At 70.3% G+C, this 57671-nt stretch carries 49 protein-coding genes and 5 pseudogenes (2 of these 54 only partly in view); 18 read left to right on the top strand and 36 right to left on the bottom strand.

What is annotated here, in order from left to right; all coding sequences use genetic code 11:
- The 11 genes and pseudogenes from GQF42_RS45760 to GQF42_RS08005 all read right to left on the bottom strand — a co-directional run.
- Window positions 1–147, bottom strand: the 5' portion of a protein-coding gene (locus tag GQF42_RS45760) for a hypothetical protein (protein WP_233273291.1). The gene continues 111 nt to the left of window position 1, outside the view; 147 of the gene's 258 nt are visible here — the first part of the coding sequence; it begins with the start codon at window positions 145–147; its stop codon lies off the left edge, out of view.
- A gap of 135 nt (window positions 148–282) precedes the next feature.
- Entirely contained in the window at window positions 283–1506 is a 1224-nt protein-coding gene (locus GQF42_RS08050; RefSeq protein WP_158918958.1) for an acyl-CoA dehydrogenase family protein, read from the bottom strand.
- Window positions 1506–2540: a phosphotransferase family protein gene (locus tag GQF42_RS08045; RefSeq protein WP_158918957.1), complete on the bottom strand. Its 1035-nt coding sequence runs from the start codon at window positions 2538–2540 to the stop codon at window positions 1506–1508. Before GQF42_RS08045 ends, GQF42_RS08050 begins: the two co-directional genes overlap by 1 nt.
- The gene (locus GQF42_RS08040; RefSeq protein WP_158918956.1) at window positions 2540–2989 is read right to left on the bottom strand and encodes a MaoC family dehydratase; all 450 of its coding nucleotides are present in this window, start codon (window positions 2987–2989) and stop codon (window positions 2540–2542) included. The genes GQF42_RS08045 and GQF42_RS08040 overlap by 1 nt, the downstream gene beginning before the upstream one ends.
- Window positions 2986–3741: a 3-oxoacyl-ACP reductase FabG gene (fabG, locus tag GQF42_RS08035; protein ID WP_158918955.1), complete on the bottom strand. Its 756-nt coding sequence runs from the start codon at window positions 3739–3741 to the stop codon at window positions 2986–2988. Before fabG ends, GQF42_RS08040 begins: the two co-directional genes overlap by 4 nt.
- A gap of 34 nt (window positions 3742–3775) precedes the next feature.
- A pseudogene (locus tag GQF42_RS08030) lies at window positions 3776–4336 on the bottom strand (SDR family oxidoreductase); the annotation flags it as partial.
- Window positions 4335–5552, bottom strand: coding sequence for an acetyl-CoA C-acetyltransferase (locus GQF42_RS08025; RefSeq protein ID WP_158918954.1), 1218 nt, complete (start codon window positions 5550–5552; stop codon window positions 4335–4337). The gene GQF42_RS08025 and the pseudogene GQF42_RS08030, both read right to left, overlap by 2 nt.
- A gap of 135 nt (window positions 5553–5687) precedes the next feature.
- Entirely contained in the window at window positions 5688–6152 is a 465-nt protein-coding gene (locus GQF42_RS08020; protein WP_158918953.1) for an acyl-CoA thioesterase, read from the bottom strand.
- A gap of 200 nt (window positions 6153–6352) precedes the next feature.
- Window positions 6353–7696: an MFS transporter gene (locus tag GQF42_RS08015; RefSeq protein WP_233273290.1), complete on the bottom strand. Its 1344-nt coding sequence runs from the start codon at window positions 7694–7696 to the stop codon at window positions 6353–6355.
- A gap of 240 nt (window positions 7697–7936) precedes the next feature.
- On the bottom strand, window positions 7937–8368 hold the full coding sequence (locus GQF42_RS08010) for an ATP-binding protein (RefSeq protein WP_158918951.1): 432 nt from the start codon (window positions 8366–8368) through the stop codon (window positions 7937–7939).
- A gap of 173 nt (window positions 8369–8541) precedes the next feature.
- Complete coding sequence (locus GQF42_RS08005) at window positions 8542–10848, bottom strand: ATP-binding protein (protein ID WP_158918950.1); 2307 nt, start codon at window positions 10846–10848, stop codon at window positions 8542–8544.
- Window positions 10849–11172: 324 nt separating this feature from the next.
- Here GQF42_RS08005 and GQF42_RS08000 point away from each other — a divergent pair, with 324 nt between their 5' ends.
- Window positions 11173–11835, top strand: a complete 663-nt coding sequence (locus tag GQF42_RS08000; RefSeq protein WP_158918949.1) for a response regulator transcription factor — start codon at window positions 11173–11175, stop codon at window positions 11833–11835.
- Window positions 11836–11916: 81 nt separating this feature from the next.
- Here the strand turns inward: GQF42_RS08000 and mftE are convergent, their stop codons facing one another.
- Genes mftE through mftA form a run of 5 tightly spaced genes read right to left on the bottom strand, consistent with a single transcriptional unit; the run spans window position 11917 to window position 15530 of the window.
- Window positions 11917–12615 carry a mycofactocin biosynthesis peptidyl-dipeptidase MftE gene (gene mftE / locus GQF42_RS07995; protein WP_158918948.1) on the bottom strand — a complete coding sequence of 233 codons (699 nt, stop codon included), beginning with the start codon at window positions 12613–12615 and terminating at the stop codon, window positions 11917–11919.
- On the bottom strand, window positions 12615–13808 hold the full coding sequence (mftD, locus tag GQF42_RS07990; protein ID WP_158918947.1) for a pre-mycofactocin synthase MftD: 1194 nt from the start codon (window positions 13806–13808) through the stop codon (window positions 12615–12617). The genes mftE and mftD overlap by 1 nt, the downstream gene beginning before the upstream one ends.
- A gap of 37 nt (window positions 13809–13845) precedes the next feature.
- Window positions 13846–15060 carry a mycofactocin radical SAM maturase gene (gene mftC / locus GQF42_RS07985; protein ID WP_158918946.1) on the bottom strand — a complete coding sequence of 405 codons (1215 nt, stop codon included), beginning with the start codon at window positions 15058–15060 and terminating at the stop codon, window positions 13846–13848.
- Complete coding sequence (gene mftB, locus GQF42_RS07980) at window positions 15057–15398, bottom strand: mycofactocin biosynthesis chaperone MftB (RefSeq protein WP_158918945.1); 342 nt, start codon at window positions 15396–15398, stop codon at window positions 15057–15059. Before mftB ends, mftC begins: the two co-directional genes overlap by 4 nt.
- A 12-nt stretch (window positions 15399–15410) precedes the next feature.
- Window positions 15411–15530, bottom strand: a complete 120-nt coding sequence (gene mftA / locus GQF42_RS07975; RefSeq protein WP_158918944.1) for a mycofactocin precursor MftA — start codon at window positions 15528–15530, stop codon at window positions 15411–15413.
- A 177-nt stretch (window positions 15531–15707) separates the two neighbouring features.
- On the opposite strand from mftA, the gene mftF reads away from it, so the two are divergent.
- The 3 genes and pseudogenes from mftF to GQF42_RS45755 all read left to right on the top strand — a co-directional run.
- Window positions 15708–17144, top strand: a complete 1437-nt coding sequence (mftF, locus tag GQF42_RS07970) for a mycofactocin biosynthesis glycosyltransferase MftF (RefSeq protein ID WP_233273289.1) — start codon at window positions 15708–15710, stop codon at window positions 17142–17144.
- Entirely contained in the window at window positions 17137–18696 is a 1560-nt protein-coding gene (gene mftG / locus GQF42_RS07965; protein ID WP_233273288.1) for a mycofactocin dehydrogenase MftG, read from the top strand. Before mftF ends, mftG begins: the two co-directional genes overlap by 8 nt.
- A gap of 314 nt (window positions 18697–19010) precedes the next feature.
- Window positions 19011–20828, top strand: a pseudogene (locus GQF42_RS45755) (SpoIIE family protein phosphatase); the annotation flags it as partial.
- A 366-nt stretch (window positions 20829–21194) separates the two neighbouring features.
- On the opposite strand, the gene GQF42_RS47980 reads toward GQF42_RS45755, so the two are convergent.
- From GQF42_RS47980 to GQF42_RS07945, 3 genes are all read right to left on the bottom strand, one after another.
- Entirely contained in the window at window positions 21195–21740 is a 546-nt protein-coding gene (locus GQF42_RS47980) for a divalent metal cation transporter (RefSeq protein WP_435866655.1), read from the bottom strand.
- A gap of 189 nt (window positions 21741–21929) precedes the next feature.
- Window positions 21930–22484 (bottom strand): divalent metal cation transporter, encoded by a 555-nt coding sequence (locus GQF42_RS47975; RefSeq protein ID WP_199272605.1) that lies wholly within the window; start codon window positions 22482–22484, stop codon window positions 21930–21932.
- Complete coding sequence (locus tag GQF42_RS07945) at window positions 22481–22705, bottom strand: CBS domain-containing protein (protein ID WP_055706085.1); 225 nt, start codon at window positions 22703–22705, stop codon at window positions 22481–22483. The genes GQF42_RS47975 and GQF42_RS07945 overlap by 4 nt, the downstream gene beginning before the upstream one ends.
- A gap of 241 nt (window positions 22706–22946) precedes the next feature.
- Here GQF42_RS07945 and GQF42_RS07940 point away from each other — a divergent pair, with 241 nt between their 5' ends.
- Entirely contained in the window at window positions 22947–23561 is a 615-nt protein-coding gene (locus tag GQF42_RS07940) for a hypothetical protein (RefSeq protein WP_158918942.1), read from the top strand.
- Window positions 23562–23973: 412 nt separating this feature from the next.
- Here GQF42_RS07940 and GQF42_RS47970 read toward each other — a convergent pair.
- The 8 genes from GQF42_RS47970 to xylB form a co-directional block, all read right to left on the bottom strand.
- Window positions 23974–25055 (bottom strand): IS630 family transposase gene (locus GQF42_RS47970; protein WP_435866653.1). Its coding sequence is split into 2 segments (ribosomal slippage): window positions 23974–24567 and window positions 24570–25055, totalling 1080 coding nucleotides; the frame shifts between segments, so codons are not numbered across the junction.
- A gap of 395 nt (window positions 25056–25450) precedes the next feature.
- Window positions 25451–26974, bottom strand: a complete 1524-nt coding sequence (gene adh, locus GQF42_RS07925) for an aldehyde dehydrogenase (RefSeq protein WP_158918941.1) — start codon at window positions 26972–26974, stop codon at window positions 25451–25453.
- A gap of 57 nt (window positions 26975–27031) precedes the next feature.
- A complete protein-coding gene (locus tag GQF42_RS07920; RefSeq protein ID WP_158918940.1) occupies window positions 27032–28339 on the bottom strand; it encodes a GAF domain-containing protein in 1308 nt (435 codons plus the stop codon).
- 108 nt (window positions 28340–28447) lie between these two features.
- A complete protein-coding gene (locus GQF42_RS07915; protein WP_158929909.1) occupies window positions 28448–29092 on the bottom strand; it encodes an N-acetylmuramoyl-L-alanine amidase in 645 nt (214 codons plus the stop codon).
- 68 nt (window positions 29093–29160) lie between these two features.
- Window positions 29161–30174, bottom strand: a complete 1014-nt coding sequence (locus GQF42_RS07910) for an acetamidase/formamidase family protein (protein ID WP_158918939.1) — start codon at window positions 30172–30174, stop codon at window positions 29161–29163.
- A gap of 89 nt (window positions 30175–30263) precedes the next feature.
- The gene (locus tag GQF42_RS07905; protein ID WP_158918938.1) at window positions 30264–31748 is read right to left on the bottom strand and encodes an APC family permease; all 1485 of its coding nucleotides are present in this window, start codon (window positions 31746–31748) and stop codon (window positions 30264–30266) included.
- Between the two features lie 236 nt (window positions 31749–31984).
- On the bottom strand, window positions 31985–33193 hold the full coding sequence (locus GQF42_RS07900) for an ROK family transcriptional regulator (RefSeq protein WP_158918937.1): 1209 nt from the start codon (window positions 33191–33193) through the stop codon (window positions 31985–31987).
- Window positions 33194–33227: 34 nt separating this feature from the next.
- Entirely contained in the window at window positions 33228–34682 is a 1455-nt protein-coding gene (gene xylB / locus GQF42_RS07895) for a xylulokinase (protein WP_158918936.1), read from the bottom strand.
- Between the two features lie 121 nt (window positions 34683–34803).
- Here xylB and xylA point away from each other — a divergent pair, with 121 nt between their 5' ends.
- A complete protein-coding gene (xylA, locus tag GQF42_RS07890) occupies window positions 34804–35970 on the top strand; it encodes a xylose isomerase (protein ID WP_158918935.1) in 1167 nt (388 codons plus the stop codon).
- Between the two features lie 198 nt (window positions 35971–36168).
- Here the strand turns inward: xylA and GQF42_RS07885 are convergent.
- The 3 genes and pseudogenes from GQF42_RS07885 to ltrA form a co-directional block, all read right to left on the bottom strand.
- Window positions 36169–37456, bottom strand: a pseudogene (locus tag GQF42_RS07885) (SWIM zinc finger family protein).
- A pseudogene (locus GQF42_RS07880) lies at window positions 37453–38016 on the bottom strand (DEAD/DEAH box helicase); the annotation flags it as partial. The pseudogenes GQF42_RS07880 and GQF42_RS07885, both read right to left, overlap by 4 nt.
- A gap of 72 nt (window positions 38017–38088) precedes the next feature.
- Window positions 38089–39888, bottom strand: coding sequence for a group II intron reverse transcriptase/maturase (gene ltrA / locus GQF42_RS07875; RefSeq protein ID WP_199272603.1), 1800 nt, complete (start codon window positions 39886–39888; stop codon window positions 38089–38091).
- Between the two features lie 701 nt (window positions 39889–40589).
- On the opposite strand from ltrA, the gene GQF42_RS07870 reads away from it, so the two are divergent.
- Window positions 40590–41389 (top strand): IS5 family transposase gene (locus GQF42_RS07870; protein WP_233273738.1). Its coding sequence is split into 2 segments (ribosomal slippage): window positions 40590–40925 and window positions 40928–41389, totalling 798 coding nucleotides; the frame shifts between segments, so codons are not numbered across the junction.
- 37 nt (window positions 41390–41426) lie between these two features.
- On the opposite strand, the pseudogene GQF42_RS07865 reads toward GQF42_RS07870, so the two are convergent.
- Window positions 41427–43738 (bottom strand): annotated as a pseudogene (locus GQF42_RS07865) (DEAD/DEAH box helicase); the annotation flags it as partial.
- Window positions 43739–44139: 401 nt separating this feature from the next.
- Between GQF42_RS07865 and GQF42_RS07855 the strand changes: the two are divergent.
- Window positions 44140–44322 carry a hypothetical protein gene (locus GQF42_RS07855; protein WP_158918933.1) on the top strand — a complete coding sequence of 61 codons (183 nt, stop codon included), beginning with the start codon at window positions 44140–44142 and terminating at the stop codon, window positions 44320–44322.
- A 182-nt stretch (window positions 44323–44504) separates the two neighbouring features.
- Here the strand turns inward: GQF42_RS07855 and GQF42_RS07850 are convergent, their stop codons facing one another.
- Window positions 44505–45383, bottom strand: coding sequence for a hypothetical protein (locus tag GQF42_RS07850; protein WP_158918932.1), 879 nt, complete (start codon window positions 45381–45383; stop codon window positions 44505–44507).
- Window positions 45384–45731: 348 nt separating this feature from the next.
- Here GQF42_RS07850 and GQF42_RS07845 point away from each other — a divergent pair, with 348 nt between their 5' ends.
- Window positions 45732–46592 (top strand): oxygenase MpaB family protein, encoded by an 861-nt coding sequence (locus GQF42_RS07845; protein ID WP_233273287.1) that lies wholly within the window; start codon window positions 45732–45734, stop codon window positions 46590–46592.
- Here GQF42_RS07845 and GQF42_RS07840 read toward each other — a convergent pair.
- Complete coding sequence (locus GQF42_RS07840; protein ID WP_158929903.1) at window positions 46569–47102, bottom strand: PadR family transcriptional regulator; 534 nt, start codon at window positions 47100–47102, stop codon at window positions 46569–46571. The genes GQF42_RS07845 and GQF42_RS07840 overlap by 24 nt on opposite strands.
- 111 nt (window positions 47103–47213) lie before the next feature.
- On the opposite strand from GQF42_RS07840, the gene GQF42_RS07835 reads away from it, so the two are divergent.
- A complete protein-coding gene (locus tag GQF42_RS07835) occupies window positions 47214–47969 on the top strand; it encodes an alpha/beta fold hydrolase (protein WP_158918931.1) in 756 nt (251 codons plus the stop codon).
- A gap of 56 nt (window positions 47970–48025) precedes the next feature.
- Here the strand turns inward: GQF42_RS07835 and GQF42_RS07830 are convergent, their stop codons facing one another.
- On the bottom strand, window positions 48026–48625 hold the full coding sequence (locus GQF42_RS07830; protein ID WP_158918930.1) for a class I SAM-dependent methyltransferase: 600 nt from the start codon (window positions 48623–48625) through the stop codon (window positions 48026–48028).
- A 150-nt stretch (window positions 48626–48775) separates the two neighbouring features.
- Between GQF42_RS07830 and GQF42_RS07825 the strand changes: the two genes are divergently transcribed.
- The 7 genes from GQF42_RS07825 (at window position 48776) to GQF42_RS47650 (ending at window position 55937) form a co-directional block, all read left to right on the top strand.
- Window positions 48776–49549 carry an MHYT domain-containing protein gene (locus tag GQF42_RS07825; protein ID WP_158918929.1) on the top strand — a complete coding sequence of 258 codons (774 nt, stop codon included), beginning with the start codon at window positions 48776–48778 and terminating at the stop codon, window positions 49547–49549.
- 48 nt (window positions 49550–49597) lie between these two features.
- Complete coding sequence (locus GQF42_RS07820) at window positions 49598–52165, top strand: sensor histidine kinase (protein WP_199272602.1); 2568 nt, start codon at window positions 49598–49600, stop codon at window positions 52163–52165.
- Complete coding sequence (locus GQF42_RS07815) at window positions 52162–52599, top strand: roadblock/LC7 domain-containing protein (protein WP_158918928.1); 438 nt, start codon at window positions 52162–52164, stop codon at window positions 52597–52599. The genes GQF42_RS07820 and GQF42_RS07815 overlap by 4 nt, the downstream gene beginning before the upstream one ends.
- A 19-nt stretch (window positions 52600–52618) precedes the next feature.
- Window positions 52619–53032: a DUF742 domain-containing protein gene (locus GQF42_RS07810; RefSeq protein ID WP_158918927.1), complete on the top strand. Its 414-nt coding sequence runs from the start codon at window positions 52619–52621 to the stop codon at window positions 53030–53032.
- Between the two features lie 197 nt (window positions 53033–53229).
- Window positions 53230–53832, top strand: a complete 603-nt coding sequence (locus GQF42_RS07805) for a GTP-binding protein (RefSeq protein WP_158918926.1) — start codon at window positions 53230–53232, stop codon at window positions 53830–53832.
- Window positions 53833–54108: 276 nt separating this feature from the next.
- Window positions 54109–54522: a roadblock/LC7 domain-containing protein gene (locus tag GQF42_RS07800; RefSeq protein WP_158918925.1), complete on the top strand. Its 414-nt coding sequence runs from the start codon at window positions 54109–54111 to the stop codon at window positions 54520–54522.
- Between the two features lie 125 nt (window positions 54523–54647).
- Window positions 54648–55937, top strand: coding sequence for a DUF6397 family protein (locus GQF42_RS47650; RefSeq protein WP_407699484.1), 1290 nt, complete (start codon window positions 54648–54650; stop codon window positions 55935–55937).
- Between the two features lie 206 nt (window positions 55938–56143).
- Here the strand turns inward: GQF42_RS47650 and GQF42_RS07790 are convergent, their stop codons facing one another.
- Together GQF42_RS07790 and GQF42_RS07785 are read right to left on the bottom strand one after the other, a co-directional pair.
- On the bottom strand, window positions 56144–56446 hold the full coding sequence (locus tag GQF42_RS07790; RefSeq protein ID WP_158918924.1) for a hypothetical protein: 303 nt from the start codon (window positions 56444–56446) through the stop codon (window positions 56144–56146).
- 104 nt (window positions 56447–56550) lie between these two features.
- Window positions 56551–57288 carry an SDR family oxidoreductase gene (locus GQF42_RS07785; RefSeq protein ID WP_158918922.1) on the bottom strand — a complete coding sequence of 246 codons (738 nt, stop codon included), beginning with the start codon at window positions 57286–57288 and terminating at the stop codon, window positions 56551–56553.
- A 144-nt stretch (window positions 57289–57432) separates the two neighbouring features.
- Here GQF42_RS07785 and GQF42_RS07780 point away from each other — a divergent pair, with 144 nt between their 5' ends.
- Window positions 57433–57671, top strand: the start of a protein-coding gene (locus tag GQF42_RS07780) for a TetR/AcrR family transcriptional regulator (RefSeq protein WP_158918920.1). The gene runs 334 nt beyond the window's last position; only the first 239 of its 573 coding nucleotides appear in the window; its start codon is at window positions 57433–57435; its stop codon lies off the right edge, out of view.

The following is a 57671-nucleotide window of genomic DNA, read 5'->3' as shown; positions in this document are numbered from 1 at the left end:
GAGGTGCCCGAGCACCGGCACCGCGGGGATGTCCGTGAAGGGGAACACCATGGTGCTGGCGGCGAGGGGAACCGCGTTGACGATGACAAACACACGCTGGGTACGGCGCGCGGCAATGCGACGGATCTCCTCGCTTCGCCGTTGCACAGCATCGAGGTCCGGGGGAGACGGGATGAGCTGAGGGTGCACGGAGACCTCCGGCCGAAATGATGGTGGGCGACTGCGCCGCGCGCATCGTCCCGGCGCAGAGAGGTGGGTGATCGGGTTACGGCTCGCAGACGGTCATCGCACGTGCCTCCGGCGCCGCAGTTCGGCTCGGGCGAGGGCGTTCTTGTGCACCTCGTCCGGCCCGTCGGCGAAGCGCAGGGTGCGGATCGCCGCGTAGGCGCCGGCCAGCGGGAAGTCCTGGGACAGTCCGCCGGCGCCGTGCACCTGGATGGCCTTGTCCAGGATCCACTGCACGGTTGCGGGGGTGGCGATCTTGATGGCCTGGATCTCGGTGTGCGCGCCCTTGTTGCCGACGGTGTCCATCAGCCAGGCAGCCTTGAGCACGAGCAGGCGCAGCTGCTCGATGCGCACCCGGGACTCGGCGATCCAGTCCCGGACGACGCCCTGGTCGGCCAGCGGCCTGCCGAACGCGACCCGCTGCTCGGCACGGGCGCACATCAGCTCGACGGCCCGCTCGGCGACGCCGATGGAGCGCATGCAGTGGTGGATACGGCCCGGCCCCAGTCTGGCCTGCGCGATCGCGAAGCCGTCGCCCTCGCCGCCGATCAGGTTCGCCGCGGGGACCCGGACGCCGGTGAGGGACAGTTCGGCATGGCCGCCGTGTTCGTGGTCGTCGTAACCGAACACCTCCATGCCCCGCTTGATCTCGAGTCCCGGGGTGTCACGTGGCACGAGGATCATCGACTGCTGCCGGTGCCGGTCGGCTTCCGGGTCGGTCTTGCCCATCACGATGAAGACCCGCGCGTTGGGGTTCATCGCGCCGGTGATCCACCACTTGCGGCCGTTGAGGACGTAACCGTCACCGTCGCGTTCGATCCGGGTGGAGATGTTGGTGGCGTCCGAGGAGGCCACGTCGGGCTCGGTCATCGCGAACGACGAGCGGATCTCGCCGCTCAGCAGCGGCTCCAGCCACTCCTTGCGCTGTGCCTCGGTGCCGAACATCGCCAGCACCTCCATGTTCCCGGTGTCTGGTGCGGCACAGTTCAGGGCGGCAGGGGCGAGGTGCATGCTGCGGCCGGTGATCTCGGCGAGCGGCGCGTACTGCAGGTTGGTCAGTCCCGCGCCGTGCTCGCCGGGCAGGAACAGGTTCCACAGGCCGCGGCGGCGGGCCTCGGCCCGCAGTTCGGCGAGGACTGGCACTGAGTCCCACGCCCAGCGGTTCGCGAGCCGTCCCAGCTGCTCGGCGAACAGCGGCTCAGCCGGGTGGACGTGGCTCGCCATGAAGTCGAGCAGGTCCGCCCGCAGCTCCTCGGTCCTGGCGTCGAGGGCGAAGTCCATCAGCGGTACTCCTTCAGTGCGCCGAGCCCGGTGTCGAGCACGGGCTGCACCGCCGCGCCGACGTGCTCGAAGCCGGAGCCGACGGTCTGGCCGCGCAGATGGCGGTAGTGGATGCCCTCGGCGACCGCGGCCAGCTTGAACGCCGCCAGTGCGAGGTAGAACCCGAAACGGGACAGATCACGCTCGCTGCGCGCGGCGTACCGCTCGACGATCTCGCTCTCGGCGAGGAACCCCGGCGCCGACGCGGCGTCCGGGGCCACCGCGCTCCCGCCGAGCAGCGTGCCCACCCGTTGGTAGAGCACCAGCAACGCCAGATCGGTCAGCGGATCGCCCAGGGTGGCCATCTCCCAGTCGATGACCGCGGCAGGCCGGTCCTGGTCGTCCGTCAGCACGTTGTCGAGCCGGTAGTCGCCGTGCACGATGCCGGGTGCGGACCGTGGGGGCACGTCGGCGGCGAGCCGGTCGTACAGCTCGTCCGCGGCGGGCAGGTCGCGACAGTACGAGGCGTCCAACTGCGCCTTCCAGCGACGGACTTGACGGGGGAGGAACCCCTCCGGGCGGCCGAAGCCGTCCAGCCCGACCGCGACGGGGTCGACTGCGTGCAGCATGGCCAGGGTGTCGACCAGCCCTGCCGAGATCACCCGGGTGCGCTCCGGGCCGAGCCGTTCCAGCTCGACGGCGTTCCGGTACGGCGTTCCGGCGACCCGCTCCATCACGTAGAACGGGGCGCCCAGCACCCCGTCGTCGGAGCACAGGGCGTAGGTCCTGGGGACCGGCACCGCGGTGTCCTGCAGGGCCGACATCACCCGGTACTCGCGGGCCATGTCGTGGGCGGTCGCGAGGACGTGGCCCAGCGGAGGCCGGCGGACGATCCACGTCGAGACCCCGTCCGTGACCTCGTAGGTGAGATTGGACCTGCCGCCGGCGAGCAGCCGGGCGGTGAGGTTCTGCCCCGCCCCCGCCACCTGCTCGGTCAACCACGGGCCGAGCCGGACCAGATTCAGGCCCGGCAGGCTGTGCTGTGTCGTCGGCATCAGGCCACCACGCTCACCGTCTCGGCCACGCAGGCGGGCTTGCCCGCGCCCTGGCGCTCGATGGTGACCCGGGTCGTGACGCGGTACCCACCGCCGCCAGGTTCCACCGACAGGAGCTCGACGCCGGCGCGCACCTTGGAGTCGACCGGCACGGGAGACGGGAAGCGGACCTTGTTCGCGCCGTAGTTGACGCCCATCGACACCCCCTCGACCCGGTAGACCTGCCAGACCAGCATCGGCACCAGCGACAGCGTCAGATAGCCGTGCGCGATGGTGCCGGCGAAGGGTCCGGCCGCCGCCTTCTCCACGTCCACGTGGATCCACTGGTGGTCGCCGGTGGCGTCGGCGAAGGTGTCGATCTGCTGCTGGGTGACGGTGTGCCAGTCCGAGTACCCGAGGTGGGTGCCGACGGCGTTCCGCAGTTCTTCGAAGCCCCGGAAGACCTTCACGCCTGCGGCCCTCCGGCGACGTAGAGCACCTGGCCGGAGACGTATCCTGCGTCCTCGCTGACGAAGAACGACACGGCGTGCGCGATATCCTTCGGCAGACCGCTGCGCGCCACCGGGATCTGCGCCGTCACGGCCTTCCTGAAGTCGTCGAAGGACATGCCCATCCGCTGCGCGGTGGCGGCGGTCATCTCCGTCTCGATGAATCCGGGTGCGATCGCGTTGGCGGTCACGCCGAACTTCCCCAGCTCCAGCGCGAGCGTCTTGGTGAAACCCTGCAGCCCGGCCTTGGCCGCGGCGTAGTTGGCCTGGCCCTTGTTGCCGAGCGCCGACGTGCTGGAGAGGTTCACGATGCGGCCCCAGCCGGCCTTCGTCATGTAACTCTGCACCCCGCGGGACATCAGGAACGATCCGCGCAGGTGCACGTTCATCACCGCGTCCCAGTCGGTGGCGGTCATCTTGAACAGCAGGTTGTCCCGGATGATGCCGGCGTTGTTGACGAGCACGGTCGGATCGCCCAGTTCCTCGGCGATCCGCTGCACGGCGGTCTGTACGCCCGGCTCGTCGCTCACGTCGACGCCGACCGCCAGCGCCCGGCCTCCGGCGGCCTCGATCCGCTCGACGACCGGCTTGCAGGCGCTCTCGTCGAGGTCGACGACCGCCACGGCGAGGCCGTCGGCGGCCAGCCGTTGGGCGACGTCGGCCCCGATGCCTCGGGCCGCGCCGGTGACGATGGCGGTACGGGTGGTGGTCATCAGTTCGCTCCTGTGGGAAGAAGGGTGGGCGCCATCAGCCGGCGCCGGTGAGGGTCACACCGCCGTCGACGACCAGGACCTGGCCGGTGATCCAGGCGGCGTCGTCGGAGAGCAGGAAGGCCACCGTGCCGCCGATGTCCTCCGGGACACCGAGCCGCTTGAGCGGGTAGGCCGCGGCGGCCTCGTCCTCACGGCCGTCGTAGAGCGCGGTGGCGAACTTGGTCTTGACTACGGCCGGGGCCACCGCGTTGACCCGGATGTCCGGGCCCAGTTCGACAGCGAGTTCTTCGGTGAGGTGGGTGAGCATCGCCTTGCTGGCGCCGTACAGGCCGATGCCGGGCGCGGGGCGGACGGCGGCGACCGAGGAGACGTTGACGACGGCGCCGCCGTGCGCGGACATCCACGCCCGGTACATCTGCTGGGTCCACGACAGCGCGGCGAGGCAGTTGACCTCGACGATCTTGCGGGCGACGTCGAGATCCAGCGTCATGAGCGGGCCGTACACCGGGTTGATTCCGGTGTTGTTGACGAGCAGGTCGGCGCTGCCGAACGAGTCGAGTGCACGCGTGACGACCTGCCTTCGAAGCGCCTGATCACGACAACCGCTCCAGCACCATGGCCATGCCCTGACCGCCGCCGACGCACATGGTCTCCAGGCCGAACTGCTTGTCGTGGTACTGCAGGGAGTTGATCAGGGTGCTGGTGATGCGGGCGCCGGTCATGCCGAAAGGGTGGCCCACGGCGATCGCGCCGCCGTTGACGTTGAGCCGGTCGAAGTCGATGCCCAGCTCCCGGGCCGACGGAATCACCTGGGCGGCGAACGCCTCGTTGATCTCGACTAGGTCGATGTCGTCGATGGTGAGACCGGCCCGGCGCAGGGCCTGCTTCGACGCCTCCACCGGCCCGAGGCCCATGATCTCCGGGGACAGACCGGTGACCCCCGTACTGACGATGCGGGCCAGCGGCGTGATGCCGAGCTGCTTCGCCTTGGTGTCGGACATGATCACGAGTGCCGCGGCGCCGTCGTTGAGAGAGCAGCAGTTGCCCGCGGTGACGGTGCCGTCAGGGCGGAAGACCGGCTCGAGCGCGGAGACCGCCTCCAGAGTGACGCCGGGACGCGGGCCGTCGTCCCGGACGATCTGACTGCCGTCGGGCAGGGTCACCGGCGTGATGTCACGCGCCCAGAAGCCGTCGGCGATGGCCTGCTCCGCCAGATTCTGCGAACGCACCGCGAAGGCGTCCTGGTCCTCGCGCGTCACCCCCGTGGACTGGGCGACGTTCTCCGCGGTCTGCCCCATCGCGATGTAGACGTCGGGCAGAGCGCCCTCGGTGCGCGGATCGACCCAGGTTCCTCCACCGGAGGCGAGCTTCTCCGTGCGCGCCTGCGCCTCGGCGAAGACCGGGTTCTCGGTGTCCGGCAGACCGTCGGCGTTGCCCTTGAAGAACCGGCTGACCGTCTCGACCCCGGCGGATATGAAGACGTCGCCCTCACCGGCCTTGATCGCGTGCATCGCCATCCGAGTGCTCTGCAGGCTGGACGAGCAGTAGCGGTTGACCGTGGTTCCGGGCACCGAGTCCAGACCGGCCAGCACCGCGACGATCCGGGCCATGTTGAAACCGGACTCGCCACCGGGCTGGCCGCACCCCAGTACCAGGTCGTCGATCTCGGTGGGGTCGAGCTGCGGCACCTTGGCCAGTGCCGCCCGCACCATCTGCACGGTCAGATCGTCGGGACGCATCTCCCGGAGCGACCCCTTGCCGGCCCGGCCGATCGGCGAGCGGGCTGTGGCGACGATGACGGCCTCGGGCATGGGCACTCCCTGATTGACTAAGCGCTTGCTTGTGGTGCGGCGAACGTACGACGGGAGCTGATGACATGAGCGAGGGCGCTCGGAACCTTGCCCGGCTGGGGGATGGCGGGGTGAGTCGGTGCGTTGCGCAGCACGTCAGGGCGTCATCGGGTGCGTCGGCTCTGCCAGGTATGCCTCGAACACGGCGCGCTCGTCCGGGGTGATCGGCCGAGACTGGCGGCGCTCCATGTCCCACATCGCGAGCGTCGCTGTCGAACGAGCACAGAGGTAGCCTGCCGTCGTCAAGTGCTCCACCACACGGAAGCTGGAGGTCCGCACCTCACGCAGGGCCAGTTCGACGCTCACGGCTCCATCGTCGGGCGTGACCTCGTGCAGGTACTCGATGTGCTGGGTCGCCACCACATAGGTCGGATACGCGACGCCGAGCGTTCCGGTCATCCAGGCCGAGCGGGTCTCCTCGAAAAAGGCGAGGTAGACCGACGCCGTGAGATGGCCGAGGCCGTCGAAATCGCCGAATCGCAGGCGGAATTCGCTCCGCCACACGTCAGAGCCGTTGACTGCGATGATGTGACGCTTTGCTGCATTGCCGGGTACAGGCACGCTCCACCTCCATTGGCATTTCGCGCAACGTAGGTGGCATATGGGGCTGTTGGGTGCGGCCGGGCGAAGACCTTGCCCGAGTGGGGGGTGTGCACCGCGGCCGGACGGCCACACGCCGCGCGTTCGGAGCGGACCAGACTGCGGCCGGCTGACTCCGAACGCGCGGCGTGTGGTGCACGAGCTCCCGCCAGGCCGGCTCGCTACGCTTCCACGGAGCTTGCCGTGAGCTCGCCGCCGCGGCGCAGCCGCGAGATGAGCGTGACGACCAGGACCAGCAGCGAGAGCCCGACGGTGACCTCGTAGCCAACCGTGTAGAGGTACTCCTTCGGCAGGCCGATCTTGGGGATGGTGTCGAAGGTGAGCAGCGTGGTGACCACTGCCGATCCGAACGCGAAGCCGATGGCCATGGTGGTGCCCGCCATGCCCGCGGCCATCCCGGCCTTGTCCTCGGGGACGACCAGCTGCGGCACGGCGAAGGCGCCGCTGTAGCCCACTCGGCTGCCGAGGCCGACGAAGGCGGCACCGACGAGGTACTGCCACCTCTGGTCGTGGGCGAAGGCGAGCCAGCCGAGCCCCACGACGGAGACCGCGGTGCCGATGACGAGGACGGTGGCCGGACGGCCCTTCTGGACTGCCCTTTCGGCGGCCTTGCCACCGACGAACATCATCAGCGCGAACGGCAGCATGAGCAGGCCGGTGCCCAGAGCGTCGACACCCAGTCCGTATCCGACCCCAGCGGGAGTCTGGGTGTAGTAGGTCACCAGCAGCAGGAACGCGGCATCGATGGCGCCGAAGATTCCAGCGGCGAAACATGCCGGTGTGACCAGGGGCTTCTTCAGCAGCTGGATGTCGAACACCGCCGTGGGGGACTTGCGCTGGACCAGTCCCCACACGACGCCGCCGACTACACCCGCGCCCAGGACCGCGAGGATCGCCGTGCCGCTCCACGTGAGGCCCTGGGTCAAGGCGAGCAGCACAGCCGTGACCCAGGCGATCAGCCACACGGTTCCGAGGATGCCGATACGTCCGGACGACTCCGGCCGGGACGAGGGGACGATGATGAGCAGCGCCACCGTGGTCACCGCGAATGCCGCGGCCAGAATGTAGAAGAAGCTCGCGAGCGACAAGTACTTGACCGTCAGTCCGCCACCGACCATCCCGAGGACCGTCCCGGAGCCCGTAGCCATGATCAGCACGCTGACAGCCGTTGCGACCGCACTACCGGTCAGGTGCCGGCGCAGGAAGCTCAGTGGCAGCAGCTGTGCGGCGCCACCGAACCCGAGGAGTGCGGACCCGACCAGGAGCGCCGGGTAGGAATCACCGATGGCAGGCACGAGCGCACCGACGACCAGGAAGCCACCGGACAACAGCGAGGTCGTCCGATCGTTGAGCACGTCGGTGAGACGTGGAAGGAGGACGAAGCCTGCTCCGCCGCCCAACGTGAGCGCGGTGAAGATCCAGGCCGACGCCGCCACCCCGAGCCCGAACTGCTGCTGCATCAGCGGCAGGAGCGGCGGGAGCATGAAGGCGACCGCATTGGTCACAGTGGCCAGGAGCGCCGCAATGGCTATCAGTGCGCCACGCCGCGGCGTGACGCTCGTTGCATCTGCTCTGGGTATGTCAACCGACTCGGTGAATTCAGTCATGCCCGTCTCCCATGGTCGTTCGCCGCCTTCGCGGTCAGAGGAACCAGCCGAAGCCGGGCGAACGTACGGCGAGTTTCAGGCCACCCCATGGTGCGGCTGGCCGAAACCCGCCCAGGTGGGGGATGTCCCTCCGACGGGCTAGGCGGTGAGGGGCAGGTCCGCCCAGTGGGTGGCGCTTCTGCCGCACATGCGCGTACCGCGGGCGGAGGCGAGAAAGCCGATGATGGCGCTTCCGCGCCCGTGCTCGTCGGGTTCGCAGTCGGCGGTTCGCGCACCGCGGTCGTTCGCCGGGCCACCGTCCGTGACCGCGACGTGGATCGTTTGGTGCTCGTTGGGCGGTACCAGCTGCAGGGCGACCGGGGGCAGGGCATGCTCGACGGCGTTGGTGACCAGTTCGGAGACAGCGAGAACGACCTGGTGGGCTTGGTCTTCCCGGACTCCCCAGCCCCTCAGCGTGTCGAGGGCCAGGTGGCGCGCGATGCCCGCGGCCTGCGGGGCGTGCGGCAGGTCCCACTGGCGGGCTTCGCGTCCGAGGGACGGGCGTGCGCCTGCGATCCCGGAAGGCGCCATGGCGCCAGGGTCACTGTCATGGGGGGGCGTGACGTACATGATCATCGTCTCCGGTGATCTTGGGTGGAACTGCCTCCAATCTGCCGGTCGGGCATCGCGCCATTGAGCGTGGAACTACCTGTTCCGGTACCTGCCTCGTCCGATGTCTGCCCCGCCCTCATCACGAGGGTGGTTCACGTCCGCTCGGACTGTCTCTGCACGACCCAGCTCGCGATCTGGGTACGCGTGTTGAAGCCGAGCTTGGTGAGGATCTTCTCGACATGCCCTTCCGCGGTCCGCAGCGAAATGACCAGCTGTGCCGCGATGTCCTTGTTGGACAGGCCCTGCGCCACCAGTTCGGCCACCTCTCGTTCACGCCGGGTCAGCGTCGAAGCAGGACGTGGCGCATCGCTTGCGGGCTGTGTGCGCTCTCGCAGGGCGAGGGCGAGCGTTTCCTCGGTGGTCAGGGCACTGCCACGTTCGAGAGCCGCGTCGAACTGGGCGTCCCCCATCTTGTCCCGCGCCATCGTCTCGAACTTGGCTCGCTGTGCGAGCAGGAGCGTCCAGCCGAACAGCGGGGCTCCGAGGGTCTGCCACAGGGGGTTCGCCCCGCCGAACAACGTGGCGGCTCGCTCGGCGTTGCCCTTCGCCGCCGTGGTCCAGGCGAGTACGTCGAGTGCGAGCGCCATCCCAAGGGTGTCGTGGAAGAACCTCTTGATCCTGAGCGCCTCGCACAAGTCGGCTTCCGCCGCGTCGAGCTCGCCGTGAATCAAGCGCAGGAATCCGCGCCCCCACAGCACCCATGACAGCACCCACTGATCGCCGGCCGCTGTGCAGCGCCGGAACAACTCCTCGATGATCTCCGCGGCTTTGTCGAGTTCGCCCAGGAGGATGAGGGCCGCTGCCAACTCCGTCCGGAGGTTGTTCGGATAGTGGACGGGTGTTTTGGTCTCGGCGTACTGCTCGAGGGCCTCGTTGAACAGGGGGATCGCGCCGGACAGGTCCGTGCTGAGAAACTTGCTCAGTCCGCGCACGTGCGTGGCATAGGCGAGCGCGGCGGGGTCGTTCAGGTGGACGGCGACCTTTCGGGCGTCCTCGGCCGACTCCGCTGCCGCAGCCTCGTCTCCCTGGCATGCGGCGATGTACGCCACGGTGGCAAGCGCCCAGGCCCGTTCGCGGCTGGGCTCCGCGTCGAGCGCCAACGCTCGGCCCAGCCACAGCCTGGCCTCGGTGGGGTACCCCATCGCCAGCCATAGCCAGGGCGCCGCCGCCATGCGCAGTCCGGTACGCGCCTCACCGGGCTGGGACAGGCAGTATTCCAGTGCGTGCCGCAGGTTCGGGAGCTCCAACTGAAGCCTGCTCGCCCACTCCCGCTGCCGCGGGCCGCTCCACTCGTCCCCCGCCACCTCCATGAGTTGCCGGTACCGGTCGCGGTGCCGCCGGCGGAGGGCCGGTTCCAGGCCCGACTCCGAGAGCCGGGCCTGGCCGTACGCACGGATGGTTTCCAGCATGCGGAAGCGGACGTACTCTCCCTGCTCCTCGCGAATGAAGATCGACTTGTCGACGAGGCCGGCGACGGTGTCGAGAACCGCATGCCGGGGGAGCGCCTCATCGGTGCACACCGCCTCGAGCGCGTCGGTGCTGAACCCACCGACGAAGACGGACGCCCGCGCCCACAGCCTCTGCTCGTTCGGGGTGCACAGGTCATAGCTCCAGTCGATGAGCGCCTGAAGGGTCTGATGCCGTTCCGGCAGGTTGCGGGTGCCCTCCCGCAAGAGCTGGAACCGGTCGTCCAAGCGGCTCGCGAGATCATGGACGGTGAGCACCCGCAACCGCACCGAGGCCAGTTCGATGGCCAGCGGGATCCCTTCCAGGCGCCGGCAGAGGCGGACGACCGCCGCTTCGTTGTCGGGCGTGATCGAGAAGCCGGGAACGACGGCCGCCGAACGGTCGGCGAACAGAGTGACCGATGGGTACTGGGTCGCCGTGCCGGGCTCGACGGACTCATCAGGAGGGGGAGTCGGCAGCGGTGGGACGGGGTAGATGTGCTCCCCGGCGATTCTGAGCGCCTGCCTGCTGGTGGCCAGGATCCGCACCTCGGGCGCCGCACGCAGCACCTGGTCTGCCAGGCCCGCGGCCGCGTCCACCAGGTGCTCACAGTTGTCCAGGACCAGCAGCATGCGCCGCTGCCCCAGATGATCACGCAGCACGGTCATGGGTGAGCGGGGGGACTGCTCCTTGATCCCGAGAGCGTCGACCACGCTGTGGGGGAGCAGCGCCGGGTCTTTCAACGACGCCAGTTCCACCAGACAGACACCGTCCGGGAAGGCTCGCTGCATCTCTCCGGCGACGCGGAGAGCGAGCCGCGTCTTGCCGACCCCGCCGATGCCGGTCAGCGTCACCAGCCGGGTCGTGGAGAAGAGCTGCCGGAGCGCGGCGACATCCTTTCGCCGCCCCACGAAGCTGGTGAGTTCCGCCGGCACGGCGTTCGGAGTAGGCATCGAGTCCCCACGTGCGCAGTTCGGGAGCGGTGATCCGATCGTACCGCCGTACACAGCCCGAGCCGAGACCCCCGGGAGCCCGGGGACAGGTACTCGTACGGGTAGTTCCCCGGGCGTCTGTCCGCCGGTCGGTGGTCAAGCTGTGAGGTCAGATCGCGCCGGTGAAACCGCAGGTCACGACGGGGAGAGCCGGACGTGTCGGAGGATCGGGAAATCCGTGAAATTTCTTCAGCCTCTCCGGTCAATGCGCCTGGCGAGCCCTCCTGCCGCGGTTGGCCGGCCGGTCCGTTCTTGCATGTTCTAGGAGTAGTCGGAGGTGTCGTCATGACACTTGTCCTCGCCGAGCGGGTTGCTCCCACGGGTCGGGTTCGCCCGGTGCTGGAGGACCGATGTCAGATGCAGCGGGTGCTGGTGGCGGAGGAGCACGAGCTGGTGCTGGCGGGGTTGCGTGCGGTGTTGCTGAGCCAGCCGTGGGTGGCGTCGTGTCTGGCGGCGGATTCGCAGGAGGCCGCCTGGCAGGTGGCGCGGCGTCATCATCCGCAGCTGGTGTTGGTGAGTACGTCGTTGGGAGGCCGGTCGGGGCTGGACCTGTGCCGGGACCTTCGGGACCGGATGCCGCACGTCAAGGTTGTTCTGCTGTCCGGAGAGGGGCGGGTGTCGGCGGCGCTGGCGTCGGCGCACGGCGCGGTGGCGTCCTTGTCGAAGCAGATGCCGACTGCGGCGATCGTGGCGGCGGTGAAGCGTGTCGCGGAGGGCGCGCGGGTGTTCCCGAAGGATGAGGCACCCGCCGCGGCGCGGCTTTCGAAGCGTGAACTGGACGTCCTGCAGCATCTGGTGCTGGGGTTGAGTAACCCGGAAGTGGCAGCTGTGCTGAATCTGTCCCGGCATACGGTGAAACAGCACACGACCACGGTGTACCGGAAGCTGGGGGTGCGGAACCGGGCCCAGGCGGCCAGCCGCGCTCAGGAGCTCGGACTCGTCGGCTGAGTTTCGAGTCGCAGCGCAGGCGTTCACCCACCGGCTGTGTGGCAGCGCCTGCGCTCAAGTCCGGACAGGCGGAACGCCTGCTCAAGAGGCGGCGTCGGTGTGCCGGCGATGCCGGGTCACCAGGTCCGCGAGCTCGGCCACGGCTCGCTGGATGAGCAGCCGGCCCTCGTCGGGGTTCGCGCCTCCGGGATCGCCGAGCACGCCGTTGGCGGTGACGGCGGACAGGCCGGCGTCCCGCAGACGCGGGAGGAGTGTGTGGACGGGGGCGGTGTTTCCGGCTCGCGCTGCCTCCATCCGTACCAGGTGGGGGGCCAGCGCCAGCATGACGGAGGTCTCGGTGCGGCCCGCGTGGGCGTCGCCGCCCCAGCGCGGGCCCCAGGCCAGGACGTGCCGCCCCTCGGTACCCAGTCGTCGGACGGCCCGGGTGACGGGCTGTGCGTTGCCGCCGTGAGCGGAGACCAGGACGACGCGAGGGAATGTCACCGTTGCCGACCTCACGAGCTCGACGAGGAGCAGCTCGACGGCCTCCTGGCCGACGGACAGCGTGCCGGGGAAATCCTGGTGCTCGCCGCTGGATCCGAACGCCACGGCGGGCGCCACGACGACATCGGGCGCCTGTGCCGCCAGCCGGTCGGTCAGGGCGACGGCGATGTCGGTGTCCGTGGACATCGGTAGGTGCGGCCCGTGCTGCTCCGTGGCGCCGACCGGCACGGCGAGGACGGTCCCCCGCCCCGCCAGATCTGCTACGTCGGTCCAGGTCAGGGAGGCCAGCGTGGTCATCAGGGGGCCTGGGCCGGGCGCGGTGCCCCGAGGACGCGGGCGAAGCCGTCGGGGAGCACCACGTCGTCGGGTGTGAGGTCGTGGATGGAGGAGCGCCCGAGTCCGAGGAGCGCGGAGTCGATGCCGCCGCGCAGGATGTCGAGCACGTTCTCCACGCCGGCCTGGCCACCCGCGGCCAGGCCCCACAGGTACGCCCGCCCGATCATCACGGCGCGAGCGCCGAGTGCCAGGGCCTTGACCACGTCGCTGCCCCGACGCACTCCGCCGTCGAGGAGTACTTCGATTTGGCCGCCCACGGCGTCGGCGATGGCGGGCAGGGCACGGATGGTCGCAGGGGTGCTGTCAAGGTTGTTGCCGCCGTGGTTGGAGACCGAGACGGCCTGGGCGCCGGCGTCCACGGCGCGCTTGGCGTCGTCGACGCGGATGATGCCCTTGACGAGGAACGGGCCGCCCCACTGCTCGCGCATCCACCGCACGTCGTCCCAGGTGGGAGGGGGTGTCTGCATCCATTCGCCGTAGGCGCCGAAGAACGTCGGGGCCTGCTCGCCGACGGCGGCGACGTTCGGGGTGGTCAGGTCGGGCAGCCGCCGGGTCCGGGCGAACGCGAGCAGCCAGCGCGGGTGGGTGATTCCCTCCGGCGCGAAGCGCGCCATTGCCTTGAGGTCGAGGCGCTCGGGGATGTGGGGGCTGCCCCAGTCCCGGCCGTGCGAGAACGACCAGTCCAGGGTCACGATCAGGCCCTTGGCGCCGGCCTCCCGGGCACGCTCCACCTGGGCGATCATGGAGTCCTTGCCGCCCATCCAGTACATCTGGAAGAACGTCTGCGGATTGGCCGCGACGACCTCCTCGACGGGCTTGCTGGCAAAGGAGCTCAGTCCCATCGCCGTGCCTCGGGCTGCCGCGGCGCGGGCCACGGCCACCTCCCCATTGGGGTGCACGGCCTGCACTCCGGTCGGGGAGATGATCACCGGAAGGGAGATCGACTGGCCCAGGACGGTCGTGGCCTGGTCACGCTTGGCCGGCAGATCCGCGACGTGCGGCGCGAAGCCGGCCTCGGCGAAGGCGGCCATGTTGTCCTGGTAGGTCGTGCCGCGCTCGGAACCGGCGAGCAGGGCGCCGTAGACGGATGCCGGCAGTCGTCGCTTTGCTCGACGCTGCGCCTCGGCGACGGTTTCGAACCATGCGTTGGGCATGACGCCCCTTTCTTTCGTGGACCGAGCGGCCTTTCGGTCAGGCCAGAGGACTTTCGTCGCACATGCGCGTGGGCCGGCTCTCCCGCCGAACCGGCAGGCCGAGAAGGACGGGCTGCCCGCGCACCGGCCCCCGGTGGGAGTGGTCCTCGCTGGGCCGGGGAGCGGACGACCGGTCGCCGGCCAGCGCCGCCTCCGCGTGTCCCTGGACGCATTCCGGATCGGGGCCGTCGAGCGGTAGTCCTGTGAAGAACTTGGCGGCCATGCACCCACCACGGCAGGCGTCGAAGGCGGAACACTTCGTGCAGGCGCCACCCGTCTGAGGCTGCCGCAGCTCCTGGAAGAGCGACGAGGAGCGCCATACCCGGGTGAACCCGCCCTCGTCGCGGACGTTTCCGGCGCGGAAGGCGTCGTGGATGGCGAACGGGCAGGCGTACACCTCACCGACCGGGTCGATCAGGCACACCACCCGCCCGGCGCCGCACAGGTTCAGCCCGGGCAACGCCTCGCCGTAGGCGGAGAGATGGAAGAACGAGTCCCCGGTGAGCACCTCGTCGCCGTGCTCGACCAACCAGTCGTAGAGCTGCCGTTGCTGCGCTGCTGCGGGGTGCAGTTCGTCCCACACGTCGGCGCCCCGGCCGGAGGGCCGCAGCCGCGTCAGCCGCAACTGTGCCCCGTACCGGTCGGCGAGTGCCTTGAACGCGTCCAGTTGCCCGATGTTGTGGCGGGTGGCCACGACCGAGATCTTGAACCCGGCGAAGCCCGCCGCGGCAAGGTTCTCCATGGCCTGCAGCACCGTCGCGTACGAACCCTCGCCCCGTACGGCGTCGTTGACCTCGGCCGTCGCCCCGTCCAGGGACAACTGGACGTCCACATAGTCACTGGCAGCCAGCCGCCGCGCGGCGTCCGGGGTGATCCTGACGCCGTTGGTGGAGAACTTGACGCCCACCTGGTGGGCGGTGGCGTAGTCGACCAGTTCCCAGAAGTCCGGGCGCACGGTCGGCTCGCCGCCGCCGATGTTGACATAGAAGACCTGCATGCGCTCCAGCTCGTCGATGACCATCTTGCACTCGTCGGTGGTCAGCTCGCGCGGGTCGCGCCGACCGGAGCTGGACAGGCAGTGCACGCAGGCCAGGTTGCAGGCGTAGGTGAGCTCCCAGGTCAGACAGATCGGCGCTTCGAGGCCGTGCTGAAAATGGTCCACGAGGCGGCCCGTCCGGGCCGGGCTCGGCGGTGCTACGGAAGGCACGGTCATCGCGCGTCCTCTCCTTGCAGATGAGCGTCACCGCGGCTCGGCGGACCGGTGCGCTCGGTGATCATCCGGGACTTCGCAAGCTGCGCCAGCGCGTCGCGGTAGCGCCCCGACTCGGCGGGGTCGACGCCTGCCACCCGGCAGGCTTCCGCCGCACTCGGGCGGTGGGCCAGTTCCTGTACGACGGTGAGCAGCCGGCGGTCCTTGAGGAAGGACAGTTGCCGGGTGCCGAAGTGGTAGAGCAGCGCCCCGAAGGGCTCCGGACGAACGGCGACCTGGGGGTGCACGGCCCAGGCCGCCTCCAGGTCGAACCGCTCGGACCCGTTCCTGTGCGTGGGCATGGTGTCCCCGCCTCAGTACACGCCGCACATGCCGTCGATCGACACGTCCTCGACAAGCAGGTCCTCCTCGATCAGTTGGTCGTCCTCGGCGGGGAGACGGTCAGCGGTCGAGGTCTGTGAGTTGTCGGTCATGGAGGTTCCCTTCGTTGTCCACGGCGCGGCCGGTGTCGCGGCGCAGGGTGACGGTAGGTATCCCCGGTGCCGTGAGCGGGTCGGTGCGCCGCACTTGCTGCCCACCTGGGGGATCGACGCGTCGAGACGAGCGGGTGAAGGCTGGTCGCCCGGCCTTTCGATGTTCGAGGACACCTGGTGATCGACGTTCCCCCACTCCCCGCGGTCTTCCGGCTGCGCCCCGACCCCGGACTGCGTCTGCTGCGGGACGGGCGGGTCCTGTTGGGAGGCTCCCCGTACCGGCTGATGCGGCTGACGGCGCGCGCCGTGCCAGTCGTGAGCGCGTGGCTCGACGGGAAGCCGGTCGGGGAAGGGCGAGCGACCGGACTGCTGGCCCGTCGATTGGTCCAGGCAGGCATGATGCACCCCGTACCGCCGTCCGAGGCACCGCGCCCGTCCGTGACGGTCGTGGTACCGGTCCGGGACCGGGCCGGGCACCTCGCCCGCTGTCTGGCCGGCCTGAGCGGCGGACCGGAGGTGATCGTCGTGGACGACGCCTCGGCCGACCCCGGCGCGGTTGCGGACGTCGTGCGGGCGGCCGGCGCCAGGCTGGTCCGTCGCCCTGTGAACGGGGGCCCGGCGGCCGCGCGGAACACCGGACTCGCCCACGCCACCACCGAATTGGTGGCCTTCGTGGATTCCGACTGCCTGCCGACCCGCGCATGGGCCGACGCCTTGCTGCCGCACTTCGCGGACCCCGCCGTGGCCGCGGTGGCGCCGCGCATCGTGGCAGAGGGAGCGGGACGTGGCTTCCTCGCGGCCTACGAATGTGCGCGCTCGGCCTTGGACATGGGGCCCAGGGAGTCACTCGTACGACCCGGCTCGCACGTGCCCTATGTGCCCAGCGCCGCGTTGGTGGTGCGGCGCACCGCCGTGGGCCGGGGCTTCGACGAGACGATGCGCGTCGGGGAGGACGTTGACCTGGTGTGGCGGCTCGCGGCCGACGGTCACCACGTCCGCTACGACCCCTCCGCCACCGTGGCCCACCGGCACCGGACGCGTCCGCACCAGTGGCTGGCCCAGCGCATCCAGTACGGCACCTCCGCCGCACCGCTGGCCGCCCGGCACCCGGGCACGCTCCCGGCCACGTCGATGGCCGGCTGGAGCGCGCTCGCCTGGGGACTCGCCCTGGCACGACGGCCGCTCGCAGGTGCCCTGGTCACGGCGGGAACGACCGGACTGCTGGCGCGCAGACTCGCGGCCTGGTCGGATCGACCGTGGGCCACCGCGGCCCGGCTGAGCGGAGGCGGCACGTTGCTGGCAGGCGAACAACTCGGCCGTGCCGTGACGCGCACCTGGTGGCCACTGGCCCTGCCGCTGGCCGCAGCCGTACCCCGGCTGAGGCTCCCGCTGGCCGCAGCCGCCCTTCTGCCCCCGCTCCTGGAACACCGACGGAGCCGCCCCGGACTTCCGGTCCTGCCCTGGACGGTCACCCGCCTCGCCGACGACCTGGCCTACAGCCTCGGTGTCTGGAAGGGCTGCATCCGGGAGCGCACCACCGAGCCGCTCCGTCCGAGACTGTGGTGGCTCTCCGCCGATGGCGTCACGCCTCCGTCGGGACGTACTGGTGGCTGAGACCACGGACCGGACGTCCGCGGATGTGATCGTGGTCGGAGCAGGGGCTTCCGGTGCCGCGCTGGCGGCCCGCTTGAGCGAGGACGCCGGACGCACCGTACTCCTCGTCGAAGCAGGGCCGTTTCCGCGCCGTCTCCGCGATTTCGCGCTCGAGCTGCTCGACGCGCGGCTGATTCCCGGAGCCCAGCCGGACCACCGGGCCGTCCAGCGGTACGCCGCGCACCTCACGCCCGAGCGGCCCTACACGGTGGTCCGCGGGCGCCACCTCGGTGGCTCGACCACCGTCAACGGCGGCTATTTCGTCCGCGCCCGGCGCGCAGACTTCGACCGCTGGGCGGCAGCGGGCAACCCGGCCTGGACGTACGACCGGATGCTCCCTTGGCTGCGCGCCCTGGAGACGGACCTCGACCACGGCGCCGACGACCTGCACGGCGGCTGTGGACCGGTGCTGGTACGCCGCGCATCCCTCGCCCACCCTGCCGCAGTTGCCTTCCGCGACGCGGCGGACCACCTCGGCCACCCGCTCGAACCCGACAAGAACGACCAGGCGCCGCCGGGCTTCGGCCCCGTCCCGTGCAACGCCGTCGACGGTGTGCGGCTCAACACCGGCCTCACCTATGCGCTGTCGGCGCTGGGGCGCCCGAATCTCACCGCGCTCGGCGACTGCCCCGTCAGCAGGATCGTCATCCGCAACGGTCGCGCCACGGGAGTCGCCGTACGCCAAAACGGGCAAGAGACCGTCTTCTGTGGCGGCGAGATCGTCCTGTGCGCCGGCTCCCTCGTCACTCCGCAACTGCTCCAGCTGTCCGGCATCGGCCCGCGAGCCGACCTGGAGCGGCTCGGCATCCCCGTCGCCGTGGATGCCCCGGCGGTCGGCACCCGCTTCAGCGACCACCCTCAGCTCGTCCTGGAGTGGTCCCCACGGCGGGAACTGGGCGCGCCGCACGGCTCCTGGCTGGGCGGCTGCCTGCACCTGTCCTCCTCGGACGGAACCCATCCGGGTGACCTGGAGATCCTGCAGTCGCTGGTCCCCCTGGCAGGACTCGTCGGCGGCACGACGACCGTGCCCGGCGCGCCTTTGCCCTTCCTTGTCTCGGTCCAGTCACCTGGAAGGACCGGCCGCCTGTCCCTGAGGTCCGCGGATCCCGCGACGCCCCCGCGTATCGAGTACGGCTACCTCGCCAGCCCCAAGGACCGCCGCCGCCTGCGCGAAGCCGTGCGCGCCACCGCGGAACTCATTACCACACCGGCCTTCGACGAAATCTCCCACGGACTGCTCCAACCGGGTCCGGACGTGCTCAACTGCGATCACGCACTGGACGGATGGATCAACCGGAACATCGGCACCGCTCACCACACATGCGGGACCGCACCGATGGGCCCGGACACCGCGAATGCGGTGGTCGACCAGTACGGAAGAGTCCACGGCGTGCACGGTCTCCGCGTCGCCGACACCTCGATCCTGCCCACGGCCCCACTGCGCGGCCCAGCGGCGACAGCCGTACTCATCGGAGAGGTCATAGCGCATGCCATGCGCGCTGAACTGCCCTGACAGGGTCTGTCGTGCGGCGTGGCCTCCGACCGGTGACCATGTGGCGAAGTGAGCCGAGTTACTGAAGACGGCGGCTTCGGGTGATCGTGAAGGAGGGGTGTGCCAACGCGTCGCTGCGCAAGGTGGCACAGTGCGCCGGGTGCACGACAGGGGCGGTGACGCACTACTTCGCGAACAGGAGCACTGTCTCCCTCAGCCGGGGGGATGCGCGATGTCCCGGGATCGCAGTGGCGGTGACCTGGGGCGTAAGACGCGCCGCGGGAGCCAGGCGTAGCCTTGATTCCAGACGTTCCAGTACTTGGCAGGTCGTGTGCATGATGCGCGCATCACGTGAGACCGGTCATCATAGCCCTTTCGACACGCCTACGGCAGCGATGATCGTGGTGGATGCGCGGGGGAGGGTGACCGGCTGGAGTCCTGGAGCCAGCAGTCTCTACGGTGCTGACACCCGTGACGTGCTCGATCGTCCGGTGAGCGAGGTGCTGCGGGACGTTCGGGCCCGGGCCGACACGCTGCAAGGGTTCGAGGCACCGGGGGCACCGGCATCCGGGGGCGCCCGGACCGAGACCCGTACCGTTCGACGCCCGGACGGGTCGCTGGCGGAGACGGTCTTGCGCATCTTTCCGGTGGAGCAGGGCCAGGGGAGGCCCGCCTGGGTCGTGATGGCGGTGGCAAGCGACCGCTACGAGGAGCGGATGACGGACCAGTCGATGTTGTCCCGGCTCTTCACACAGGCGCCCGTGGGGCTGAGCGTCTACGGCCCCGATACCCGACTCAAGTGGGTCAATGAGGCTGTGCAGGAGGCCATGGGCTGGCACGCCGGTGAATGGTTCGGACGGCCCCACATTGTGCTCTATCCGCACGGCAAGATCCTCTCTCCTCCGGGATACCACGACATGGACGAGGTCCTGAACGAGGTGTTGAGCAGCGGCGAACCGGTGCTCGACGTCCATTGGCGCGGGCCCACCCCCGCTGCCTCCGAGTACTACCAGGTCTACTCATGCTCTTACTTCCGTCTGCAGGACGAGGCGGGCCACCCCCTAGGCATCTGCGAGGCGGCCGTCGATGTCACCGACCGCTACGAAGCGCAGACTCGCCTGGCCCTGCTCGGCCGCGCCAGCGGGATCGGTACCACGCTCGACGCCAGGCAGACGGCGGAGGAACTCGCGGGGCTCGTCGTTCCGGAATTCGCCGACTCCGTACGGATCGAGGTCGCGGAGTCGGTCCTAGGAGGAGAGGAAGTCCCGTCCTACGCTTCTGGCGCACCGGCGGGGCTACGGCTCATGACACAGCGCACGAAGAGTAACTCCGACATCACGAATAGTGATGTACTGCTCGGTGCCATCGGGATCCGCTCGACGACTGCGCACCAACGCTTGCTGGCCCTGCCTCTGCTCCTCGGCAGCACTACGCTCGGCACGGTCACCCTCCTGCGGCAGCCGCCCCGTGCACCCTTCACCGAGGAGGATCGCGCCCTCGCCGAAGAACTGACCTCGCGCACCGCGGTGTGCCTGGACAACGCTCGCCGCTACATCCGCGAGCACACCACGGCGCTGAAACTACAGCGTGACCTCCTCCCGCGAGCGCTACCCCAGTCGAGCGGAATCGAGGTCGCGGACCGCTACATCCCCGCCGCCGGTCCTCTCGGAGTCGGGGGCGACTGGTACGACGTGATTCCGCTGTCGGGCGCCCGGGTCGGACTGGTGGTCGGCGACGTGGTGGGGCACGGAGTGGACGCCGCAGCCACCATGGGCCGGTTGCGCACCAGCGTGCGCGCACTGGCCGCCCTGGACCTTCCACCGGACGAACTCCTCGCCCGACTCGACGACTTGGTGGGTCAGACACGAGTCGGCGTACACCGCACACCGGGCGACGAGGGGACCGACAGGGCGCTGGGAGCGACCTGCCTCTACGCCGTATACGACCCCACCTCCTGTACATGCGCCATGGCCAGCGCGGGCCACCTCCCGCCGGTCGCTGCCGGCCGGGGGGCAGGGGCCCGACAGGCTGAAGTGCTCGACCTGCCGATAGGCCCCCCGCTGGGCATCGGTGGGCTGCCCTTCGAGAGCGCGGAGTTCGAGTTCGCTGAGGGTACTGTGCTCGCCCTGTTCACCGACGGAATCGTCAAGGCGCGCAACCGGGACGTGGATGAGGGAGTGGCGGACTTGTGCGACGCACTGGACGCCTCGACCGCGTCGCTGCAGCAGCGACAAGTACCGACCCGAGCGCGAGGCTTCCGGGAGATAGTCCGGTTGCAGGCCACCGTTCTCAGCCCGCCACCGGTAGCCAGTCTTGCGCCCGATGCCGAGTTGCCTGCACGCCTCGACGCTGCCCACCCCGGCCGCCAGAAGGCGCCAGTACTCGGCCTCGAGCTCCAGTCTGCGCCTGGTCAGCCCCCGAGTGGCCCCTGTGCGGCGGCCCCGGAATGTTTTCCCGGCCGATCCGTAGCCGCAATCTGGGTCCGGTCGGCCGGACTTGGCGGGTTCCTCGGGGTGGGATCAGCCGAGACCGAACCAGCCGAGGACGGTCTGGACGAGCAGGATGGTGGATATGCCTGCGACGCCGACGACCACGATGGTGGCGCCGATCCGGTAGCGAGGGCCGTTGGCCGCCGCACCGAGCACGGAACGGCGGTTGGTGAGGACCAGCAGGTAGACCAGCACGGTGGGGCTGATCAGGCCCTGCAGGACCTGGGTGCCGATCAGGAGCTGGATGACGTTCACCGGGGTCATCGCCACCGCGGCGCCGAGCACGATCTGGGCGGTGAACAGGCCCAGGAACAGTGGGGCGTCGCGGAAGCTGCGGGAGACGGAGCGTTCCACTCCGGCAGCCTCGCCGACCGCGTAACTGGCCGACAGCGGTACGACTGCGCCGGCCAGGGCGCTGGCGCCGATCAGACCCACGGCGAAGAGGATTTCGGCGTTCTGGCCGGCGACCGGTTTGAGGGCTTCGGCGGCCTGGGCGGCGGAGTCCAGCGGACCGGTGTCGCCAATGGCGGCGACGGTGGCGATGATGATCGTCAGGCTGATGATGCAGGCGAACACCGCCCCGATCACGGCGTCCAGCTTGATCAGCCGCTAGTCCTCGGGCTTCGCGCCGCGGTCTACGACACCTGCGGCGGCGTAGAACTGCATGTACGGGCTGACGGTCGTGCCGATCAGGGCGACCGCGAGCAGGATGAAGCCCTTGTTGGGTTCCATGTGCGGGATCACCAGGTGCTTGCCGACCTCGCCTCAGTGCGGGTGGCCGAGGATCATCGCGATCGGGTAGGCGAAGAACGCCGGCGACATGATGAGGAAGATGCGTTCGGCCCATCGGTAGGAGCCGAACAGTACTAGCGACCACAGCAGGATCGCCGCTGGCGGGATCACTGCCCACTTGGGCACACCGAGCAGTTCGAAGGCGGCGCCGATGCCCGCGAACTCGCTGACGACCAGGCCCGTGTTGGCCAGCAGCAGGCAGAACACCGCCAGGCCGGTCAGGCGCAGGCTGAACTGCTCGCGGATCAGTGCGCCCAGGCCCTTGCCGGTGTGGGCACCGAGCCGGACGGCCATCTCCTGGACCATGACCAGGGCGATGGCGAGCAGCACCGTGAAGAACAGCGTGCCGTAGGTGTATTGAGACCCGGCGGAGGCGTAGGTGGCGATGCCGGCGGCGTCGTTGCCGGCGTTCGCGGCGACCAGGCCCGGACCGGCGATCGCGGCGACCACGGTGAGACGGCCCAGGCCCCGCCGCCGCGTGGCGGGTGCGGCGGGTGCGGCCGTTGTGGTGTCCAGATCGCGGGTCACCGCAGGAACCTCCGGAAGTGCAGGCGCCCGCGCTCGGGCAGCAGGTAGTCGAGCAGGCCGTCGGCGAGGATCCGGCCGACGGGCCGGTCGGAGTCGTCCACCACCAGAAGTGAGGTGGCGCGGGAGTCGACCAGCTGGTCGGCGGCCTCGCCGAGGGCGGTGTCGGGGCGGACGGTGACCGGAGGGCCGAACTGGGACCGCCAGGTGACCAGGTCGGCCATCGGGGTGGTGTCCTCGGCGACGGCCAGGTCGAACAGCGCGCCTGCGGGGGCTGAACGGGGTGCGATGGGCCGAGGTCAACGCGGTCACCGGCCAGGTCCTGCTCTCGTTCGACGAACGCAGGGTCGGCCTCGACCGGCTCCTGGACATGGTCAGGGCCGTGGAAGAAGCCCAAGGGGTGCAGGACGAGGAGTTCGCCTGGGCCCAGCCGTCACTCCGGGCGACGACGCTCCCGTTGCGGCCGTGGCGGCCGAGTTGCTGGTCGACTGCGCGGCGGTCGCCGCCGGGGTCGTCCAGCGGGTCTTGCGGCTGCTGCCACGCGCGGTGCCCGCGGCGGTCGCCGCGCTGGAGCTCGAGCGGGAGCTGCGCCGACCGCTGATGCGGCGTGTCGGCCCCGTACGGACCGATCTGCTGCTGTCGCTGGCCGGTGCCACCGTCAACGGGCTCTGCGCCGGCATCGGCATGCCCGCCGTCGACGCGGCGCACCGGCTGCTGCTGCTCGGCGAGGTCCGCGCCCGGCGGCGGGTGTGGGAGCGGCGCGAGAGGGACCTGTGCTCGGGCCCGGAGTGCGTACCGCGCACACGGCCGGCGCGGCACCTGCGCGCCAGGACCCGGCCACCCGGGCCCGTGGAGCAATGGGAGAGACGGCTGGCGCCATCCGCCCCGCTCACCGCCGTCGCGGTCCTCGCGCTCAGGGGCAGTCCCAGGCGGGCGGCGGACGCGCTGCTCGCCACCGTACCCAGGGCCGCCCGCTACGGCCGGGAGGCGTTCGCCGCCATGGTCGGACGCGAACTGGCCCGGCACGCGTCGTACCGCTCGACCCGTCGGCGCGCTGCCTGCTGCCTGCGGCGCGGGTAACACGCTGCACGCCACGCAGCGGGTCATCGCCGAGTTGGAATTTTGTGACCCACCTCAGGGGATGACAGGCAGTCACTTGCTGTGGGTGAGCGGGGGCTCGAGTGGAGATCACCAACGGCATCCGGTATGTGACCAGGTCCATGTCCGTGACGGTGACCCACTTGGGTTCGGCCACAGGCAGGCTCGGCTGCGGGTTCCGGAGGTTGACGTCGACGACGTACCGGAAGCCGGGGGCTACCGCCGCCGCCATGGACAGAGGTGTTGGGGGTGCAAAGCGTGTGCGTCGTCTGCTGTGACCCTGCGGGTCCGAGGTCATCGGGAGGCGGCGCCCTTGTGTAGGGGCTGTGCGGTTCACCTGATGGGTGACGTCTCTGCGCTACGTGTCCGGGGGACGGATACTGATTTCGGCGCTTCAGGGTGATGGTGGTGGGAGGTCGAGGGAGAGTCCGGTCCCGGCAACGAAACCGTCGAGGAGATCCGGGCGGTACTGGAGGCGTTTGAGTCGGTTGCGGACGAGGGCCTCGAGCCGGTCGAGAGCCACGCTCGCGAGGTTGGCGAGACTGCGTTTGACGTGGGCCCACAGGTACTCGACCGCGTTCAGTTCGGGTGCATAGGAGGGCAGGATGAACACCGTCAGCCACTCCCGTGCCTCGATCAGCTCGCGCATGGTGTGGGAGACGTGGGTGTTCAACCGGTCCCATACGAGCACGATCGGTGCCTTGACCAGCTGGTGCATCCCGTCGATCAGACGGATGTAGTCGTCCTCGGACAGGCTGCAGCGCTCGCCCTTGCGTCCGGTGTGCAGCCGCAGCCGGTTGCACAGCCGGGTCCTCGAGCCCGGACGCGTCGCGATCGGCCCGGCGACGGAGACCCTCCCCGAACGGCGGCCGGACACTCTCACGACCGGGGTGATGCCCCGCCTGCCCCAGGTGCGGCCCTTCGGCGGCCTGCGGGTGAACCCGGCTTCGTCCTCGAAGCAGATGAAGCCGTCACAGGCCGCCCGGGCGCTTTTACCTCCCCCCACGTCGCCTCCTTCCACACGGCGATGGCCTGCTCGTCGCGTTCCGCGGCTCTGCGAGCAGGAACCTGCGGGGTGAACCCGAGCCGGCGCATCAGCCGGGTGGCCCCCGAGACGCTGTAGGAGACGTGGAACTTCCTGCCGATCAGCGTCGCCACCCGCGCACCGGTCCACACCTGGTCTTGGTCCCAGCCGTGCGCAGCCGGCCCCTCCTCCAGGTACGCGGCCAGCTTCTCCAGGCAGCGCGGGGACAGCCGGCACCGCGATCCGCTCGGGCCACGGGAGGCCAGAGCCCGAACACCGCCGTCCCGCCATAGCTGATGCCATAGATAGGCCGACTTCGGGCTCACCCGCAGGCGCCGTGCCACCTCCAGCGGCTTGATCTTCTGCTCGAACAGCTCGGCCGCCTGATTCCGTACCGTCTCCCGGCGCCGCCGTCCCGCAGCAGACAGCCCGCCCCCATCCCCATATCTCACACACCACCAGATACAGCCAGCACTGCCAGCCCATCAGGGACTTCGAGCGAGTTCACCCTGACGAGCCGCAGTCAGTAAATGGTCATCGTGGCGCTGTAGCCGGTCTTTCCGGCCTGGCCGTCCCCGGTGGGATCGGGCAGATCCCTACCGCCGTCGCTGCCGGGGACGGGTGGCTCGCACCGAACCGTGCATTGTTCGATGCCCTGCCTCTGGCGATTGGCTTGCCGCCTCCAGGTGGCCCGCTGTTTGGTCCGTGACTGGTCCAGAAGGGCGGCTCAGGAAGTCGGCGCCAGCGTGACGAATCGGGCAATTACTACAAATGGGCCGCGCGTGATGAGGTGGAGGTAAATGGGCTCCGGTGGGGAATTCCCAGCTCAGCGCCGACTTCAAGCACCCTAGAAGAATCCAAGTTTCTTGGGTGAGTAGCTACAAAAGATGTTCTTCGTCTGCTGGTAGTGCTCCAGCATCATCTTGTGCGTCTCGCGACCGATCCCGGACTGCTTGTAGCCGCCGAACGCGGCATGCGCCGGATAGGCGTGGTAGCAGTTGGTCCACACCCGTCCCGCCTGGATCGCGCGGCCCGCACGGTAGGCGGTGTTGGCATCCCGGGTCCACACGCCCGCGCCGAGCCCGTACAGCGTGTCGTTCGCGATCTTGACTGCGTCGTCGAAGTCGTCGAAGGACGCGACCGAGACGACCGGGCCGAAGATCTCCTCCTGGAAGATCCGCATGCGGTTGTCGCCCTCGAAGATGGTCGGCTGGACGTAGTAACCGCCCTTGAGTTCGCCGTCGTGCTCGATACGCTCACCACCCGTCAGGACCTTCGCGCCCTCCTGCCGGCCGATGTCCAGGTAGGAGAGGATCTTCTCCAACTGGTCGTTGGAAGCCTGGGCGCCGATCATCGTGTCGGTGTCGAGGGGGTGCCCCGGCTTGATCTGCCGGGTGCGGGCAACCGCCGCCTCGAGGAAGTCCGCGTAGTGGCCACGCTGGATCAGCGCCCGGGACGGGCAGGTGCAGACCTCGCCCTGGTTGAGCGCGAACATCGTGAAGCCCTCGAGTGCCTTGTCCCGGAAGTCGTCGTCGTGCGCCCACACGTCGTCGAAGAAGATGTTCGGGGACTTCCCACCGAGTTCGAGGGTGACGGGCTTGATGTTCTCGGAGGCGTACTGCATGATCAGCCGCCCGGTCGTGGTCTCTCCGGTGAACGCCACCTTCGCCACCCGCGGGCTCGATGCCAGCGGCTTGCCCGCCTCCACCCCGAAGCCGTTGACGATGTTCAGTACACCCGGCGGCAGCAGATCCGCGATCAGGCCGACCCAGTAGTGGATGGACGCCGGGGTCTGCTCGGCGGGCTTGAGGACGACCGCGTTGCCCGCGGCGAGCGCCGGCGCCAGCTTCCAGGTCGCCATCAGGATCGGGAAGTTCCACGGGATGATCTGCGCGACGACCCCGAGCGGCTCGTGGAAGTGGTACGCCACCGTGTCGTCGTCGATCTCGCCGAGCGACCCCTCCTGCGCCCGGATCGCCCCCGCGAAGTACCGGAAGTGGTCGATCGCCAGCGGAATGTCGGCTGCCAGCGTTTCCCGCACCGGCTTGCCGTTCTCCCAGCTCTCGGCCACCGCCAGCGGCTCCAGATGAGCCGCCATCCGGTCCGCGATCTTCAGCAGGATGTCGCTGCGCTCCGCCACCGACGTACGGCCCCACGCCGGCGCGGCCTCGTGCGCCGCGTCCAGCGCCCGCTCGACGTCCTCCGCGGTGCCGCGCGCGATCTCGGTGAACGGCTGCCCGTTGACCGGCGACGGATTCTCGAAGTACTGCCCGCGCACCGGCGGCACGTACTCCCCGCCGATGAAGTGGTCGTAACGCGCCTGGTAGGAGACGATCGCACCTTCGGTGCCCGGCGCCGCGTAACGAGTCATCCTGGTCTGCCTCCCGGTGCAGCGCTGCCCGCCGTTGGGCAGCTGTCGGGCGCGAGGCTAGGTGGGCGGACGTTGCAGATAGGTTGCGCCGCACGTCCGCCCCGGTGCCCGGACCGTCGAAGCAGTCAGCTCGGTCTCCAGCGCGGCGAGCCGGGCCCGGACCGGGGCCGTGGGTCGCACCACGGCGAGCGCCCGCCACACCGTCACGTCGTCCTCGCCCCAGGGCGCGTGGGCCCAGTCCGCCAACAGGTCCGGGTCGCGGTGCGCGATCAGCGCCGTGCGCAGCCCGTCGGCGAGCCGGTCCCGCAGCCGTACGATCGCCGGCGCCTGCGAACCGGGCAGCAGCGGCCCGGTGTACGCTTCCGCCGCCGCCGTGAGCGCCCCCGCCCCCAGCCGCCGCTCCACCACGGCGACGTCCGACTCGACCGCGGCCATGAGCCGGTACGGTCGCGAGGCGAGCGCGCCCGGCCCCAACAGCTTGCGCAGCCGGGCAAGTTCGGCCCGCAGGGTCACCGGGGTCACCGACTCGTCCGCGTACAGCGCGCACAGCAGTGCGTCACCGCTCAACCCCTCCGGATGCCGGGCCAGCAGGAGGACGATCTCGCTGTGCCGCCGGCTGAGCCGGGTCCGGCGGCCGTCCAGGACGAGTTCGGCCTCGTCCCGTCCCAGCGCGCTGAGCAGCGCGGTGTCCCCGCTGCTCAGCGTCGGCCCGAGCAGGGCGAGCTGTGCTTCCGCAGCCCGCGCCACCGCCTGCACGAACCCGAGGCTGTGCGGATGCGCCAGCCTGTCACCTCCGGTGATGTCCACCGCGCCCAGCACTCGACCGGTACGCGGGTCGTGCACCGGTGCGGCCGCGCAGGTCCACGGCTGCACCTGGCGTATGAAGTGCTCGGCGGCGAACACCTGCACCGGCCGGTCCACGGCGACCGCGGTGCCCGGGGCGTTGGTACCGACCGCCGTCTCCGACCAGCGCGCCCCCGGCACGAAGTTCATCCCGTCCGCCCGGCGCCGGGTCGCCGGATGCCCCTCGACCCACAGCAGTCTGCTGTGGGCGTCGCACACCGCCAGCAGATGCTCGCCGTCGGCGGCGAAGGTCCCCATCAGCTCTCGGACCAGGGGCATCACCCGGGCCAGCGGGTGCTCCGCCCGGTAGGCACCGAGGTCGCCGTCGGTCAGCTCCACGCATGCGGTGCCGTCCGGCCCGACACCCGCCCGGGCACTGCGCCGCCACGACTCCGCCACCACCGACCGCACCGGGCGCGGCACCGTGCCCACGGTGGTGAAGGTCTCGTGGGCCCGACGCAGCGCACGGACCCGCTCGGCCGGGTCGGCTCCCGGCTCCAGAGCCACCCACGGATCGGTCAACTCGGCCTCCCCGGACGGTGAAAGGGCAGTGTTGCGACGGGGACCATCGTCACTCGCAGTGTTCGCACGGACAACCTGTTCGACGTCGGTTCGACCGGCTTCGGCGCTCTAGGCGAAGTTGACCAGCCGGATGTAGCGGACCCAGTCCCAGCTCGGCCCCGGGTCGGTGTGATCGGTGCCCGGCACCTGATAGTGGCCGATGATGTGCTCCCGGTCCTTGGGAAGGCCGTACGCGTCGCAGACCGCCGCGGTGAGTCTGGCCGACTGTTCGTACAGGGCGTCGGTGAAATAGGAGGGCTGGTCCACCCACCCTTCGTGCTCGATGCCGATGCTGCGGGTGTTGTAGTCCCAGTTGCCCGCGTGCCAGGCGATGTCGGCCTCGTGCACGCACTGGGCGATGTGCCCGTCCGCCGAGCGGACCAGATAGTGCGCGGACACCTTCTTCTGCGGGTCGGCGAAGATGGCCAGCGTGTTGCCGTACGTCTCCTGCGTGACGTGGATGATCACGCGGTCGATCGCATAGCTGTCGGGCCGGTCGGACGAGGTGCAGTTGGAACTGCTGGCCGGCCGCCACTCGGCGGGCGGATAGTCGACGGGCTCGGTCTGTGCGTCGGCCAGCGGATCCGGGAGCAGGGCGTAGGGGACGGCGGCGAGCGCCGCGCCCTTCAGCAGTCTGCGTCTGCTGAGGCGCAACGGGGCCGGGCGCGCTGGTGATGCCGGCTCTTGCGACTGCGCCGGGCCGACCGGGTCCATGTCCATCGTCGGTGCCTTTCAGAAATCGTGGGGGGCGGGGGAGGGGCTGGGCGGAGGCGTTGCCGGCCTCAGCCGCGCAGGTCGCGTGCGGTCTCCCGCAGCCGCGCGTGCATGCCCCGGTAGGTCTCCCTCGCGGGCAGCCACTCCTTGCGGAGCTTGGCCACGCACGTGTAGTTCGTGTCGCACACGTTGGCCAACGGCGATTCGACCGTCTGGGTTGCGAATTGGTACGCGTCCGGCGCACTGAACCCGTAGTCGCGCACCAGCCACTGCACCAGATCGAGCTGCGCTATCCGGAAGGCGTCCTCCAGCGGGCGGGCCGATCCGGTCGAGATGATGTGGGTGTCCGACTCCAGCCGGGGCCACGGCGTGGCGACGTTCTTGAGGAGGTCCACGATCACCACGGTGTTCATGGCGCATTCCACGGCCACCCCGCAGGTCTCGCCCTCGCCCTGCCGGGCGTGCCCGTCGCCGAGGCTGAGCAGCGCGCCCTCGACGTTGACCCCCAGGTAGCAGGTGACGCCCGCCCGCATCTCGGGTGTGTCCATGTTTCCGCCGTGCGCGTCCGGGACCAGGGCCGAGCGCACCTCCAGCTGGGCGGGGGCGACACCGACCGTGCCGTGCATCGGGTCCAGCGGCAGCTCTGCTTCGATGTCGCTGTCCTGCGCCTGGAACAGGGCAGTACGCCGTGTGCGGTCCAACTGCCACATCCAGACCCGCTCCGGCAGTGGAGGCTGGAGCGTGGCCGTGGTGTGCGTGGAGGTGAGCGCGCCGAACAACGGGACCGTCGTCGATGCCGCCCAGTCGCGGGCCGGTTCGATCGACACGAAGTGCACGGCCACGGTGTCGCCGGGCTCGGCACCCTCGATGTGGAAGGGACCGGTCTGCGGGTTGAGGAACGGGAATGCGCAGACCTCGGAGACCAGGTCCTTCTCGGAGCGGACCCGGCCGCCGAAGCAGTCCTCCGTGAACAGGTCGAGCACCGTGCCGGGCACGATCCGCGCCAGGGGTGCCGCTCCGCCGAACGTCCAGGCGTACTGGTCCGGTTCCGGGCGGACAGTGAGGATCCGGGGGTCGGTCATGGTGGCGATGGTCCCTTCTGACAGAGGGCGGTCGTGGGAAGGGGACGACGGGGGCCTGCCAGGCAGGGCTGCTGTGCGGGCCGCGACGGTCAGCCGGGCACGGTCCCGTCCTGCCGACGGTCGGCCGGGGCGTACTCCTCGAGGTGCACGCGCGCGGTCTCGGCAATGCGCTCGGGGTGCCGGCGTATCAGCAGGAGCAGTACGACCACGCCCGCCGCCATCCAGACGCCGACGACGGGGCCCGCGTAGGACACCGGCGCGGTCAGTTCGGTGACGAAGTCGAACGCCGGGAGGCCGGCGGCCGTCAGCAGTGCCGGGACGAACGCCGCGATGCCCAGCACCGGGAACAGCAGATGCCGCACCGGCCTGAACGCGGCCCGGCGGGTTCGCAGGAAGTAACCCGCGCAGGCGAGGTTCACGACGATGTAGACGCCCATGACGACCGTGACGATCACCGTGGCCAGGAGCAGGAACGCGGTCACGGGGTCGTAGGCGAAGCCGAGCCCCAGCACCGCCGCGACCGCCACGACGGTCTGCACCGCGATACCGGCCACGGGGGAGCGGTGGCTGGGATGCAGGGTGGCGAGCAGTCGGGGCAGGACCCGGACGCGGGCCAGGGCATAGGCCGTGCGGGTCGAGACGTTGGCGCACGCGTTGGCGTTGGCGATCGTGGAGTTGACCACCGCCAGGAACACCAGCACCCAGAAGAGGCCGAAGGAGGCCCGGGCGACGCCGTCCCAGGAGGCCTCGCCCGAGGCGCCGAACTTCGCGAAGCGGTCCGGGCCGAAGTAGACGGTCATCGCGTACGTCGTGAGCACATAGAACAGACCGATGCCCAGGGCCGCTCCGAGCACCGCGCGGTGCATCGTCCGCCGGGGATCGCGGGTCTCCTCGGCGAGCGGCGCCGCCGCCTCGAAACCGGAGAACGCCAGCACGGTGTACACGGAACCGGCGAACACGCCGCCGAACCCGGCGTAGCCGTCCGCGGTGTGCGAAGTGCCGAAAACGGACAGTGTGTTGGCGCTGCCCGCCTTGCCGATGAGCAGGGCGGCGAACACCAGGAAGACGAGGATCTCGAAGACACCGAGGACGGTCCCGAAACGGGCCGATGCGCGCACGCCGAGGTATCCGGCCACGGCGATCACGGCGGCGCCGGCCATGGACCAGGGCCACCACAGGTCGGCCGGATACGAGGACCATTCCTCGTGCAGCGTGCCGGCCGCGGTGAAGCCCAGTTGCAGGAGCAGCAAGGGCGGGACCAGCATCTCCACGAAGACGTATGCCCAGCCGACGAGGAAGCCGACGGACGGGTGCAGCCCGCGTGCCGCATATGTGGCCACCGAGCCCGCCGCCGGTAACTCCCGGGCCAGCTCGGCCACGCACGAGGCGGTGAACAGGCAGGCCACCAGCGCGATCAGGACGGCCAGCGGCAGGCTGCCGCCCGCGAAGGCGGCGCCCGACGGAATCGATGCGGCCACCGCGGCGGCCGGCGCCATCGCCGTGACGCTCTGGAACAGCACCTCACGCAGCCCGATCGCGTCGCGCCGCAGTGCCCCGGTCGTCTCCCCGTGCATGCCTGCCCCCGATACGTGTCAGCCCGCTGCCGCCCGACGTGTTTGTGAAGGGTCGTCATTCCGACAGCGCTGCACGGTCCATGACGGTCCGTCGGCAGCACTTCGCGTGAATCACGGTACGGCGCAGGCCGGTTGCGCAGAAGGGTGCACGGCGGATCCGTGGACGGCCGGCGACCTGTGGAAAACTCGATCACCCGATCGAGTGAGGCCGGGGCATCGGAGCCGTGAAGGCCTCGTCACGACCGCTCCGCCACCGCCGCCGGATCGTCCAGCACGGAGCGGACGACCGAGTGGGCCGCACCCAGCAGGGGGCCCTCGGGACCCAGACGGGACACGGACACCGGACAGGGCGGGCCGGCGGTACGGCTCCTCAGCTCCGTCTCGAGGGACGGCAGCAGCCAGGGGGAGAGGCCGGCCAGGGCACCGCCCAGGACCACCGTCTCGGGGTCGAGGAGATTCACCGCCCCGGTCAGCGCGATGCCGAGTGCCGTACCGGCGTCCCGCAGTGCCCCCCGTACGCTCTCGTCGCCTTCCGCGGCGCGCCCCGCGAGCAGCCCCACCCTGTCCTCGCGCGGCTCCAGACCCGCCGCCCGCAGCACCGCCTCCTCGCCGGCGTACTGCTCCAGGCAGCCCCGGCCGCCGCACGGGCAGGGCGGCCCGTCCGGCTGTACGGGTACATGGCCCAGTTCGCCCGCGAAGCCCCGGGTGCCGCGCAGCAGCCCGCCGTCCACGACGACCGCGGCGCCGATGCCGATCTCGGCCGACACGTGCAGGAAGTCCCGCGGGGTGCCCTCACCCAGCCACAGCTCCGCGAGGGCACCGTAGTTGGCCTCGTTGTCCACGGTCAGCGGCCACTCGCCGGGCAGCAGGGCGCCGACGTCGGTGTCGTGCCAGTCGAGATTCGGGGCGCGTACGACCGTGCGGCCGTCCCGGGCCACCAGCCCGGGCACGGCGACCGCGAGCCCGGCGGGCCACAACCCCTCCGTTTCGGCCTCCGCGGCGATGTGGCGCACCAGCTTCGTCAGCTCCGCCGCCACCGCTTCGGGCGCCCGGCCCCGGTTGCCCCCGCGCCGCACGGCCCGGGCGCGGACCGCGCCGCGCAGGTCGACCGCGCACACCGCGAGGTGGTCGACGCCGATCTCGGCCCCGATCCCGGCCGGTCCACGGCCGCTCACCGCGAGAGCCGACCCGGGCCGGCCCACCCGGCCCGGCCGCTCCGGACCCAGCTCCTCCAGCAGCCTCCAGCGGATCAGCTCGTCCACCAGCGTCGACACGGCCGCCCGCGTCAGCCCGATGCGCGAGGCGACCGCGGCCCGCGACAGCGAACCCTCGGCGCCGACGGCGTGCATCACGCGGGACAGATTGCGCCGACGCATGCCCTGCTGTGTGTCCGGCAGGGCGCGCCCGGCGCCCGGCGCGCGGCCCTCGTGCAGCGGTGCGGTCATGCCTGCGTCAATCCTCGGTGTCCGCCGCCCGGCTTCATGCGTGCGGCCTGGTGTCCGTCCCCCGCTCCAGCAGCGGGGCCGCGTCGGAGAGTACCCCGGTGATCCGCTCCAGCGTCGCCTCGTCCCGCTGCACCGCTTCCAGCACCGGGCCCGCCGCCGTGTGCCAGCGGCGCGCCACCGCGGCCGGATCCTCGCCGGTGAGCAGCCCGGCGGCCTGCGCCGCGGCCCCGAGAGCGACCAGCTCCCTGGCCTCGGGCACCTGGACCGGCCGTCCCGACAGTCGCCGTACCGTCTGCTGCCAGGCGGTACCGCGGGCCCCACCGCCGATCAGCAGCAGTGGGGTGCTGCGGTCCGCGTCCTCGTCCAGGACCAGGTCGAGGGCGCCGAGCAGCGCGTGCACGGCGCCGTCGTAAGCGGCCTGGAGCACCTGGCCCCCGGTCGTGTCGTGGCGCAGGCCGTGCAGCAGCCCGGACGCGTGGGGCAGGTTCGGGGTGCGTTCGCCGTCCAGGTACGGCAGAAGTGTGGTGGAGCCGCCGGGCTCGACGGCCTCTCGATCCAGACCCAGCAGTGCCGCGACGCGGTCCACGGCGAGCGTGCAGTTCAGCGTGCAGGCCAGCGGAAGCCAGTCCCCGTGCGCGTCGGCGAAGCCCGCCACCGTGCCGGTGGGATCGGCCGGGCGGTGCCGGGAGACGGCGTACACCGTGCCGGACGTGCCGAGGCTGAGCACCGGGGTACCCGGCCGCAGGCCGAGTCCCAGTGCCGCCGCCGCGTTGTCGCCGGTCCCCGGGGCGACCAGCGTGCCCTTGGAGAACGGCAGGTCGTGGCTGTCGCGCACGGTGCCGGCCACCTCGCCCGGCCGCACCACCCGGGGCAGCAGCGCCGGGTCGAGACCGACGTGCGCGAGGGTCTCCTCGTCATAGGCCTCCGCCCCGGACGCCCACCAGCCGGTGCCCGAGGCATCGCCCCGGTCGGTCGTGCCTTGCCCGGTCAGGCGCTCGGTGAGGTAGTCGTGGGGGAGCCGTACCGCCTTCGTTGCGCGGACCGCCTCCGGCTCGTCCTCGGCCAACCACGCCCACTTCGTGACGGTGAACGACGCGCCGGGCACGCTGCCGGTGCGCTCCGCCCAGGCCTTCGGCCCGCCCAGTTCCTCCACCAGTCGGCGGGCCTGCGGCGCCGAGCGCACGTCGTTCCACAGCAGTGCGGGACGCACCGGCTCGCCCCGCCCGTCCAGGGTGACCAGGCCGTGCTGCTGGCCGCCGACCGACACCGCCGCGGCCTCGCGCGCGGCGTCACCGCACTGGCGCAACGCCTCGCACAACGCGTCCCACCACTGACGCGGATCACTCTCCCGGCCCACGCCCGAGGAGACGGTGTGCGGCGCCTGGCCGCTCGCCACCACCTGCCCGGTCGACGCGTCGACGACCAGCGCCTTCGTGGACTGGGTGGATGTGTCCACGCCGACGACGAGCGGACCCTCGGCTGCTGACATCGGGCTCTCCTCTTCCGCGGCTGTGCGGTATCTGCATCTTGTCTCTTCCCAGCGGTGCGCGGGCATACTAATTTGTAAACGGCCATGACGAAATAGTCGTAACGCAACAAGGAGCCGCGGCATGAGCTACCAGCCCACCCCCGAGGACAGGTTCACCTTCGGCCTGTGGACCGTCGGCTGGCAGGGAAGGGACCCGTTCGGCGACGCCACTCGCCGCGCCCTCGACCCGGTCGAGACGGTCCAGCGCCTGGCCGAGCTGGGCGCCCACGGGGTGACCTTCCACGACGACGACCTGATCCCCTTCGGCGCCTCGGACACCGAGCGCGAGTCGCACATCAAGCGGTTCCGCCAGGCCCTGGACGCGACCGGCATGAGTGTCCCGATGGCCACCACGAACCTCTTCACGCACCCCGTCTTCAAGGACGGCGCCTTCACCGCCAACGACCGCGACGTGCGCCGTTACGCGCTGCGCAAGACCATCCGCAACATCGACCTGGCGGTCGAGCTGGGGGCGAAGACCTACGTCGCCTGGGGCGGGCGCGAGGGCGCCGAGTCCGGTGCCGCCAAGGATGTGCGAGCGGCCCTGGACCGTATGAAGGAGGCCTTCGATCTGCTCGGCGAGTACGTCACCTCCCAGGGCTACGACCTCCGCTTCGCCATCGAGCCCAAGCCGAACGAGCCCCGTGGCGACATCCTGCTGCCCACTGTCGGCCATGCGCTGGCCTTCATCGAGCGCCTGGAGCGCCCCGAGCTGTACGGCGTCAACCCGGAGGTCGGGCACGAGCAGATGGCGGGCCTGAACTTCCCGCACGGCATCGCCCAGGCCCTGTGGGCGGACAAGCTGTTCCACATCGACCTCAACGGCCAGTCAGGTATCAAGTACGACCAGGACCTGCGGTTCGGTGCCGGAGACCTGAGGTCGGCCTTCTGGCTGGTCGACCTGCTGGAGAGCGCCGGCTACGCGGGACCGCGGCACTTCGACTTCAAGCCGCCGCGGACCGAGGACTTCGATGGTGTCTGGGCGTCGGCAGCGGGCTGTATGCGCAACTACCTGATCCTGAAGGAGCGTTCGGCCGCCTTCCGGGCCGACCCGGAGGTCCAGCAGGCGTTGCGCGCCGCGCGCCTGGACCAGCTGGCGCAACCGACCGCGGCCGACGGCCTGCAGGCTCTGCTCGCCGACCGCACCGCCTTCGAGGACTTCGACGTGGAAGCGGCGGCCGCACGCGGCATGGCGTTCGAGCGGCTCGACCAGCTGGCGATGGACCACCTGCTCGGAGCACGTGGCTGAACGGCCACGCACGCGTGCTTTCACCGAGGGGTGGAAGGCCCGCCCTGTAGTGGGACATGAGGAAGAGCCGGGGAGAACGGCCGGAACACGGGTCGTTCTCCCCGATGTTCAGCGAATGCTGCGGATCACCTGACCGGCCTGGAGGCCGGTCGGAGTCCGTCGGGGATCGACGGGTGCGGGTGCGGTGATGGCGGTACGTCAAAAGACTTGGCCGGCCGTCCCTTCTGTGCCGAGCCGCGCCACGGCCAGCGCTGCCGCCGGATCCGGGTCCGGCCCGGCTGCCACCACCCAGCGGCCGTCCTCGTGCCGGTAAGGCCACCAGCCGCCGTCGGTATCCAGACGCAGCTGGGCCCCTTCGTCGGGGACGGTCCACCGGTTGCCGCTTCTGTGAAACGACGGCCGGTCCTCCGCCTCCCAGGCCGATTCGATCGCCACGCGCGCACGTGCAAGTGCTGCGCTCTCCACCGGCCACTCCTCGTCGAGCACGGCCAGGCCCGCCGCACCCCCGGCGCGCCAGGCCCGGACAGCGGCGGCCAAGCCCTCGCGTCCGCGTCCCGACCCGTCGGCCAGCCGCTCGGTGACGGCGCCGGCGGGCGCTTCGCAGGCAAGCCGCACGGCGTCCTGGGAGGCCGTCAGGTTCGCGGGGGTCGGCCCGTCATTGTGAAGTACCTCCGCCAGCAGCCGGTACGCGTCCACGACGGTGCGCCCGGCCAGATGCTCGAGCGCCGCAGGATCGATCCCGGGCGCCGCCGTCCCGGCGTCGAGGGACGGTGGAGTACCCGGGGCCTGAGGGAGGCCGGGCAGCTCGGGCAGCGGGGGCAGGATGTCCCCGGCAGCCCACGCCTCCGCCGCGTCCACGCCCCCGGGCTCCGGTTCGGGCGTGGCGAGTTCTGCCCGGGGCGCGGTACCGCGTACCTGAAGCTCGGCCAGGAACACCTCACGCTCCCGTCCGCGCAGCAGCAGGAGCAGAAACGGATCTTCGTCCAGCACGCGCGCCATCTGGTGGCACAGCGCGGCGGTGTGCCCGCAGTGGTCCCAGGCCTCGCAGCCGCACGCGGACTCCAGTTCGCCAAGGCCCGGCAACAGCTCGATGCCGCTCACCGCGGCGTCCTCGACCAGGTGCGGCGGAAGCTCCCGGTCCAGCAGGGCGGCCAGATGTCCGGCCTGCTCCACGACCACGTCCATGAACCGCGCCCACTCCTGGTCGGACAGCTCCGGCACCAGGGCGTCGGCCCGGTGGGCCGCACCACCCGGCTCTCGTACGACCGCGGTCACCCGGCCCGGCCGCACGGTCATCGCGCCCACCGCGCCCGCGCGCGAGGCGCCGTCCCGCCGTGACCGCCGCGCCGTCCAGGGCCGCGTCCTCCAGGGCCCGCAGCCATGCGCGACCCCACCAGCTCCGTGCGAATCCGCGCCCGCGCGCGGGTGGTGCTGTGGCGTACGTCCGCTCGGCCACGCGTGCGTGCTCGTCGCCTTGGCGGTTCATCGCGCCTCCCCGCGCAGTTCCACGAGCGCGGCCAGTTCCGCGTCCGTCAGCTCCGTCAGCGCGGCCTCGCCGGTGCTGAGCACCGCGTCCGTCAACTCCCCCTTGCGGCCGAGCATGTCCGCGATGCGGTCCTCCAGGGTGCCCTCCGCGATCAGCCGGTGCACCTGCACCGGACGGGACTGCCCGATCCGGTACGCGCGGTCGGTGGCCTGCGCCTCGACCGCCGGATTCCACCAGCGGTCGTAGTGCACGACATGCTCGGCCCGGGTGAGGTTCAGACCCGTCCCGGCCGCCTTCAACGGCAGCAGAAATACCGGCACTTCACCTTCCTGGAAACGCCGCACCAGCGCCTCGCGCGCGGGGACAGGCGTCCCGCCGTGCAGCAGCAGTGAGGACACTCCGCGCGCCGTCAGGTGGCGTTCGAGCAGGCGGGCCATGCGTACGTACTGCGTGAAGACGAGGACCCCCGAACCCTCCGCCAGGATGATGCCGAGGAGTTCGTCCAGCAGCTCCAGCTTTCCCGAGCGTCCGGTGAGCCGCGCTTCGTCCTCCTTGAGGAGTCGGGTAGCCGGAGCGCATTGCTGCGCCCCGGCCCCCTCAGAACCGTGCTTGCGGCATAAACCGCACACGGCTCAAGCAAGCCCCAAGGGCTTCGCAGGTGGGCAGGTTGTTGCGGCCCGTTTGCCATCCCCAGCGTGGTGCTGGCGATGGCATTCGGTGTGGACGAGGCGAAAGTTGGCTCGTTCATCTGTTCCGCCGTCGCGCCGGTAGGTGAAGTGGTGCTTATTCAGCGCCTTCTTCTTCGCAGCGAACCAGTTGATCCACTCTCGTGGGCTGTCCGGTTCGTACTCGGCTCCGACGATCAACGCCTGTTTGCAGAGCGGGCACAGCCCCTTCTGTCTTACCGCCAGAATGAAACTTGTCTTGTCCATCGGTGGCGGCGTTGTTTTTCGACGGCGATCCTGCCAGTACTGGACCAAGGCAGGGTCGTCCGGAGACGCCGCACCCTTGACCAGCTGATGGCGTTTGATGCCGGTCCAGGCGAACTTCGTGAGATAGGCCCCGCTTTCACGGATGCCGAAGACCCACCGATCGTTCCTGGACTGGTTGAACCTGCCGAAGTACCGGTCCACGACCCAGTACCTGGTCTTGTTCGGGTGGCTGCGCCTGGCCCATTTGTAGGTCAGTCGCCACATATAGTTGTCCATCGAGTTAAAAGCGTCGGTGGACGCCACCCCCCGGTAGTAGGCCGACCAACCGCGAATGATCGGTGCGAGCCTGGTTACCACGGCCAAGGCGTTGTGCCCATGCAGGGCCTTCATCTCGGTCCGCAGTCGCTCCCGGAGCCTCTTACAGGCTTCTGTGCTGGGTTGGATGAGTAGTCTGCCTCCGAAGCGGCGGACGGTGAATCCGAGGAAATCGAACCCCTGTGATAGGTGAACGACCTTGGTCTTCTCTTCGTTGAAGCGGAGACCTCTCGGTGCCAACCATTCCTCCAGCCGGACCCTGACCTCGTGGACCTGAGCCTCGTCGTGACAGAGCACGACAAAATCGTCGGCATATCTCACCAGCACAGGGGTGCCAGGAACGGCCCCGGGTAAACGCCCAGGTGTCGTCACTGCATATTGACACCCTGCTGCCTGTTCCAATCCGTGCAGAGCTACATTCAACAACAGCGGGCTGATCACGCCGCCTTGCGGAGTGCCCTCCTCCGTCGGCGCGAACCGACCGCGGTCTATCACTCCAGCCTTCAGCCATTGCCGGATCAGATCCCTGGCGGGGAACCGATCGATGGATGACATCAGGTGTTCGTGGTCGATGCGGTCGAATGCCGCTGAAAGGTCCGCGTCCAGCGCCCATAGACGTCTCGGGCTAGGGCCCTTGACCGTCCAAAAGATCGCCGCTATCGCGTCCTGACAGCTGCGGCCCGGCCGGAAGCCGTAAGACTTCGGTTCGAACCGCGCTTCCCATTCAGGCTCCAATGCGTTCTTGACGCGAGCTTGGAGCACCCGATCGCGAATGACCGGGATGCCGAGCGGGCGCTGCTTGCCATTGCTCTTTGGGATAAATACTCGCTTGACCGGACGGACGCGCCAGGGCTGAGATGACCGATGGAGTTCGGCCGCCAGCTTCCCCCGCTCTGATGGAGTGAGGGCCAGCTCCCCGTCGATTCCGGCGGTCTTGCGACCGCTGCTGTGCTGCGTGACCCGCTTTACGCTGGTCAACGTATTACTACGGTTGCGCAACATCAGCTTCTGTAAATTTCGGACCCTCTTCAGGTCCCCCTCCTGCGATGCCTTGAATATCCTTCGCCTCAGTCGCCGTACGTTGTCCTCGCACTTGGCCCAGTCGATGCTGTGCCAGTCGAGGCCGCCGCCCTCAGGTCTGTTCACCGCAGCCGCCAAGGGACCGGCCGTGGCCTTGTCCTTCACTTGCGCCTCCAGCGTCTAACGTGTCCTTTGGTTCTGACGTCTTCGCCAAGGAGCCTTCAAAGGCTCACCTGACCCACGTGGGCTCCCTTTCGGGCCGGGCTATCAGAGCCCGTATCCGGCGGGTTATGCGGGGGTTGGACGAAGGGTCCAGCCGTATCCCGGTTTCCCCTGGTCTTTCGACCGGCCGGCATTCGCTTCTTGGATCATCCTTATCCCGCCGGGGAGTTGGGCCTTCCTTGCGGTCGGCTTACCAGACGACGTTTCCGTAGCCTGGACCCTGACGGGGTTCCCACGTTCCGCACCTGTAAGGCACGACTGGGGTGGGCGCCTCCTATACCCCGGGGCCAGCGGTATCCGTACCCTGGACACAATTCCCCAGGGAGCGCGTGGTGCCTTGCAGCACCGGGCCCTGCGATCGCCGATTGCTTACCATCAGCGCGATCTCACCCTCACGAGGCATCATCGAAGGTTCATTCTCTTCGCCCGTCCAGTCTTCCCCTCACCTGTTGCATCTCGATGGCCGAGACACTCTTGGGCTTGAACGCCCAGCTTCACACCCTGCCGTTACCAGCAGCGCATGTGAGCGCGGGGACGGGCCTGGATACTGGCCCGGAGATCGACCAGGCATTGCCTCCTTCGTTGGGTCGTTCTCACTTAGACGTCATCTCATTTGGCTCGGTAGGCTGTTAGCCGTGGTGGGGATCGTTGAGCGGCTGGTGCCGGATGAGTTGTGGGAGCTGTTCCAGCGGGTGGTGCCAGAGGCGCCGACGCGGCCTCAGGGCGGTGGCCGACGGAGGCATGGTGACCGTGAGGTGCTGGCTGCGATCGTGTTCGTGGCCACGTCGGGCTGCACGTGGCAGCAACTGCCCTCGGGGTCGTTCGGGCCGTCCGGGGCAACGGCTCACCGCAGGTTCACCGAGTGGACGAAGGCTAGGGTGTGGGCCAAGCTGCACCGCCTGGTCCTCGACGAACTAGGCTCGCGCGGGGACCTGGACTGGTCGAGGTGCGCGATCGACTCGGTGAACGTGCGGGCCCTGAAAAAGGGGACCTGACAGGCCCGAATCCTGTGGATCGGGGCAAGTACGGCTCGAAAATCCACCTGCTCACCGAGCGAACCGGCCTGCCCCTGTCCGTCGGAATCTCGGGCGCCAACGTTCACGACAGCCAGGCCCTGATTCCGCTCGTGAAGGGGATACCGCCGGTCCGCTCCCGGCGAGGCCCCCGGCGGCGCAAGCCAGGCAAGCTCCACGCCGACAAGGGCTACGACTACAACCACCTGCGGCGATGGTTATCCCAACGGGGCATCCGGCACCGCATCGCCCGCAAGGGCGTCGAGACCTCGCAGCGACTCGGAAGACACCGGTGGACGATCGAACGCACCATGGCCTGGCTCGCCGGCTGCCGTCGCCTCCACCGCCGCTACGAACGCAAAGCCGACCACTTCCTGGCCTTCACCAGCATCGCCTGCACCCTCATCTGCTACCGCAGGCTCACCAAATGAGATGGCTTCTTACAAAGGTGCGACCTCGTGTCGCACACTGCGCTGGATGGTTGCAGATCTGCTTCAGGACGGTCAGCAACTTCATGATCAGGCCCCGGCGGGCCATGGCGTCGGCAGTCGCGATTCCGTCCAGCGTCTCGCGGACCAACGCCTCGTACAGTCCCGCCTGTTCGGGCGTGAGGGCCACCGGACGGTCGCTCTCGGTCTTCGGAGGCAGCTCGGGGGCGATGCCGGGGTCCGACTTGCGCCGCCCGCAGCAGGAACGGCTGTACGAGCCTCGAGAGCGGCCCCACGGCCACCGGATCGAGGGCGCCTTCGACCGGCTGCGCGTACCGTGCGCGGAAGGCGCCGAGGCGGCCCAGCAAGCCAGGTGTCGTCCAGTCGAGGATCGCCCACAGTTCCGTGAGGTTGTTCTCCACCGGAGTGCCGGTGAGCGCCACGCGTGCGCGTGCGTCGAGGCAGTGCAGCGCAGCGCACGCGCCGTCGCCGCGTGGGGATTCTTCACGTGCTGCGCCTCGTCGGCAACGATCAGACCCCAGGGCGCATGGGCGAGCCGTTCGGCGTCCAGGCGCATCGTGCCGTACGTCGTCAGCACGAACTCCCCGGCCGCGACCGGGCCGAGGTCGCGCCCGGGCCCGTGGAACCTGCGCACCGGCACACCAGGAGCGAACCGCTCGATCTCACGCTGCCAGTTGCCGAGCAGGGAGGCCGGGCAGACGACCAGCGTGGGACCGGCGGTCGAGGCATCCGTCTGCCGGTACAGGTGCAGCGCTATCAGCGTGACCGTCTTGCCGAGGCCCATGTCGTCGGCCAGGCAGCAGCCCAGGCCGAGCGACGTCATGCGGACCAGCCAGTCGAGCCCGCGCAGCTGGTAGTCCCGCAAGGTGGCCGCCAGTCGCGGCGGCGGCCCGACGACGAGGGTCGGCTCCGTGTCCGTGAGGCGCTCCCGGAGCCGGTCCAGCCAGCCCGTCGAACGCACCCCGACCTGCCGGCCGTCGACCTCCGCCGAGCCGCTCAGCGCCGCCGCCAGTGCCTCGACGGGAGCAAGGGAGCGGTCCTGCCGCGTCCGGGTGTCGTGCGCCTGTCGCGGGTCTACCAGGGCCCACCCGTCGTGCAGCCGTACCAGAGGGCGTTTGGCCTCCGCGAGCAGGTCCAGCTCCGCCCGGGACAGGTCACGTCCGCCCAGAGTGAGTCCCCAGGAGAGCGCGACCGCGCTGTCCGCCGAAAGGAACGCCGGGGGAGCCGGGGCATCTCCCGCCGCGGCCGTGCCGTCGTCCGGCGGGCCGACCGTCGTGTACAGGCCGAGGTCACGCGACAGCCCCTTCGGCCAGTGCACGTCGACTCCCGCCAGGGCCAGTGCCCGTGTGCCCTCGCCCAGCAGCTCGACGATCTCGTCGTCGGCCAGATCCACGGCGTCCGGTACGGCTGCGGCGAGCAGCGGTGTCAACGGCGGCCAGGCGCGGGCCGCGCGGCGCAGCGCCAGCAGCGCGTCTGCACGCGCGCGTGCACCGAACCTCTCGTGCCCGCCTTTGGCGCAGGCCCACAGGCCCGCGGCGTCCAGGACGTCCGGTTCCCCGCCCGGTCCGTGCACTTGGGGCACCGCGCGGAACCGGACGCGACCGTCGTCCGGGTCCACGGAATCGTCGAGACCGCAGACCTCCACACGCAGCGACAGCCGTATGCCTGCGTCGTGGCCTGCGGCGATGTCGTCGGCCCAGGCCCGCAGCCCGGGCAACCGCTGTGGTTCGAGCGCTGTGTACACAGGGCCGCCCATCACCAGTGGGGCCGCGGGAGAGCGCGGGAGGGCGTCGGCGAGCGCGTCCAGGAAGGCGTGCAGCAGTCGGTCCGGGTCGGGCAGCCGGCTCGTCTCCTCGGCGGTGAGCGGCACCGCGTGAGCCTCCGGGGCATGGCGGCGGCGAGTTCGCGGATCAGCTCCGTGTCCAGCGCGGACAGTGGGCCCACCCGCCAGGCGTCGTGATCGTCCGGCGAGAGACCCGGCAGCAGCAGCCCGCGCGCGAGGAAGTGCAGGGCCAGCTCGTAGGCAGCACCCCAGAAACAGGCCGAGCGGTGCCCGTCCGGCAGCGCACGCACACGCGTGAGCAGGGGCAGGGCGGTGCCCACGGGCAGCAGGAGCACCGGCGTACGGACCAGCTCGACACCTCCGTCCGCGGCGGGAAGTGCGAGGTCCAGTTCTGCCCGAGCGCCCTCGGCGACGGCGGGAGGAGCCTCACCGTCCCGTCGCCAGAGGGCGAACCGGCCCGTGCGGGCCGGTTCGCAGGGCAGGAACACGACGCAGCAGCAGGCCAGTTCGGACAGATCGGAGGGTGGTGCCGTGGGGGTGGTCAACACAGCTCTGTCGCGCTCCTCAAATTTGACTACTCGGCCCGGGGTGGCCGAGGGTACAGCACGCCGAGGACGGATCCGTCCTGTCGACGGCATGACCAAGACCACTTCACAATCTGTTCGACCGTGGCCCTCGTTTGCGGCGGGCGGAGGGCGCCCCGGGTGCGGCTGGCGAGCCCTGTGGCCGGGTGAGGGAGCGCGTCATGGAAGCTGTTCAAATTGCAGCTCACATTGCGGCGCGCAGCGGGCCGACAACGGGCGCCGCGTGGGGTGATACTGCGAGCAGGAGCCGGGACCATTAGGGGACGAGCTTCGGGGATGTCTCAGGGTCGGCGGCCGGAACCACGGCAAGCGCGGGGCCGTTCTCTGAGCAGAGAGCGGCAGTGGCCGCGAAGGAGGCGACGCTCATGTCCAAGAACGCGAAGATCGCCGCAGGGGGTGTGGCGGTCGGGCTGATCCTGCTGATATGGCTGCCCTGGTGGGTGGCGTTCCTGATCGTGGTCGGGGTCCCGGCGGTGGCGTACCTGGCGCTGGACCCTTCGCAGCGGCGCAGGCTCCGCCGGGTCACCCGCAAGGAACTCGGCCGCTGAGGCGACGCCGAGCGGCGGGCGAGGCTCGCCCAGATGCCGGACCTGTCGCAGGCGCCCGTCCAGGCGCCGCAGAGGCCAACTGGTGCCGGGCGCCGCGCTGTTCGGCAGCCCGGCCCCGGGCGTCGCGCTGATCACCGCAGCGCGACGCCCGGGGCCGGTGCGGGGCGACGGGCCGCCGGGCCTCAGACGGGCCGCACGGCCATCTTGTCGAGCGCATCCAGCAGGCCCGGCAGTTCGGGACCCCGGCCCACCGGCAGGACCTCGCCGGGCTTGTCGTCCAGAAGCACGAACGCGATGTCGTCGGTGCGAGCCACGATCGACCAGCCGGGGCCGTCGGCGCGCAGCGTACGTGCGTCCCCCGGGGCGAAAGACGAGCGCACCCGGCCCAGCGGCGGCGGCGAGTCGACGTAGGCACGAGCCTCCGCGAGCACCCGCCGGACACCGCGGTGACCGCTGTGCGGCACCTTCCCGCCCTCCGGTGCGGGCTCTGCGGCCACAGCGTTCTCCTCGCCCGGCGACGAGGGTTGCGTGACGTCCGCCGGTCCGTCAGGCACGTTGAATTCCGCGTCGTTGATCTGCTCCCGCCACGCCGCCCACTGCAGCGCGATCTCGTCGGCGCCCAGGCGTCGCTGTGCCGGTCCCCAGATGCCGGTGTCCGGAGGGCTCAACAGCGGCCCGTCCGCCACCTCGGGGGCGGGGTCGTGCGGAGCGGGGACGCCGGGGGCCGCTACGGCGACCGCCAGGGGCCAGCCGGGCAGAGCGGCCACGACCGCGCGCTCGTCCGGCGAAAGTTCGTACTCCATGCCGCAGTCCCAGGACGCGATCGCCACGGCGACCAGCGAGACGTCGTCGATGACGACCGTCCAGCGGGCGCCGTCGCCGTCCTGGCCCAGCACCAGGCCGTACCCGTCGGCACGGGGTGCGAGTCCCAGCGCTCCGCACGCCTCGGGATAGTCGTCGCCCAGAACGCTCGGAAACTGTGCCGGCGTCAGCAGTACCGCCGTCAGCACGTACAGCGCATCGTCCGCGGCGGCGACGGCCCCATCGTCCGTCCCGGCCATCCCTGCCTCCCCAATGGTTCGTCCAACGGCGCGCACCCTAGTGCGAGCGGGAGGCCGTTGTCACGACTCCTCACACCACGCGGAGCTGCAGGTTTCCGCCTGGACGGGGGCGAAACGGCCATGGCGGACGAGCGCGCCGCCGGAGCCCGTGGACGGCTGAGGCGACCGCGGGTCACCACCGTCACAGCCTCGAACACATTGTGTGCACACCATTGCCGCCCCCTGGCCGGTTCGTCGCTCATCGCTCATCTGTCGTCACTCAATGTAGAGTTGAGCCGTCTTCGGAGAAGGAGGGCGGCGCGGTGAAGCGGCTTCGAGAGGCTCGACCGGATCCGCCGGCTGGATCCGGTGGCGGACGCGGTGGAGATCTACCGGCTGAGTGCGGTGTTCGAGTTTCCCTGGGACTACACGCGCGCTCTCGAGCTGGCCCTGTACCGCACCTACGCGGTACCGAGCATCGGCCGACTGCTCGCCGAGACGGCGGAACTGACCTGCCGCACACAGAAGCGGTACGACGACACCGTGCTGCTCCTTGACGCCATCGTGGAGCACGGCTTCGCCGCCGAGGAGGGCCGCACGGCGATCCGCCGCATCAACCAGATGCACCGCAGCTACGACATCGGCGACGACGACATGCGGTACGTGCTGAGCACCTTCGTCGTCACGCCCAGACGCTGGATCGATGCCTACGGCTGGCGTCAACTGTCCCGGCACGAGATCGTCGCCGCCGCCGAGTACTACCGCACGCTCGGCCGTCACATGGGCATCCCCGACGTCCCCCGCAGCTACGAGGAGTTCGAGGCACTCCTCGACGCCTACGAGCGGGACCACTTCGGCTGGGACGAACAGGCCCGACGGGTCTCCGACGCCACCCTCGACCTGATGGCGTCCTGGTATCCACGCCTGCTGGCGCCCGTGCTGCGCACGGCGACACTCGCCCTGCTCGACGAGTCCCTGCTGCGCGCGTTCCGTTACCAGTCGCCCGGTGCGGCCACCACCGCACTCGTGCGCCGCGCCGTACGCGCGCGAGGCCGGTTCCTGCGACTGCTGCCGCCGCGCCGCAGCCCGCACTACGCACGGCAGAACTGGGAGGTCAAGGGCTATCCGAAGGGCTACCACGTCGCCGATCTGGGAACGCGCCCGGTTCCCGGACTGCGCGGCTGCCCGATGCGGCGCCCTGGCTCCTCAGCGGCGGACGTCGTCGAGTGACGCGAGAGTGTCGCGCAGCCAGGCGAGTTCGGCCCGGCTCGTGGCCCGCGCGATGGTGAGGACACCGCGCCGGAAGGGATCGTCCAACTCCTCGGCGCGCAGCGGCCGGTCACCGTCGTAGAAGAAGCTCGCCGGCTCCTCCAGGAAGGCCAGCCGGCGTCGCAGCACGGCCGCCTGGGCTGCCGGGTCCTCCAGGTGCCGCAGGAACGCGAGCAGCGCGAACCAGTGGTTCTCGTCGGTGATCTCGCGCTGCGCGGGCTCGGTGAGCCTGCGCCTCAGCTCGAGCCCGCCCTCCTCGGTCAGCCGCAGCACATGGCGCGGTGCGGCCACGGCGCCGGGCTCGGTGGCCCGGACCAGCAGGCCCGCTTTCTCGAGCCGTTTGATCGCCGGGTACAGCGTGCTCTCGGCGACGGGCCGTACGTGTCCGGTGAGGGCAGCGATGTGACGGCGCAGGACGTATCCGTGCAGCGGGGCGTCGTAGAGGAAACCGAGGATGGCGAGTTCGAGCACAGCCGCATTCTCCCGCAGGGCGCTGTACATCGCCACATCAATACAGTCGTGCCGTCATACATCGGTGGCGATGTATTCTCCATGGAGTCGGAACATCCGGGGAGGGGCACGATGAAGCAGGCCGTATTCGACAGCGAGGGAAGCTGCATCCGCTGGACGGAGGCGCCGGGGGAACAGCCTGCCAGGGTGTATCTGCACGGACTCGGCTCGATGTCCGCCGTGTACCACGCGCATGTCGCGGCCCGGCCCGAACTCGCGGGCATACGGAGTCTGTTCGTGGACCTTCCGGGTCATGGCATCAGCGACCGGCCCGCGCACTTCGGGTACACACTGCGGGAGCACGCCGACGCGGTGGCCGTCGCGCTGGACGAGGCCGCAGTCACCGGAGCCGAGTTGATCGCGCACAGCATGGGCGGTTCCGTGGCCCTGGTGCTCGCCCACCGGCGGCCCGACCTCGTCTCCCGGTTGGTCCTCACAGAGGCGAACCTGGACGCTCCCCCGCAGCCGACCGCCGGCAGCAGCGGCATCGCCGCCTACGGTGAAGACGAGTTCGTCGGGAAAGAGCACGCGCACGTGCTGGAGGCCGTCGGCCCGTTGTGGGCGGCCACCATGCGGCTGGCTGATCCGCGTGCCCTGCACCGCAGCGCCGTCGGTCTGCGTCAGGGCTCCGAACCCGTCATGCGCACGATCCTCGAGGGGCTCCCCGTGGAGCGGATCTACCTCCAGGGCGAGCACAGCGGCGAACTGGCGGGCCGGGAGAGCCTGGAAGCCGCCGGGGTACGGGTGGTGACGGTGCCCGAGGCCGGGCACAACGTCATGCTCGACAACCCCGACGCCTTCGTGGCGGCCGTCGCCGGGACGGACTGACCTGAGGTGTTGCTGCGACGCGGCGGCGCGAGGAGGACTCGGAGCCGACAGGAAGTTCAGTTCTCGCGTGTGGCGAGCGCAAGGAAACGCGCGTCCTCATCGACGTACGACCTGATGCGCCAGCCCGAACGGGCCAGGAGTGGAGCGAGGTTGGGCTCGGCGCGCAGGTCGTCGGGCGTGATCTGCCGTCCCTGCCGCGCCGCCAGGGCGGCCCGCCCGATGGGATGGAACAGGGCAAGCGTGCCACCCGGCCGTGCCACCCGGGCCAGTTCCCGCAGGTTGTCCACCGGGCGCGGCAGATGGGCGATCAGGCCGGCCGCGAACACGGCGTCCAGGGACTGCGATCGCAGTGGCAGCGCAGCGACGTCCGCGAGCAGCAGCCGCCCCTCCCGGTCCCGCCCCGCCCGTACGGCGGCCTCGAGCATTGCCACAGTCAGATCGGCGCCGAGCACCACTCCGGAGGGGCCCACGGCGGCCCGCAGCGGCGTCAGGGCACGCCCGGTGCCGCAGCCCGCGTCCAGCACGCGGTCCCCCGCCCGCAGCCCGAGGTCGGCCACGGCAGCCGCGTAGGCGGGGCCGTCGTCGGGGAACCGGCTGTCCCAGTCGGCCGCCCGGGCGCCGAAGAATTCCTGCACATGTGTGTGGTCGTCGCTCATGTTCCGCATGATTCCTCACCGTCATGGGGGATACCCAGGTGCACATGTTCGGGCTGGACCCGATCGTTCCACCACATCTGCGTGTCATATTCCAGCAGGTTTCGAAATGCGCCCCCTGTGTGCGCCTGTGCCCCCTAGCGTCCCTTGGCCATGGGACACCTGGACCACGCCGCCTTCGGCTGGCTGACCCCCGTACTGTCGTACGTGATGGCCTGCACGGGCGCCGCACTCGGACTGCGCTGCACTGTCCGCGCGCTCGCCACGACGGGTCGCTCGCGCCGCAACTGGCTTGTCACCGCGGCCTCCGCGATCGGCACGGGCATCTGGACCATGCACTTCGTGGCCATGCTCGGTTTCCGCGTCAGCGGCACCGACATCCGCTACGACGTACCGCTGACCATCCTCAGCCTCCTCGTCGCGATGGTCGTCGTCTGCGCCGGCGTCTTCGCCGTCGGCTACAGCCGCGACCGCAACCGGGCGCTCCTCCTCGGCGGACTCACCACCGGGCTGGGCGTCGCCAGCATGCACTACCTGGGCATGGCGGCGGTCCGGCTGCATGGAGACGTCCGCTACGACCCCGTCCTCGTCGGAGTGTCGGTGCTGATCGCCGTCGTCGCGGCGACCGCGGCCCTGTGGGCCGGCCTCAACATCAAGTCGCCCCTTGCGGTCACCATCGCCTCCCTCGTCATGGGAGCGGCCGTCAGCAGCATGCACTACACCGGGATGTTCGCGGTGCGCGTGCGTGTGAACCCCTCCGGCGAGGCGCTGCCCGGGGCCACGGCGATGCAGTTCATCTTCCCCCTCGCCGTCGGCCTCGGGTCCTACCTTTTCATCACCTCGGCCTTCGTCGCCCTCTCGCCCACGGCCGACGAGCGCGAGGCATCCGCCATCGCCCAGCGGCCCGTCGAGAGTGTCACCCACTAGTGGGAGCCCTGCCCGAGCGCCCCGACCCACGTCCCGAGCGAGGAGGCCATGCGCCCACCCCGAACACCCTCGAAGGCCGACGCCCAGGCACACGCCCCGCGTGGCCGCCGTGCACACGCCGGACCGCCCGCAGACGAGGTCACCGACCGCCGCTTCGGCACGTCATCAGCACAGGCACGCGCGCGTGGGAACCGCCGGTACCTGCGCCCTCGTACCGTGCGTGCCAAGGTTGTCAGCCTGCTGATGGTTCCCGTTGTCTCGCTGCTCGCCCTGTGGGCGTATGCAACCGTCAGCACCGCCCAGGACGTCGCCCGGTTGCGCCAGGCCCAGCAGGTCGACGCCGAACTGCGCACCCCGGTGGCCACGGCCGTCACCGCCCTGCAGGCCGAGCGCACCGCGGCCGTGCGTTACGCCACCGCGCCGGGCACGGACGACGGCAGTGACCTGCGGGGCCTGGCCGCCCGCAGCGACCGGGCCGTTGCCGAACTGCGGCTCGGCGACCACAGCACCGTGGCCGACAGCGAGGAGCTGCCCGCCGACGTCTCCGGGCGTCTCGACGCCTTCGTCGCCGGCGCCGAGCATCTGCGCGCGCTGCGAACGGCCGTACTCGAGCACAAGGCCGACTGGAACACCGCGTACGCGCAGTACACGAAGACCATTGGGGCGGCCTTCGCCGTGGACGGCGCCCTGACGGGTATTCAACAGGCCGACGTCGGCGCCGACGCGCGTGTCCTGCTCGAATTCTCCCGGGCCGCCGAGGCACTGGCCCAGGAGGACACCTTGCTGGGCGGCGCGCGGACCACGGGCGGTCTCCAGGGCGAGCGGCTACGGATGTTCGGCGCCGCCGTCGCCACGCGCCGCACCCTCATCGAGACGGCCGTCGCCGATCTCCCTGCCGCCCAGCGCGCCGCCTGGCGGGAACTGGCCGACGGCGACGGCTACACCTCCCTCGGCACCGTCGAGGACGAGATCCTCGCCGCCGGGCCGGGCACCAGGTCGATCGGCACGGCTGTCCAGAGCACCTGGAGCACGGTCCACGCACGCGTGCAGGACGGAATGCGGAGCGTCGCGACGGCCACCGGCCGGACCGTCGCCGGCCGCGCCGACCCGGTCACGCGCGGACTGCTCAGCCCGGCCGGTGCCGCCGTGCTCCTCGGCCTGGCCGCGGTCGCCGCCTCGCTGGTCATCTCCGTCCGCATCGGACGCGGGCTGGTGGTCGAACTCGTGAGCCTGCGCAACGACGCCCTGGAAATCGCCCACCGCAAGCTTCCGGAGGCGATGCGCAGACTGCGCGCGGGCGAAGAACTCGACATCCGGGCGGAAGCACCCGCGGGACCACCGGCCGAGGACGAGACGGGTCAGGTCACGGAAGCCCTGACCACCGTCCACCGCGCCGCCCTGCGCGCCGCCGTGGAACGCGCCGAACTCGCCGGCGGCATCTCCGGAGTCTTCGTCAACCTCGCCCGCCGCAGCCAGGTGCTGGTCCACCGCCAGCTCAGCCTCCTCGACAGCATGGAGCGCCGCTCGGACGACCCCGACGAGCTGAGCGACCTGTTCCGCCTGGACCACCTCACCACCCGGATGCGACGGCACGCCGAGAGCCTGATCATCCTGTCGGGGTCGGCACCCGGCCGGGCCTGGCGCATGCCGGTCTCCCTCACCAACGTCGTACGGGCCGCAGTCTCGGAAATCGAGGACTACGCGCGCGTGGAAGTGCGCCAACTCCCCGAGGCCCACGTCATCGGCGCCGCTGTCGCCGACCTCACTCATCTGCTCGCCGAACTCGTCGAGAACGCCGCGCAGTTCTCACCACCGCACACACGCGTGCGCATCACCGGCGAACCCGTCGGCAACGGCTACGCCCTGGAGGTCGAGGACCGGGGACTCGGCATGGGCACCGAGACCCTCGCGGAGGCCAACCGGCGCATCGAACAGTCCGAGGCCCTCGACCTGTTCGACAGTGACCGGCTCGGACTCTTCGTGGTCAGCCGGCTCGCCTCCCGGCACGATGTCAAGGTGCACCTGCGGGCGTCTCCGTACGGCGGCACGACCGCCGTCGTCCTGCTGCCCACGGCCCTGCTCCACAACGGATCCACGGAACCCGCCCCCCTCCGGGCCGGACAGGAACACCACGCGCGCGAGCGCGCGTACGCACAGGTCCCCGGCACGAGCCGGCACCAGGAGCCCGTCGCCGTACTGCCGGACCGCCCCGCCCTCGCGGCAACCCTCCCCGAACCGCGCAGCACGGCTGATGACCTGAGCAGGGACGGGACGACGACCGGTCCGGGCCACCCTGGCAGCACCGGCGAAACCCCGCCCCCCGGAGTCACGGCCTTGAGGCCGCACCGTCCGCCCACCGACTCCGAGCCCTCCGACGACCTCCCGCGCCGGATACGCCAGGCAAGCCTCGCCCCACAGCTGCGGCGCCAGCATGCTCGGGAGCAGGTGCCGGAACGCGTGCAGCACGGCGACGACTTGCGGACCCCCGAACTGGTGCGGGACCGCATGGCGGCCTACCGCGACGGCTGGGTGCGCGGCGGCGGCAGGCTTCCCGGCCGCCCCACCGCCCTGGAAGACGACTCGGCCAGTGACAGCAGCGAAGGAGACCCGGCATGATCCAGGATCCCAACACGAGGGCCGGCCGGCTGTCCGGCGAACTGGACTGGCTGCTGGACGACCTGGTGATGCGGGTGAGCGAGGTACGACACGCCGTCGTGCTCTCCAACGACGGGCTGGCCGTCGGCGCGTCCACCGGCCTGGCACGTGAGGACGCCGAGCACCTCGCCGCCGTCGCCTCCGGTTTCCACAGCCTCGCCAAAGGCGCAGGACGGCACTTCGGAGCGGGTGGAGTGCGGCAGACCATGGTCGAGATGGACGACGCGTTCCTCTTCGTGGCCGCCGCGGGCGACGGATCCTGCCTTGCCGTGCTCACCGCCGCCACCGCCGACATGGGGCTGGTCGCCTACGAGATGGCACGCCTGGTCAAGCGCGTCGGCGAACACCTCTACACACCACCGCGCGCCGCCGCACAGCCCCCTGCCGCCGGATGAGCCGGGAGGGACGGCATCGATGACCGAGAACCCGATGGACGGCCCTCGGGAGGCGGGCAGCTGGTGGTACGACGGCGAGGCCGGGCCCCTGGTCCGCCCCTACGCCATGACGGGCGGACGCACCCAGCCGGGGCCCACCGGGGTGCGCTTCGACCTGATCGCCCTCGTCACCCTCGACCCCGCGGCCGCGGCGCGCGGGGAAGACGCCGCCCTCGGCCCCGAGCACCGGACGCTCGTTCGGCTGTGCCGCACGGAGACGCAGTCCGTTGCCGAACTCGCCGCGGACGCGGACCTGCCCGTGGGCGTGGTCAGGGTGCTCCTCGGGGATCTCCTCGAACTCGGCTGTGTGGCCATCAGCCGCCCCGTGCCCCCGGCGCACCTGCCCGACGAGCGGATTCTGCGCGAGGTCATCGCGGGATTGCGAGCGCTGTAGATGACCGTGCGGATCGCGCCGTACAGCCCGCCGCAACACCAACCGGACGCGTTCTGTCCCCGAGCGGGCGCAAGTCGGTCACATCAGGTGCATTTTGGTCCAATAGTCCGAAGCTGCAGCCAAGTTGTCATGATGCTGACTTCACGCCCGAAAAACGCGGACGCCGACCGCGGCCGGTCCTCCCGAGAGAAGTGATCATGGTCTCCGAGCACTCCGACGCCGTCGGCGACACCGCCGCCCTGGCGCTGAAGATACTGGTCGCCGGCGGGTTCGGCGTCGGCAAGACGACCCTGGTCGGGGCCGTCAGTGAGATCCGCCCGTTGCGCACCGAGGAACTGCTGAGCGAGGCGGGGCAGTTGGTGGACGACACCGACGGCGTGGACCGGAAGGTCACCACCACTGTCGCCATGGACTTCGGGCGCATCACCATCCGCTCCGGTCTGTCCTTGTACCTCTTCGGAACCCCGGGGCAAGACCGATTCTGGTTCCTCTGGGACGAGTTGTCCCAGGGGGCACTTGGCGCCGTCGTCCTGGCGGACACCCGGCGTCTGGAGGACTGCTTCCCGGCCGTCGACTACTTCGAGCACCGGCGCATCCCGTTCGTGGTGGCCGTCAACTGCTTCGCGGGCGCCCGCACCTACGGTGTCCACGACGTCTCCCGCGCCCTCGACCTCGACCACGGAATCCCTGTGGTGCTCTGCGACGCGCGCGACCGGGACTCCGGCAAGGAGGTTCTGATCAGGCTTGTCGACCACGCGGGGCGGATGCACACCGCCCGGCTTCTGGACTCGGTCGGCTGAGCCCATCAGTTTGCGCCGCTTGCGGTGTTCTTACCTGCGCCGAAGACCGGTTCCGATTCGCTCCTCGGAAGCCTGCGCGGGGCGGGTTCAGGGCTCCCATCGGCGTCAACGGTGAACAGGCGGCCCCTGCATGTGCCGTTCGGGACGAACGCCCGACATTGCCCATCGGTCATCTTCTGTGCCATGCGCCCATCCGGCTTGCCCGGACGCCGGTCGTGGTGAAGGCTGGCGGAGAGTTCCTCCGGCCAGGGGGAGACATCACACGGGGAGACGGAGATGGCGCAGAACCAGGGACTCGGCTGGCTCCTGGACGATCTGACCGAGCGGGTGGACCACGTGCGGCACGCGCTGGTCCTGTCGAACGACGGACTTGTCACAGGCGCGAGCACGGGCCTGCGTCGGGAGGACGCCGAACATCTGGCCGCCGTGGCCTCCGGGCTGCACAGCCTGGCCAAGGGTTCGGGACGCCACTTCGGTGCGGGCAGAGTGCGCCAGACCATGATCGAATACGACGACGCCGTGCTGTTCGTGACCGCGGCGGGCACCGGCAGCTGTCTGTGCGTGCTCAGCGGGGCCGAGGCCGACATCGGCCAGATCGCCTACGAGATGACCCTGCTCGTCAACCGCGTCGGCGAACACCTCGGCGTCGACGCCAGGCAGCCTGAGCGAACCTCCAACACAGATCTCTGACCTGCGAGTTCCTCTACTCTCGCGGAGTTATCCACAGGCTTGCCACGGGTTGCGCCGAACCGGCTACGGTGTGTACACGGCTCGCGCACAGGGCGTGAGCCACGACTCCACGGGGGAGTACGACCATGTCGGCCAGCATCTTCAGCCCCTCCCGGCCCCTTACCTGCACACTGAGCCGCGCCGCTCGGGAACTGGACCTCAAACGCAGCGAGTTCGACCTCGCCATGCATCTCGGGCGCATCCGGACCGTCCCCGACGAGGGCGGTGGGGGAGCCCGGAGGGTGGAGCAGACGGAGATCGACCGCCTTCGTGCGCAGGACGATTTCCCGCAGACCCTGCGCGACCGCGTGCGGGTGGTGGGCACCGCCGAGGGCGCACAGCTCATGGAGATCCCGGGCGGCCGCTTCACGCGCCTCGCCCGTCTGGGGCTGCTCGTGCCCGTTCGTTGGTACCTGAACCGCTACCGCGCCGTGGTCTGGCTCTATCTGGCGGAAGACCTGCGGAACTTCACCGCGGCTACGGAGAACGCGCACCTGCTCAAGGGGCGCACGCCCGAGAGTCTGCGCGGCCAGTTGGAGGCGGGAGTGGATCTGCGCGCCCGCAACTGGCGCGGACGCCAACTCGGGTTCCTGTTGCGACAGGCCGAGGACCCCTGGATCCGAGCCGGTGCCTTCGCCGCCTTCCTCGGACCCGTCGAGGTCGCCGACATCGTCAAGGACCCGTACGACCGTTCCTACGTCAACCGGTTCCGCCCCGTGCCACCCGGACAGGGCAACCCGGGATCGCCCGCGGCTCACCTCGCCGAGCGGATCACGACCGCGCAGGACGCGGACGAGATCGAGTGGCTGCGCAGCGAACTGGCCCACGCGGTCGAGGCCGCCCGTATCGATTCACCTGCTCCACGCCCGGCCCCCCGTCGCCCCGCGTCGGCGGTGCGAGCGTACGCACGTCCCATTCCACCCCTGGCCTGTACGGTCACACGGCCCATGGAGCCGAGGAAACGGCCGTCGACGCAGGAGGACCCGCCGTTCGTACGACCGCCGGAGTCGCAGGCTGTGTCAGTGACCGGGGCGCTCGAGCCGATCGGTGGGCTCCTGGGCGGGGCGCTCGAGCCAGGGGATGGGCCGGCGGCTGCGGCCCCCACGCCGATCAGCGAGCAGGCTGCTTCGACACCTCAGGTGACCGACAGGTTGGCGGCCGGGGTGAGCGAAGCGAACAAAGGGCCGGTGTTCGGGGCGCCCTGGCCGGATCCCGGGCCGGTGCCCCGAGGGGCCGCGGGGCACCGAGTGTCGTCGGCACGGCCGTCCAGGCCACCCGTTCGCCGGGACCGTGGGCCCGAGCGTGCCCCGGCACCGTCCAATCGCGGCCTACGTGGCTGGCTGCGGCGCAGAAGCCCACGGCCCGCACGGCTCTGACCTCATCCGGCCGCAGGCCCCTGCCGCTGCTTCGGCCGCCGTTGCGCCGCAGAGTCACCAGAGCGAACCCTCCTGAGAGTTGCTGTGGGCGCGCGCCGGCGCTGAGTCCGTTCCGTGGTGTGCGTCCTGGGCCGTACGGGCGACCCATCACGCTCTGCGTCACCTCGTGCAAGGCCGTCCCCTGTCGAGGGAGCGGCGGCAGCGGCTCAGGTCCCAGTGCAGCGGGGTGGTGACTGGGGCGTGCGGTCGCTGGCGCGCAGGGTGTCGCCCTGGCTGCGCCGTACGGTCACGCCCAGTTGGAGCGCGGCTCGCTCGCCGGGGTTCAGTTCGGCCGTGCGGAGGGAGTCGGCGACCCTGCCCGGCATGTCCAGGGGGACCACGGCCGTCGGGGCCGGGGTGTCGGCGTGGCCGGCGGTGTGGCCGGGCATGAGGTCGACGACAGCCGTACGGACGACCTCGCGGCCTACGTCGGCGCGCTTCTGAGTCGGCGAAGACCCGTAGTCACGCACCTGCGCCTCCATGACGGCGTGATCATCTGTGGGCAGTGCGTTGGCCAGGGTGCCATCGTTTGCCGGCGGGCGGACGCGGCTGCGAGTGGGTCGGCTCGCTGCGATCAGGCTTGCATGGTGGGGCGGACGACGATCTCACTGACGTCGACGCCGTCGGGCTGTTCGATGGCGTAGCCGATGGCGGAGGCGACCGCGGAGGGCGGCATGGCGATCTCGTCGCGCTGCCGGATCATCGCGGCCGCGGCCTCGGGACTCGCTCCCTTGCCGACGCCTTCGGTATGGGTGAAGCCGGGGGAGACGAGGGTGACGCGCAGGTCGGGTCCCGATTCCTGGCGCAGGCCCTCGGTGAGCACCTTCACCGCCGTCTTGGTGGCCGCGTAGACCGCCTGGGGGGTCTTGACGACGTAGGCGGCAGTGGAGCCGACGTTGACGAACTGCCCGAAGCGCTGCCGACGGAAGACAGGCAGGGCTGCCCCGATGCCGTTGAGCAAGCCGGTGATGTGGGTGGAGACCATGGCGTCCCAGTCGTCCTGGCGCAGGTCATCGAACGGCGAGACGGCCATCGTGCCCGCATTGGAGACGAGGACGTCGAGTCGGCCGTACTGGTCGAGGGCCGTGTCCGTCAGGCGCTGGAGGTCTTCGCGGCGCGTGACGTCGACGATGACGCCGACGGCGCTGCCGCCTTTCGCCGTGATGCTGCCCACGACAGCGTTCAGTCGGTCCTCGCGCCGGGCTCCGAGTACGAGCTGGGCGCCCTTTTCGGCGAGGTAGGTCGCGGTCGCCTCACCGATGCCGCTGCTGGCACCTGTGATCGCGATGACTTTGCCCTGGATGCCCGACATGATCGGCTTCCTTTCCCGGGATGTGCGCAGGTCGGTGCGGCGACCTACAGTGAAACCGGAGGTGTCCCCGGTTAGCCGACATTAAGTGGGGGCTCCTCCGGTTAGCAAGTCGAGAGGGCTTCGAAGAAGGGACGGCGAGTACTGATGACCGACGGAACGCTTCGGCCGTTGCGGGCTGACGCACGGCGGAACAGGGAGAAGGTCCTCACGGCCGCTGCGCGCGTGTTCACGACGGAGGGGCTGGACGCGCACCTGGAACGCATCGCCAAGGAGGCGGGCGTGGGCAGTGCGACCCTGTACCGCAACTTCCCCACCCGCGAGGCCCTGATCGAAGCGGTCTACCGCAACGAGCTGGCTCACCTGTGCGATGCCGCCCCCGTTCT

The organism is Streptomyces broussonetiae, assembly GCF_009796285.1.
Lineage (GTDB): Bacteria > Actinomycetota > Actinomycetes > Streptomycetales > Streptomycetaceae > Streptomyces > Streptomyces broussonetiae.
The sequence above is the reverse complement of the archived record's forward strand: the minus strand, read 5'-3'. Positions and strand labels throughout refer to the sequence as shown.

Bases quoted from the DNA above. Each gene is read 5' to 3' on its own strand.
- GQF42_RS08050 (WP_158918958.1), bottom strand. From the start codon at position 1,506: ATGGACTTCGCCCTCGACGCCAGGACCGAGGAGCTGCGGGCGGACCTG.
- GQF42_RS07825 (WP_158918929.1), top strand. From the start codon at position 48,776: ATGGGACACCTGGACCACGCCGCCTTCGGCTGGCTGACCCCCGTACTG.
- mftD (WP_158918947.1), bottom strand. From the start codon at position 13,808: ATGCCCAACGCATGGTTCGAAACCGTCGCCGAGGCGCAGCGTCGAGCA.
- GQF42_RS07815 (WP_158918928.1), top strand. From the start codon at position 52,162: ATGATCCAGGATCCCAACACGAGGGCCGGCCGGCTGTCCGGCGAACTG.
- mftA (WP_158918944.1), bottom strand. From the start codon at position 15,530: ATGACCGACAACTCACAGACCTCGACCGCTGACCGTCTCCCCGCCGAG.
- GQF42_RS07785 (WP_158918922.1), bottom strand. From the start codon at position 57,288: ATGTCGGGCATCCAGGGCAAAGTCATCGCGATCACAGGTGCCAGCAGC.
- GQF42_RS08025 (WP_158918954.1), bottom strand. From the start codon at position 5,552: ATGCCCGAGGCCGTCATCGTCGCCACAGCCCGCTCGCCGATCGGCCGG.
- GQF42_RS07915 (WP_158929909.1), bottom strand. From the start codon at position 29,092: ATGGACCCGGTCGGCCCGGCGCAGTCGCAAGAGCCGGCATCACCAGCG.
- adh (WP_158918941.1), bottom strand. From the start codon at position 26,974: ATGACTCGTTACGCGGCGCCGGGCACCGAAGGTGCGATCGTCTCCTAC.
- GQF42_RS08000 (WP_158918949.1), top strand. From the start codon at position 11,173: ATGACACTTGTCCTCGCCGAGCGGGTTGCTCCCACGGGTCGGGTTCGC.
- GQF42_RS08045 (WP_158918957.1), bottom strand. From the start codon at position 2,540: ATGCCGACGACACAGCACAGCCTGCCGGGCCTGAATCTGGTCCGGCTC.
- GQF42_RS07900 (WP_158918937.1), bottom strand. From the start codon at position 33,193: ATGACCGCACCGCTGCACGAGGGCCGCGCGCCGGGCGCCGGGCGCGCC.
- GQF42_RS07810 (WP_158918927.1), top strand. From the start codon at position 52,619: ATGACCGAGAACCCGATGGACGGCCCTCGGGAGGCGGGCAGCTGGTGG.
- GQF42_RS08005 (WP_158918950.1), bottom strand. From the start codon at position 10,848: ATGCCTACTCCGAACGCCGTGCCGGCGGAACTCACCAGCTTCGTGGGG.
- GQF42_RS07805 (WP_158918926.1), top strand. From the start codon at position 53,230: ATGGTCTCCGAGCACTCCGACGCCGTCGGCGACACCGCCGCCCTGGCG.
- GQF42_RS07945 (WP_055706085.1), bottom strand. From the start codon at position 22,705: ATGGCCGACCTGGTCACCTGGCGGTCCCAGTTCGGCCCTCCGGTCACC.
- GQF42_RS07820 (WP_199272602.1), top strand. From the start codon at position 49,598: ATGCGCCCACCCCGAACACCCTCGAAGGCCGACGCCCAGGCACACGCC.
- GQF42_RS07855 (WP_158918933.1), top strand. From the start codon at position 44,140: ATGTCCAAGAACGCGAAGATCGCCGCAGGGGGTGTGGCGGTCGGGCTG.
- xylA (WP_158918935.1), top strand. From the start codon at position 34,804: ATGAGCTACCAGCCCACCCCCGAGGACAGGTTCACCTTCGGCCTGTGG.
- xylB (WP_158918936.1), bottom strand. From the start codon at position 34,682: ATGTCAGCAGCCGAGGGTCCGCTCGTCGTCGGCGTGGACACATCCACC.
- GQF42_RS07910 (WP_158918939.1), bottom strand. From the start codon at position 30,174: ATGACCGACCCCCGGATCCTCACTGTCCGCCCGGAACCGGACCAGTAC.
- GQF42_RS07830 (WP_158918930.1), bottom strand. From the start codon at position 48,625: ATGAGCGACGACCACACACATGTGCAGGAATTCTTCGGCGCCCGGGCG.
- GQF42_RS07850 (WP_158918932.1), bottom strand. From the start codon at position 45,383: ATGGCCGGGACGGACGATGGGGCCGTCGCCGCCGCGGACGATGCGCTG.
- fabG (WP_158918955.1), bottom strand. From the start codon at position 3,741: ATGACCACCACCCGTACCGCCATCGTCACCGGCGCGGCCCGAGGCATC.
- GQF42_RS07800 (WP_158918925.1), top strand. From the start codon at position 54,109: ATGGCGCAGAACCAGGGACTCGGCTGGCTCCTGGACGATCTGACCGAG.
- GQF42_RS47650 (WP_407699484.1), top strand. From the start codon at position 54,648: ATGTCGGCCAGCATCTTCAGCCCCTCCCGGCCCCTTACCTGCACACTG.
- mftB (WP_158918945.1), bottom strand. From the start codon at position 15,398: ATGCCCACGCACAGGAACGGGTCCGAGCGGTTCGACCTGGAGGCGGCC.
- GQF42_RS07835 (WP_158918931.1), top strand. From the start codon at position 47,214: ATGAAGCAGGCCGTATTCGACAGCGAGGGAAGCTGCATCCGCTGGACG.
- mftC (WP_158918946.1), bottom strand. From the start codon at position 15,060: ATGACCGTGCCTTCCGTAGCACCGCCGAGCCCGGCCCGGACGGGCCGC.
- mftE (WP_158918948.1), bottom strand. From the start codon at position 12,615: ATGACCACGCTGGCCTCCCTGACCTGGACCGACGTAGCAGATCTGGCG.
- GQF42_RS07905 (WP_158918938.1), bottom strand. From the start codon at position 31,748: ATGCACGGGGAGACGACCGGGGCACTGCGGCGCGACGCGATCGGGCTG.
- GQF42_RS08010 (WP_158918951.1), bottom strand. From the start codon at position 8,368: ATGGCGCCTTCCGGGATCGCAGGCGCACGCCCGTCCCTCGGACGCGAA.